This is a genomic window from Streptomyces sp. NPDC058279 (assembly GCF_042881255.1).
GTDB lineage: Bacteria > Actinomycetota > Actinomycetes > Streptomycetales > Streptomycetaceae > Streptomyces.
Window position 1 is genome coordinate 1 of record NZ_JBHVYA010000010.1, and the last position, 53,795, is coordinate 53,795.

Annotated in this window: 57 protein-coding genes (1 of these 57 running past the window's edge); 30 read left to right on the top strand and 27 right to left on the bottom strand. The window is 71.8% G+C overall.

The window, feature by feature from the left end:
* The first annotated feature begins 143 nt into the window (after positions 1-143).
* Complete coding sequence (locus ACFVXJ_RS19885; RefSeq protein ID WP_389663273.1) at positions 144-710, top strand: GNAT family N-acetyltransferase; 567 nt, start codon at positions 144-146, stop codon at positions 708-710.
* Here the strand turns inward: ACFVXJ_RS19885 and ACFVXJ_RS19890 are convergent.
* The 7 genes from ACFVXJ_RS19890 to ACFVXJ_RS19920 form a co-directional block, all read right to left on the bottom strand.
* Positions 707-2,257 (bottom strand): type VI secretion protein, encoded by a 1,551-nt coding sequence (locus tag ACFVXJ_RS19890; protein ID WP_389663275.1) that lies wholly within the window; start codon positions 2,255-2,257, stop codon positions 707-709. The two genes, ACFVXJ_RS19885 and ACFVXJ_RS19890, sit on opposite strands and share 4 nt — an antisense overlap.
* A 2-nt stretch (positions 2,258-2,259) precedes the next feature.
* Positions 2,260-3,675 carry an ATP-binding protein gene (locus ACFVXJ_RS19895; RefSeq protein WP_361314377.1) on the bottom strand — a complete coding sequence of 472 codons (1,416 nt, stop codon included), beginning with the start codon at positions 3,673-3,675 and terminating at the stop codon, positions 2,260-2,262.
* Between the two features lie 19 nt (positions 3,676-3,694).
* Positions 3,695-5,257: an SCO6880 family protein gene (locus ACFVXJ_RS19900; RefSeq protein WP_389663277.1), complete on the bottom strand. Its 1,563-nt coding sequence runs from the start codon at positions 5,255-5,257 to the stop codon at positions 3,695-3,697.
* Entirely contained in the window at positions 5,254-6,594 is a 1,341-nt protein-coding gene (locus tag ACFVXJ_RS19905) for a hypothetical protein (protein WP_389663279.1), read from the bottom strand. The genes ACFVXJ_RS19900 and ACFVXJ_RS19905 overlap by 4 nt, the downstream gene beginning before the upstream one ends.
* Positions 6,584-7,414: a hypothetical protein gene (locus ACFVXJ_RS19910; RefSeq protein WP_389663281.1), complete on the bottom strand. Its 831-nt coding sequence runs from the start codon at positions 7,412-7,414 to the stop codon at positions 6,584-6,586. The genes ACFVXJ_RS19905 and ACFVXJ_RS19910 overlap by 11 nt, the downstream gene beginning before the upstream one ends.
* Positions 7,415-7,516: 102 nt before the next feature.
* Positions 7,517-7,825, bottom strand: a complete 309-nt coding sequence (locus ACFVXJ_RS19915) for a hypothetical protein (protein ID WP_136213834.1) — start codon at positions 7,823-7,825, stop codon at positions 7,517-7,519.
* Between the two features lie 287 nt (positions 7,826-8,112).
* Positions 8,113-8,928 (bottom strand): pentapeptide repeat-containing protein, encoded by an 816-nt coding sequence (locus tag ACFVXJ_RS19920; RefSeq protein WP_389663283.1) that lies wholly within the window; start codon positions 8,926-8,928, stop codon positions 8,113-8,115.
* A 104-nt stretch (positions 8,929-9,032) separates the two neighbouring features.
* On the opposite strand from ACFVXJ_RS19920, the gene ACFVXJ_RS19925 reads away from it, so the two are divergent.
* The 3 genes from ACFVXJ_RS19925 (at position 9,033) to ACFVXJ_RS19935 (ending at position 11,982) form a co-directional block, all read left to right on the top strand.
* The gene (locus ACFVXJ_RS19925; RefSeq protein WP_389663285.1) at positions 9,033-9,821 is read left to right on the top strand and encodes a thioesterase family protein; all 789 of its coding nucleotides are present in this window, start codon (positions 9,033-9,035) and stop codon (positions 9,819-9,821) included.
* 242 nt (positions 9,822-10,063) lie between these two features.
* Positions 10,064-11,074: an NlpC/P60 family protein gene (locus ACFVXJ_RS19930; RefSeq protein WP_389663608.1), complete on the top strand. Its 1,011-nt coding sequence runs from the start codon at positions 10,064-10,066 to the stop codon at positions 11,072-11,074.
* Between the two features lie 197 nt (positions 11,075-11,271).
* Complete coding sequence (locus ACFVXJ_RS19935) at positions 11,272-11,982, top strand: phosphatase PAP2 family protein (RefSeq protein WP_389663287.1); 711 nt, start codon at positions 11,272-11,274, stop codon at positions 11,980-11,982.
* Between the two features lie 344 nt (positions 11,983-12,326).
* Here ACFVXJ_RS19935 and ACFVXJ_RS19940 read toward each other — a convergent pair whose 3' ends face one another.
* Positions 12,327-12,542 carry a hypothetical protein gene (locus tag ACFVXJ_RS19940; protein WP_389663288.1) on the bottom strand — a complete coding sequence of 72 codons (216 nt, stop codon included), beginning with the start codon at positions 12,540-12,542 and terminating at the stop codon, positions 12,327-12,329.
* Positions 12,543-12,922: 380 nt separating this feature from the next.
* Here ACFVXJ_RS19940 and ACFVXJ_RS19945 point away from each other — a divergent pair, with 380 nt between their 5' ends.
* Both ACFVXJ_RS19945 and ACFVXJ_RS19950 read left to right on the top strand, forming a co-directional pair.
* A complete protein-coding gene (locus ACFVXJ_RS19945; protein WP_389663290.1) occupies positions 12,923-13,756 on the top strand; it encodes a hypothetical protein in 834 nt (277 codons plus the stop codon).
* 141 nt (positions 13,757-13,897) lie between these two features.
* Positions 13,898-14,050, top strand: coding sequence for a hypothetical protein (locus ACFVXJ_RS19950; RefSeq protein WP_389663623.1), 153 nt, complete (start codon positions 13,898-13,900; stop codon positions 14,048-14,050).
* Positions 14,051-14,138: 88 nt separating this feature from the next.
* On the opposite strand, the gene ACFVXJ_RS19955 is transcribed toward ACFVXJ_RS19950, so the two are convergent.
* Positions 14,139-14,474 (bottom strand): metal-sensitive transcriptional regulator, encoded by a 336-nt coding sequence (locus ACFVXJ_RS19955; protein WP_329196972.1) that lies wholly within the window; start codon positions 14,472-14,474, stop codon positions 14,139-14,141.
* A gap of 197 nt (positions 14,475-14,671) precedes the next feature.
* Here ACFVXJ_RS19955 and ACFVXJ_RS19960 point away from each other — a divergent pair, with 197 nt between their 5' ends.
* Both ACFVXJ_RS19960 and ACFVXJ_RS19965 read left to right on the top strand, forming a co-directional pair.
* Positions 14,672-15,292 carry a DUF47 domain-containing protein gene (locus ACFVXJ_RS19960; RefSeq protein WP_136213688.1) on the top strand — a complete coding sequence of 207 codons (621 nt, stop codon included), beginning with the start codon at positions 14,672-14,674 and terminating at the stop codon, positions 15,290-15,292.
* Positions 15,293-15,297: 5 nt separating this feature from the next.
* Entirely contained in the window at positions 15,298-16,299 is a 1,002-nt protein-coding gene (locus tag ACFVXJ_RS19965; protein WP_389663292.1) for an anion permease, read from the top strand.
* A gap of 122 nt (positions 16,300-16,421) precedes the next feature.
* Here the strand turns inward: ACFVXJ_RS19965 and pstB are convergent, their stop codons facing one another.
* The 7 genes from pstB to mshD all read right to left on the bottom strand — a co-directional run bounded on the left by pstB (position 16,422) and on the right by mshD (position 25,597).
* A complete protein-coding gene (gene pstB / locus ACFVXJ_RS19970; protein WP_389663294.1) occupies positions 16,422-17,198 on the bottom strand; it encodes a phosphate ABC transporter ATP-binding protein PstB in 777 nt (258 codons plus the stop codon).
* Positions 17,199-17,252: 54 nt separating this feature from the next.
* Complete coding sequence (gene pstA, locus ACFVXJ_RS19975; RefSeq protein ID WP_389663296.1) at positions 17,253-18,335, bottom strand: phosphate ABC transporter permease PstA; 1,083 nt, start codon at positions 18,333-18,335, stop codon at positions 17,253-17,255.
* A complete protein-coding gene (pstC, locus tag ACFVXJ_RS19980; RefSeq protein WP_389663298.1) occupies positions 18,335-19,324 on the bottom strand; it encodes a phosphate ABC transporter permease subunit PstC in 990 nt (329 codons plus the stop codon). The genes pstA and pstC overlap by 1 nt, the downstream gene beginning before the upstream one ends.
* Before the next feature lie 234 nt (positions 19,325-19,558).
* Positions 19,559-20,698 (bottom strand): phosphate ABC transporter substrate-binding protein PstS, encoded by a 1,140-nt coding sequence (gene pstS / locus ACFVXJ_RS19985; RefSeq protein WP_389663300.1) that lies wholly within the window; start codon positions 20,696-20,698, stop codon positions 19,559-19,561.
* A gap of 508 nt (positions 20,699-21,206) precedes the next feature.
* On the bottom strand, positions 21,207-22,145 hold the full coding sequence (locus tag ACFVXJ_RS19990; protein WP_389663302.1) for a CHAD domain-containing protein: 939 nt from the start codon (positions 22,143-22,145) through the stop codon (positions 21,207-21,209).
* A gap of 4 nt (positions 22,146-22,149) precedes the next feature.
* Positions 22,150-24,402, bottom strand: coding sequence for an RNA degradosome polyphosphate kinase (locus ACFVXJ_RS19995; protein ID WP_389663304.1), 2,253 nt, complete (start codon positions 24,400-24,402; stop codon positions 22,150-22,152).
* 265 nt (positions 24,403-24,667) lie between these two features.
* Complete coding sequence (mshD, locus tag ACFVXJ_RS20000) at positions 24,668-25,597, bottom strand: mycothiol synthase (protein ID WP_361314416.1); 930 nt, start codon at positions 25,595-25,597, stop codon at positions 24,668-24,670.
* Positions 25,598-25,715: 118 nt separating this feature from the next.
* Here mshD and ACFVXJ_RS20005 point away from each other — a divergent pair, with 118 nt between their 5' ends.
* Positions 25,716-27,530 carry a bifunctional metallophosphatase/5'-nucleotidase gene (locus tag ACFVXJ_RS20005; protein ID WP_389663306.1) on the top strand — a complete coding sequence of 605 codons (1,815 nt, stop codon included), beginning with the start codon at positions 25,716-25,718 and terminating at the stop codon, positions 27,528-27,530.
* An 88-nt stretch (positions 27,531-27,618) separates the two neighbouring features.
* On the opposite strand, the gene ACFVXJ_RS20010 is transcribed toward ACFVXJ_RS20005, so the two are convergent.
* Positions 27,619-28,401 carry an alpha/beta fold hydrolase gene (locus ACFVXJ_RS20010; protein ID WP_389663308.1) on the bottom strand — a complete coding sequence of 261 codons (783 nt, stop codon included), beginning with the start codon at positions 28,399-28,401 and terminating at the stop codon, positions 27,619-27,621.
* Between the two features lie 120 nt (positions 28,402-28,521).
* Here ACFVXJ_RS20010 and ACFVXJ_RS20015 point away from each other — a divergent pair, with 120 nt between their 5' ends.
* Both ACFVXJ_RS20015 and ACFVXJ_RS20020 read left to right on the top strand, forming a co-directional pair.
* Positions 28,522-29,091 carry a TetR/AcrR family transcriptional regulator gene (locus ACFVXJ_RS20015; protein WP_389663310.1) on the top strand — a complete coding sequence of 190 codons (570 nt, stop codon included), beginning with the start codon at positions 28,522-28,524 and terminating at the stop codon, positions 29,089-29,091.
* A 76-nt stretch (positions 29,092-29,167) separates the two neighbouring features.
* The gene (locus tag ACFVXJ_RS20020; RefSeq protein ID WP_389663311.1) at positions 29,168-30,124 is read left to right on the top strand and encodes a phosphatidylinositol-specific phospholipase C; all 957 of its coding nucleotides are present in this window, start codon (positions 29,168-29,170) and stop codon (positions 30,122-30,124) included.
* On the opposite strand, the gene ACFVXJ_RS20025 is transcribed toward ACFVXJ_RS20020, so the two are convergent.
* The 5 genes from ACFVXJ_RS20025 to ACFVXJ_RS20045 form a co-directional block, all read right to left on the bottom strand.
* Positions 30,104-31,546, bottom strand: coding sequence for a sensor histidine kinase (locus ACFVXJ_RS20025; protein ID WP_389663313.1), 1,443 nt, complete (start codon positions 31,544-31,546; stop codon positions 30,104-30,106). The two genes, ACFVXJ_RS20020 and ACFVXJ_RS20025, sit on opposite strands and share 21 nt — an antisense overlap.
* Positions 31,543-32,292, bottom strand: coding sequence for a response regulator transcription factor (locus ACFVXJ_RS20030; protein ID WP_389663315.1), 750 nt, complete (start codon positions 32,290-32,292; stop codon positions 31,543-31,545). The genes ACFVXJ_RS20025 and ACFVXJ_RS20030 overlap by 4 nt, the downstream gene beginning before the upstream one ends.
* 140 nt (positions 32,293-32,432) lie before the next feature.
* Positions 32,433-33,461: a S1C family serine protease gene (locus ACFVXJ_RS20035; RefSeq protein ID WP_389663316.1), complete on the bottom strand. Its 1,029-nt coding sequence runs from the start codon at positions 33,459-33,461 to the stop codon at positions 32,433-32,435.
* 342 nt (positions 33,462-33,803) lie between these two features.
* Entirely contained in the window at positions 33,804-34,835 is a 1,032-nt protein-coding gene (locus ACFVXJ_RS20040; protein ID WP_389663318.1) for a LacI family DNA-binding transcriptional regulator, read from the bottom strand.
* Between the two features lie 24 nt (positions 34,836-34,859).
* Positions 34,860-35,639: a response regulator transcription factor gene (locus ACFVXJ_RS20045; protein WP_389663320.1), complete on the bottom strand. Its 780-nt coding sequence runs from the start codon at positions 35,637-35,639 to the stop codon at positions 34,860-34,862.
* Between the two features lie 379 nt (positions 35,640-36,018).
* Between ACFVXJ_RS20045 and ACFVXJ_RS20050 the strand changes: the two genes are divergently transcribed.
* The 13 genes from ACFVXJ_RS20050 (at position 36,019) to ACFVXJ_RS20110 (ending at position 45,727) form a co-directional block, all read left to right on the top strand.
* On the top strand, positions 36,019-36,273 hold the full coding sequence (locus ACFVXJ_RS20050) for a MoaD/ThiS family protein (protein WP_190187233.1): 255 nt from the start codon (positions 36,019-36,021) through the stop codon (positions 36,271-36,273).
* 10 nt (positions 36,274-36,283) lie between these two features.
* Positions 36,284-37,894 (top strand): hypothetical protein, encoded by a 1,611-nt coding sequence (locus ACFVXJ_RS20055; RefSeq protein ID WP_389663322.1) that lies wholly within the window; start codon positions 36,284-36,286, stop codon positions 37,892-37,894.
* Between the two features lie 77 nt (positions 37,895-37,971).
* Positions 37,972-38,685, top strand: coding sequence for a DUF2993 domain-containing protein (locus tag ACFVXJ_RS20060; protein ID WP_389663324.1), 714 nt, complete (start codon positions 37,972-37,974; stop codon positions 38,683-38,685).
* 162 nt (positions 38,686-38,847) lie between these two features.
* Entirely contained in the window at positions 38,848-38,931 is an 84-nt protein-coding gene (locus ACFVXJ_RS20065) for a putative leader peptide (protein WP_359921537.1), read from the top strand.
* Positions 38,932-39,123: 192 nt separating this feature from the next.
* Positions 39,124-39,969: a sulfurtransferase gene (locus tag ACFVXJ_RS20070; RefSeq protein ID WP_389663326.1), complete on the top strand. Its 846-nt coding sequence runs from the start codon at positions 39,124-39,126 to the stop codon at positions 39,967-39,969.
* Between the two features lie 60 nt (positions 39,970-40,029).
* Entirely contained in the window at positions 40,030-40,320 is a 291-nt protein-coding gene (locus tag ACFVXJ_RS20075; RefSeq protein ID WP_030030422.1) for a DUF1416 domain-containing protein, read from the top strand.
* A gap of 137 nt (positions 40,321-40,457) precedes the next feature.
* Positions 40,458-40,745: a DUF3099 domain-containing protein gene (locus ACFVXJ_RS20080; RefSeq protein ID WP_389663328.1), complete on the top strand. Its 288-nt coding sequence runs from the start codon at positions 40,458-40,460 to the stop codon at positions 40,743-40,745.
* A gap of 117 nt (positions 40,746-40,862) precedes the next feature.
* On the top strand, positions 40,863-41,606 hold the full coding sequence (locus ACFVXJ_RS20085) for a hypothetical protein (RefSeq protein WP_389663330.1): 744 nt from the start codon (positions 40,863-40,865) through the stop codon (positions 41,604-41,606).
* Positions 41,603-42,445 carry a hypothetical protein gene (locus tag ACFVXJ_RS20090; RefSeq protein WP_389663332.1) on the top strand — a complete coding sequence of 281 codons (843 nt, stop codon included), beginning with the start codon at positions 41,603-41,605 and terminating at the stop codon, positions 42,443-42,445. The genes ACFVXJ_RS20085 and ACFVXJ_RS20090 overlap by 4 nt, the downstream gene beginning before the upstream one ends.
* Positions 42,442-43,293, top strand: coding sequence for a hypothetical protein (locus tag ACFVXJ_RS20095; RefSeq protein WP_389663333.1), 852 nt, complete (start codon positions 42,442-42,444; stop codon positions 43,291-43,293). The genes ACFVXJ_RS20090 and ACFVXJ_RS20095 overlap by 4 nt, the downstream gene beginning before the upstream one ends.
* A gap of 267 nt (positions 43,294-43,560) precedes the next feature.
* Complete coding sequence (locus ACFVXJ_RS20100; protein ID WP_389663335.1) at positions 43,561-44,133, top strand: FABP family protein; 573 nt, start codon at positions 43,561-43,563, stop codon at positions 44,131-44,133.
* 193 nt (positions 44,134-44,326) lie between these two features.
* Positions 44,327-44,737, top strand: a complete 411-nt coding sequence (locus ACFVXJ_RS20105) for a Fur family transcriptional regulator (protein ID WP_389663609.1) — start codon at positions 44,327-44,329, stop codon at positions 44,735-44,737.
* 21 nt (positions 44,738-44,758) lie between these two features.
* Positions 44,759-45,727, top strand: a complete 969-nt coding sequence (locus ACFVXJ_RS20110; protein ID WP_389663337.1) for a YgfZ/GcvT domain-containing protein — start codon at positions 44,759-44,761, stop codon at positions 45,725-45,727.
* A gap of 19 nt (positions 45,728-45,746) precedes the next feature.
* On the opposite strand, the gene dtd is transcribed toward ACFVXJ_RS20110, so the two are convergent.
* Positions 45,747-46,172, bottom strand: coding sequence for a D-aminoacyl-tRNA deacylase (gene dtd / locus ACFVXJ_RS20115; RefSeq protein ID WP_136213713.1), 426 nt, complete (start codon positions 46,170-46,172; stop codon positions 45,747-45,749).
* A gap of 132 nt (positions 46,173-46,304) precedes the next feature.
* Between dtd and ACFVXJ_RS20120 the strand changes: the two genes are divergently transcribed.
* The 3 genes from ACFVXJ_RS20120 (at position 46,305) to ACFVXJ_RS20130 (ending at position 49,103) form a co-directional block, all read left to right on the top strand.
* Positions 46,305-46,877: an AmfC protein gene (locus ACFVXJ_RS20120; RefSeq protein WP_389663339.1), complete on the top strand. Its 573-nt coding sequence runs from the start codon at positions 46,305-46,307 to the stop codon at positions 46,875-46,877.
* A gap of 94 nt (positions 46,878-46,971) precedes the next feature.
* Positions 46,972-48,216 (top strand): GNAT family N-acetyltransferase, encoded by a 1,245-nt coding sequence (locus ACFVXJ_RS20125; RefSeq protein WP_389663340.1) that lies wholly within the window; start codon positions 46,972-46,974, stop codon positions 48,214-48,216.
* Positions 48,217-48,329: 113 nt separating this feature from the next.
* Positions 48,330-49,103: a putative protein N(5)-glutamine methyltransferase gene (locus tag ACFVXJ_RS20130; protein ID WP_389663342.1), complete on the top strand. Its 774-nt coding sequence runs from the start codon at positions 48,330-48,332 to the stop codon at positions 49,101-49,103.
* A gap of 22 nt (positions 49,104-49,125) precedes the next feature.
* On the opposite strand, the gene ACFVXJ_RS20135 is transcribed toward ACFVXJ_RS20130, so the two are convergent.
* Together ACFVXJ_RS20135 and ACFVXJ_RS20140 are read right to left on the bottom strand one after the other, a co-directional pair.
* Positions 49,126-49,539 carry a VOC family protein gene (locus tag ACFVXJ_RS20135; RefSeq protein ID WP_361314470.1) on the bottom strand — a complete coding sequence of 138 codons (414 nt, stop codon included), beginning with the start codon at positions 49,537-49,539 and terminating at the stop codon, positions 49,126-49,128.
* Positions 49,540-49,549: 10 nt separating this feature from the next.
* On the bottom strand, positions 49,550-49,990 hold the full coding sequence (locus ACFVXJ_RS20140; protein WP_389663344.1) for a helix-turn-helix transcriptional regulator: 441 nt from the start codon (positions 49,988-49,990) through the stop codon (positions 49,550-49,552).
* Positions 49,991-50,065: 75 nt separating this feature from the next.
* On the opposite strand from ACFVXJ_RS20140, the gene ACFVXJ_RS20145 reads away from it, so the two are divergent.
* From ACFVXJ_RS20145 to ACFVXJ_RS20155, 3 genes are all read left to right on the top strand, one after another.
* On the top strand, positions 50,066-50,464 hold the full coding sequence (locus ACFVXJ_RS20145; RefSeq protein WP_389663346.1) for a helix-turn-helix domain-containing protein: 399 nt from the start codon (positions 50,066-50,068) through the stop codon (positions 50,462-50,464).
* Positions 50,465-50,499: 35 nt separating this feature from the next.
* The gene (locus ACFVXJ_RS20150) at positions 50,500-51,066 is read left to right on the top strand and encodes a hypothetical protein (protein WP_389663348.1); all 567 of its coding nucleotides are present in this window, start codon (positions 50,500-50,502) and stop codon (positions 51,064-51,066) included.
* Between the two features lie 167 nt (positions 51,067-51,233).
* Positions 51,234-51,572, top strand: coding sequence for a DUF2516 family protein (locus tag ACFVXJ_RS20155; RefSeq protein WP_361314479.1), 339 nt, complete (start codon positions 51,234-51,236; stop codon positions 51,570-51,572).
* An 84-nt stretch (positions 51,573-51,656) separates the two neighbouring features.
* Here the strand turns inward: ACFVXJ_RS20155 and ACFVXJ_RS20160 are convergent, their stop codons facing one another.
* Both ACFVXJ_RS20160 and ACFVXJ_RS20165 read right to left on the bottom strand, forming a co-directional pair.
* On the bottom strand, positions 51,657-52,958 hold the full coding sequence (locus ACFVXJ_RS20160) for a PP2C family protein-serine/threonine phosphatase (protein WP_389663350.1): 1,302 nt from the start codon (positions 52,956-52,958) through the stop codon (positions 51,657-51,659).
* 202 nt (positions 52,959-53,160) lie between these two features.
* Positions 53,161-53,795, bottom strand: the 3' portion of a protein-coding gene (locus ACFVXJ_RS20165) for an NlpC/P60 family protein (RefSeq protein ID WP_389663352.1). It continues 463 nt past the right edge of the window; only the last 635 of its 1,098 coding nucleotides appear in the window; the start codon falls outside the window, past its right edge; the stop codon is at positions 53,161-53,163.

Sequence of the window (53,795 nt, forward strand, 5' to 3'; positions counted from 1 at the left end):
AGAGTAGGACGCCGCCGAACAATCATTGTGGGAAAGCCCCGCACCAGCCCGTTATCGGGTTCGGTGCGGGGCTTTTCTGCGTTTACCGGCCGGATGGATTATGTGGTGCGGGCGCGCGGGGGCGTGTGGTTGGATCCGCTGTTATGACGCGACATGTGATACGGCCGGTGCGGCGCGACGAGTGGGAGAAGGCGAAGGAGCTGCGGCTCATCGCGCTGCGGGATCCGGCGGCACCCGTTGCTTTCCTGGAGTCGGTGGAAGAAGCCGAAGCCCAGCCGGACGAGTTCTGGCAGGGACGGACGGAGCGGGCCTGCGAAGGGCGGGGCGCCCGGCAGTTCGTCGCGGAAGCGGCGGACGGGCAGTGGGACGGGTCGGTGACGCTGCTGGTCGAGACGGCCGGCGTGCCGGACTACTTCGGTGAGCCGGTCGAGCAGGAGCAGGGGCACCTGGTGGGTGTGTTCGTGCGGGCCGAGCAGCGGGGGACGGGCCTGACGGAGGCGTTGTTCGAGGCCGCGCTGGAATGGGCGTGGTCGTTGGAGGGGCCGGAGGTGGAGCGCGTACGTCTCTTCGTGCACGAGGAGAACGCGCGGGCCGAGGCGTTCTACCGGCGGTTCGGCTTCCGGGAGAGCGGGGTGACCGTGCCGATGCCGGGGGACCGGGGCGGGGCCAAGGAGCGGGAGTACGTGTTCGCGAGGCCCGGGCAGGGTTAGGGGGCCTGCCGGAGTGGGCCCGGGCCGGTCGGGCGGCCGGCGGGGGTGAACTCGGCGGCCTCCGGCCAACGGGCGCGGGCCTGTTCCCGGCTCCGGCAGAGGGCGAGGAGCGGGAGCGTGTCGTCCTGGAGCAGCTCGGGGAGCTGTGGGATGGGGGCGACGGCGGCGATGTCGTCCAGGACGAGCGTGAGTGGTGGGTCGAGCCGACCGTGGGATGACCTGGCGGCCATGCGACGGCCGTGCTCGACCACGTTTGCGGCGAGTGCGGTCAGCAGGGGCATCGCACCCGGGTGGGTACGGGGGTCTTCCAGGGGTTCTCCCACCACGTAGAGGGTTCCCCCCTCGCTGACGAACGATGCCAGGGTCAGCGAATCCGTTCGGTGCGGATTGCACGCCTCGCGGATGTGCACCGAGGTGAGGCAGGAGAGGGCACGGGCCGTCAGGTGCTGTGCTTGCTCGCGTCGTTCGGCGTGGGCGGTGAGGGCGCTTTCGAGTTCGCCGGCGGAGCCCGGGGCGGCCTTGGGGTGGGTGCGCAGGATCCGGACCGGGTCTTGGGCGTTGGTGCCTTGGGCCCAGCGGTGGAGCTGTTTGAAGGGGCGGTCGTCGAGGGCCGCGGCGTGGAGCCAGCTGCGGAGGAGGGTTTCCGCGGTGTCGGCTGTGGCGGCGTCCATGCGGGCCTGGGGGCGGACGGGGGCCAGCAGGGCGATGGCGCGGGCGACGGCGGTCTCGCGGTCGGCGCAGCCTTCGGTGGGGTTCCAGTGCATGCGGGCCGGGGTGTCGCAGAGGTGGGTGGGATCGTAGAGGAGGACCGGGCCGAGTTTGGCCCGGGCGTCCTTGGTCGTGGACCAGAGGGTGGGGGAGGACGTGACGACGAGGGCCGCGCCTTCCGCGTGGGTGAGGAAGGTGGTGGCCGCGGAGTGGCGGGCGGGGGGTGGGGCGTACGCGAGGCGGGGCGTTGGGGCGGGGGCCGTGGCGGCGGGGGTGAGTGTGGGGGTGGGGGCGTAGCCGAAGCCGTAGCGGTAGGCGTCGTCGGTCGGGGCGGGTGGCGGTGCGGGTGCCGGTGCGGGGGTGGTGCTGGGGGCGCTGCCCCCGGACCCCTGCGCCTCAAACGCCGGCGGGGCTGGGTGTGCTGGCGGGGCTGTGTGTGGCTGCGCGGCCGGCGGTGGCTGGGGCCCGAGGTTGGGGTGGCGGCGGGCGCGGGTGCGGGTGATGAGGCCCAGGGTGAAGACCGTGAGGACCAGCAGGATCAGCAGCTGGCTGATGAAGAGGCCCCAGAAGAGGCCCCAGCCGGAGAGGGCCGCGGGGTCGGTGTCGGGCCAGGCCGCGGCGATGTCGTGGGGTTCCGTTATCAGGGCGCGGACGGCCCCCGGGGTGCGGGTGAACGTGACCGTGGCCGGCCAGGCGCCCTTCGCGAAGAGGGCTGCCAGGCCGGTGGCCGACCAGATCAGGACGGCGAGGCCGAGGAGGAAGGCCAGGAGGCCGACCAGCACTCCGTCGGGGATGCCTCCGGTGCGCGCGGGTGGGGCCGTACGTCGTGGGTCGGGCATGGCTACGCCACCGTGGTCGCCGAGCCGGGGCCGCCGTTGCGGTGGCGTTCCATGAGGAGGGCGCGCTGTTCCGCTTCGAGTTCGGCTGCCAGCAGGTCGTCGGGGAGTTGCGGGGCGGAGGATTCCGTCATGGCGCGGTCGGTGTAGACGAGGGGTCGTTCGGCTTCGGTGATCAGGTGTTTGACGACCTGGACGTTGCCGTTGACGTCCCAGACGGCGATGCCGGGAGTGAGGGTCGGGATGATTTCGACGGCCCAGCGGGGCAGGCCGAGGACGCGGCCGGTGGCGCGGGCCTCGTCGGCCTTCTGGGCGTAGATGGTGCGGGTGGAGGCCATTTTGAGGATGGCCGCGGCTTCGCGGGCCGCCGCTCCGTCGACGACGTCCGAGAGGTGGTGGACGACGGCGACGAAGGACAGGCCGAGGCGGCGGCCGAACTTGAGGAGGCGCTGGAACAGCTGGGCGACGAAGGGGCTGTTGATGATGTGCCATGCCTCTTCGACGAGGAAGATGCGCTTCTTGCGGTCCGGGCGGATCCAGGTGTGTTCCAGCCAGACGCCGACGATCGCCATGAGGATCGGCATGGCGATGGAGTTGCGGTCGATGTGGGACAGGTCGAAGACGATGAGCGGGGCGTCGAGGTCGATGCCGACGGTGGTGGGGCCGTCGAACATGCCGCGGAGGTCGCCGTCGACGAGGCGGTCGAGGACGAGGGCGACGTCGAGGCCCCAGGCCCGGACATCGTCTATGTCGACGTTCATCGCTTCGGCGGATTCGGGTTTGGGGTGGCGCAGCTGTTCCACGATGTCGGTGAGGACGGGCTGGCGGTCGCGGGCGGTGTCGACGACGTAGGCGTGCGCGACCTTGAGCGCGAAGCCGGCGCGCTCGTCGAGGCCGTGTCCCATGGCGACTTCGATGATGGTGCGGAGCAGCGCGAGCTGTCCGGTGGTGGTGATCGCCGGGTCGAGGGGGTTGAGGCGGATCCCGTCGTCGTTGGCGGCGATCGGGTCCAGGCGGATGGGGGTTATCCCCAGCTGCTGGGCGATCAGGTTCCATTCGCCGACGCCGTCTTCGCCTTGGGCGTCGAGGACGACGACCTGGCGGTCGCGGAAGCGGAGCTGGCGTAGGACGTAGGTCTTTTCGAGCGCCGACTTGCCGTTGCCGGATTCGCCGAGGACCAGCCAGTGGGGGGCGGGGAGCTGTTGCCCGTAGAGCTGGAAGGGGTCGTAGATGTAGCCCTTGCCGCTGTAGACCTCGCGGCCGATGATGACGCCGGAGTCGCCGAGGCCGGGGGCGGCGGTGGGCAGGTAGACGGCTTGGGCCTGGCCGGTGGAGGTGCGGACGGGCAGGCGGGTGGTTTCGACCTTGCCGAAGAGGAAGCTGGTGAAGGCGTCCGTCAGCGCGGACATCGGGTCTCGCATGGGCGGCACTTCCTTCCGGCTAGCGTCGGATGCCGGTGGCGAACGGCAAGGTGTTGACGAAGGCGCGGTGGTGCTCGCGGTCGCACCATTCGAGTTTCAGGTAGGACTTGCCGGCCGAGGCGCGGATGGTCCGCTTGTCGCGGGCGAGGGCCTCGGGTGAACGCGAGGACACCGTGATGTACCCGACGAGGTTGACTCCCGCCGCACCGCTGGCCAGATCTTCACCCCTTTGGTCGAGTCGGCCGTGGGCGGCGATGTCGCGGGGGTCGACGGTGCGGTTCATCTTGGCGGCGCGGCTGGCGTCGGCCTCGTCGTTGGTCTTCTCGGTGAGCATGCGCTCGATGGCCACTTCGGTGGGCTCCAGGTCCATGGTGACGGCGACGGTGCGGATGACGTCGGGGGTGTGGACGAGGAGGGGGGCGAGGAAGTTGACGCCGACGGGGGTCATGGGCCATTCCTTCACCCAGGCGGTGGCGTGGCACCAGGGGGCGCGGGTGGAGGACTCGCGGGTCTTGGCCTGGAGGTAGGTGGGTTCGACGGCGTCGAGTTCTGCGGGCCAGGCGTTGCGCTTGGTCATGGCCTGGATGTGGTCGATGGGGTGGTCCGGGTCGTACATGGAGTGCACGAGGGAGGAGAGCCGGCCCTGGCCGAGGGGTTGGCGGACGCGGATGTCGGCTTCGGCGAGGCGGGCGCAGATGTCGGTGAGCTCGCGGGCCATGACGATGGCGAGTCCGGCGTCGCGGTCGAGTTTGCGGCCCTTGTGGGGGGTGGAGGCGCGGGCGATGGTGTGGGCCTCGGCGGCGAGTTCGCGCGTGTAGTGCATGCAGGCGACGAGGTAGGCGCGGTGCTGCTCGGAGGAGGTGGAGACCATCGACTGGAGTTGGTCGTAGGAGTCGCGCAGCCAGACGGGGGCTTTGGTGTCGCCGCGCTGGGCGACGTCCTTGGCGTGGGCGTCGGGGTCGGCGGGGAGGGTGCGGGCGAGCATCTGGAGGCGGGTGACGAAGCCGTCGCCGTTGGCGACGTGCTTGAGGAGGGTGCCGAAGCGGTCGACGAGGGCTTCTTGGTCCTCGCTGTCGCGCAGGCCGACGCCGGGGCCCTCGATCTCGATGGCGGCGGTGACGGTGCGGCGGTCGGCGTGGAGGAGGACGGCGATCTCGTCGGGGCCGAAGGGGGCGGCGAGCCAGTTGATGCGGCCGATGCCGGGGGGTGGGCCGACTTCGACCTCGCGGCCGTCGGCGGCGCGGACGCCGGCTTCCATGGCGCCGGAGCGGTAGGTGGCGCCGCGGCGCAGGGTGCGCTTGTAGCTGCGGTTGATCTCGAACCACTTGTAGAAGGTGCGGCCCTTGTAGGGGACGTACACGGCGGCGAGCGCGAGCAGGGGGAAGCCGGCGAGGCTCACGATGCGCAGGGCGAGGTCGGGGACGAGCAGTCCGCTCATCATGCCGAAGAACGCGCCGACGATGATCAGGGCGATCTCGCCGGTTTCGCGGTTCTTGCCGACGATCGCGTTCGGCCTGGCGCGGCCGATGAGATACGTGCGGCGGGGCGCGACCGGGTGCAGCTGGTGGGACTGGGTCGTCAACGCCCGTCACCTCCTGTGTTCCTCGTACTCGATCCAGTGCGGGGCGCGGGCGCGGCGGAGGGGACGGTTCCGCCGGCGGATCCGCCGCCGGTGGGGCGGCTGCTGTGGGCGGCCACGCCTCCGGAGATGGGGTTGGCGGGGCGGGGGGCGCCGCCGCCTTCGCCGCCGCCGGCGCGGTGGGCGCCGCGGCTGCTGTGTGTCTTGATGCCCTGGGAGACGAGGGAGGCCGGGGAGCTGATGACGGCGGCTGCCTGGGCGCCGTCGGTGGCCTTGCTGCGGTTGGAGCGGGCGGAGGCGATCTCGTCGCCGAAGCCGGGGACGAAGCGGTAGATCATGGCGGACGCGAAGATCGCCAGGAGGATGATGGCGAGGCCGGAGACGACGGCGGAGAAGGCGTCGGGTCCCTTGTCGCCGGCGAGGGCGCCGGCGAGGCCGAGGACGATGACGATGACCGGCTTCACCAGGATGACGGCGATCATGATGCCGGCCCAGCGGCGGACGTGGCCCCACATGTTGCGGTCGACGAGGCCGGCGTAGACGACGGTGCCGAGGAGGGCGCCGACGTAGAGGAGCGCGGCGCGGATGACGAGCTCCAGCCACAGGACGCCGGCGGCGAGGACGGTGACGAGGGCGACGACGATCAGCATGATGGGGCCGCCGCCGATGTTGTCGCCCTTCTTGAGGGCTTCGGCGAAGGAGCCGAAGAAGACGTCGCCCTGGCCGCCGGTGGCGGTGGCGATGACTTGGGTGACGGCGTCGGTGGCGGAGACGACGGTGTAGAGGATGAGGGGGGTGAAGGCGGAGGCGAGGACGGTGAGCCAGAGGAAGCCGATGGCTTCGGACATGGCGGTGGTGAGGGGGACGCCGCGGATGGCGCGCTTGGCGACGGCGAGGAGCCACAGGACGAGGGTGAGGATGGTGCTGGCGGCGAAGACGACCGCGTACTGCTGGAGGAAGGCGGGGTTGGTGAAGTCGACGGTGGCCGTGCCCTTGATGGCTTCGCCGAGCTTGCCGATGATCCAGGCGGCGGCGTCGGCGCAGCCCTTGGCGAGGGAGGCGAGGGGGTTGATGGCGTCAGGGGTGTTGGTGGTCAGGCCGGTGTTGGGGCTGCCGGTGGGGTTGCCTCCGACGCTGCGCTCGCAGGATTCCTTGAGTGGGCCGATGACCCCTTCGCACTTGCCGCTCTGAGGGGCGGACGCGCTCGGGCCGGGGGTGGCCGTGGGCGGTGGGGTGGGTGCGGCGAAGGCCCGGGCGGACAGCACGACCAGTGCGGTCTGTACGGCGGCCAGTGTTCCGGCGATGCGGAAGGGCCGGCCGTTACGGCGGCTACCGGGCATAGGTGAACCCTCCGAACTCCTTGACGGCCTTGCTGATGTCGTCGGACGTGGAGGCGGGGACGTCGCCGGGGACGGGGGCGGGGCCGTCCTGCTGGGTGTCGGCGCTGACCTTCCAGTCCTCGCCGGCCCAGGTCAGTTCGAACGTCCAGGTCTTCCAGGTGGTGCGCACGGGGTCGGTCGATTTCGGTCCCGACATGCCGAGCAGGCCCGTGTACCAGACGGAGACCTTCGCGTTGGTGGGGCTGTAGCTGTCGACGCGGGTGCCGACGGGGACGGCGCGGGTGACGAAGACGCTGCCTTGGGGGGCGTTGCCGTCGGCGTCGAGGCCGAGGCTCGCGAGGAAGGCGGTGGAGTAGGCGGAGTCCTGGGTGCCTTTGCGCGCGGCCGACGCCGTGGGGGTGTAGAGGGCGTCCATGATCGCGTGGCGCTGGTCCCGCTTGAGCATGCCGTCGGAGCCGAGGGCGACCGTGTAGTTGGCGGCGGCGGACTGGGCGCCCTGTTCGTCGTGGGCGAAGCCCTTGGGGAGGGTGCCGGGCTGGGGGGTGAGGGGGCGGGTGCCGGTGGGGGCGGTGGGGGTGGTGGCCGGGGCCTTGTCCGAGGAGGCGGGTGGGGCGGTGTCCCCCGACTGGTTCGCGAACGCGATGGCGGCGATGAGGAGGACCACGACGCCGACCACCGTGATCAGGCCGCGGGAGGCGCGGGGGGTGCGGCGGGGGGTGCCGTAGGGGTCGGTGGGGGTGTCGGGGAGGCGGGTGCGGGTCTGGCCCGTGCCGCCGACCTCGCCGTAGCCGCCGCCACCGTACTGGTCGTCGTTGCTCATTCCGTGTCCGCCCCCTCCGCGTCGTACGACGGTAGCGCTCGTGGCCGCGTGGCCGCGGTGTGTTGATTCGCCATCAGGTACGACGGCCGGCGGGCGGCACGGCTAGACGGCCATTCCGTAGACGATCGTGAAGAGGGTGCCCAGGGAGCCGATGATGAAGACGCCCGTGAGTCCGGCCACGATCAGGCCCTTGCCCTGTTCCGCGCTGAACGTGTCGCGCAGGGCCGTCGCGCCGATGCGCTGTTTGGCGGCGCCCCAGATGGCGATGCCGAGGCAGAGGAGGATCGCGACGGCCATGACCACCTCGACCATGACCTTCGCTTCGTTGCCGAGACTGCCGAACGGCCCCCAGTTCGGGGCGATTCCGCCGATGATGGTGGTGATGTCGCCCTTTTCGGCTGCCAGGATCATGTAACTCACCGCCCCAGTATGGGTAGTTCCGGTAGTCCCTGCCCGACGGCAGGGGTTACGCACTATCTTCCCTGATGAAACCGCCCTCGTCGTCGACTTGACGGCTCTCTTTACCCGTTCTCCCGGGCCGGCCCCCGCCTCGTCGCCCTGACCTGGGCGGAGGCGGTGTGTATACGGAAGAACGTATGGTCACTCTGTGTATCACGGTGGGTGACGCCGGGCAATGATTGTCGGTGCGGCGGGGTGTGCGCGGCGGGGCCGGTGGTGTGGGCCGGTGGTGGGGTGGCTCAGGTCCAGTGGGAGGGGCGGGTCAGGGAAGGGGGGATGCGGGTGGTGGCGGAGCCCCGGGCGGCGTTGAGCTGGGGCTGGGTGAGGAAGAGGGCGTCGCGCAGGTCCGCGTCGCGCAGGTCGGCGTCGCGGAAGTCCGCGCCGATGAGGTCGGCCGTGCGCAGGTCGGCGCCGGAGAGGTCGGCGGCGATCAGGTAGGCGCCGCGCAGGTTGGCTCCGCGCAGGTCCGCGCCGGCGAGGCGGGCGCCCATCAGGTCGGCGCCGCGGTGGTTCTTCTTCTTCCGGCCGGGGGCGGTGGCGCGGACGAGTTCGCTCGTCTTGAGGAGGAGGGTGTTGATGTCCTGGCGCAGGGCGCCGACGTCGAAGGGGGCCAGGTTGTCGGCGTCCGCCCCGGTGGCCTCGGTGGTCGTGGCGAGCGCGGCGCGCAGGTCGTCGTGGAGGGGGGCCGCCGCCGGGAGGGTGAGGGCCTCGGTGAGGTAGTGGAGCAGCTCGTGGAGCTGTCGCATCACGGGGAAGACCTCGAACATCCGGCGGGCGGTGCCGGGGTGGGTGCGCCAGTCGCGGCCGCCGAAGGTGACCTGGGAGACCTGCTGGCCCGCGCCGAAGCAGTCGAAGACCGTGCAGCCTTGGAAGCCCTTGTCGCGCAGGCCGGTGTGGATGCCGCAGCGGAAGTCCTGGCGGAGGTTGGCGCAGGGGGTGCCGGCGGCCTTGTTCACGGCGAAGTCGGCGGACTTGGCGAAGGGGAGGGCGACGCAGCAGAGCGCGAAGCAGTTGGCGCAGTCGGCGTGCAGGGCGGGGGTGGGGTTGGTCGACACCCGCCCATTGTCGTCTGCCGCCTGTCGCGGGCGCCGGCGGCCTTGGCTCCGGCTCGGGTGGGGGAGGGTGGTGCCGGGGGTTACCTGTGGGTAGCGTGCGGGGCATGGGTGTTGCCGAGGGGTTCTTCGAGCGGGTCGACACAGGGCGCTTCCGGGCCACGGCGTTCACGCGCGGGCCGTGGGACGAGCGCTCCCAGCACGCCGGGCCGCCGGCCGCGTTGGTCGGGCGGGCCGTCGAGGAGCGGGCCGGCGCGCGCGAGGACATGCGGATCGCGCGGATCACGTACGAGATCCTGCGCCCGGTACCGATCGGTGAGCTGGAGATCACCACCAGCGTGGTGCGCGCGGGCCGCGGTACCGAGGTGGTGGAGGCCGCGCTCGCCCCGGTCGGGGCCGCGCCGGTGATGCTCGCGCGGGCGCTGCGGATCCGGGTCGCGCGGGACGCGGTACCGGCGGTGGTGCCCGGGCCGGAGCTGCCGCCGCCGGGCGAGGTGGCGCAGACCCCGTTCGAGCTGCCCTGGGAGATCGGGTACCACACGGCCATGGAGACCCGGTTCGCCGCCGGGGCGTTCGCCGAGCCGGGTCCGGGAACCTGCTGGATGCGCATGAGGGTGCCGCTGATCGCGGGGGAGGAGTCCCGCCCGCTGGACCGGGTGCTGGTGGCCGCCGACTCGGGCAACGGCATCAGCGCGGTGTTGGACTTCGGCCGTTACGTGTTCGTCAACGGCGACCTGACCGTCCATCTGCACCGTCATCCGGTGGGCGAGTGGGTGTGCGTGGAGGCCCGTACGAGCGTGGACGCGGCCGGGGTCGGCCTCGCCGACGCGCGGCTGCACGACGAGAAGGGGCCCATCGGGCGCGGCGCGCAGAGCCTGTTCGTCGCGCCGAGGTAAGGACGACGGGGGTCGCTTTCGGCCGGCGCGTGGCCGGAAGGCTTGGGGGGCTTTGCCGCTCGCCGGCGACCCGGGAGACTGGGCGGTGGGGTTCCACGACGTCGGGGACGTGTCGAACCGGTACACGGGGGTCCGGTGTTCCGGCTTCCGGGTGGGTTGATCGGGTTGTCGGCGCGGGAGACGGGAATCACCCGTCGGAATGGGGCGGTGTGGGGGAGGGTTGACGGGTGCGCAGATTCTGGATGGTCGGCGGGATCGGAATCGGAGTGGCCCTGAGCTTCCTCGTGCTGCTCGTCGTGGGGACGTACTCCGCGGCGGCGGGACTGATGGGCGCGGGCGCCGGCGGCAGGGCAATGGGGCTGGCGAAGGGCGCGGTGCCGGGCAAGTACCAGTCGCTGGTGCAGAAGTGGGGCACCTTGTGCCCGGCGATCAGCCCGGCCTTGTTGGCCGCCCAGCTGTACTCGGAGAGCGGCTGGAACCCCAATGCCGTCAGTCCGGCGGACGCGCGGGGGATCGCGCAGTTCATCCCGGGGACGTGGGCCGGGCACGGGGTGGACGGTGACGGGGACGGCGACCGGGACATCTGGGACCCCAACGACGCCATCCCGTCGGCGGCTTCGTACGACTGCGAGCTGGCGAAGGACGTCGCGGGGGTGGGCGGCGACGCGACGGGGAACATGCTCGCGGCGTACAACGCCGGGTCCTACGCGGTCATCAAGTACGGCGGGGTGCCGCCGTACAAGGAAACGCAAGGGTACGTAAAGACGATTACCACTCTGGCCAAGAGCTTCGAGCGTCCGCTCGGCCGGGTCACGCCGTCGCAACAGGCGTCGGGGGCACTGTACTTCGCGCAGAAGCAGTTGGGGACGCCGTATCTGTGGGGTGGCAACGGGACGGCCGACCAGGGCGGCCGGTTCGACTGCTCGGGGTTGACCAAGGCGGCGTACGAGTCGGTGGGCGTCGAGCTGCCGCGCGTCGCGAACGACCAGTACAACGCCGGGCCGCACCCCGCGCGGGCGGAACTGCTCCCCGGTGATCTGGTCTTCTTCTCCGATGATCTGACGAACTCTCGCGACATTCGGCACGTCGGGATCTACGTGGGCGGCGGTTACATGATCAACGCGCCTTACACGGGGGCGGTGATCCGCTTCGACAAGATCGACACGCCCGACTACTTCGGTGCGACCAGGGTCACGAAGGACGGCGCGGAGGCTCTTCCGGAGCGCATGGCGGGTGCCTCGCAGGGTTCGTGACGGAGCGTTAAGCATGGGCCCTGAGCTGCGACGATCAGTCTCTCTTGGATAACGTTGGAGTGATCATCCCGTGGAGAGTGGAACGTACGTGCCACGACGGGCGTTCCATGGGCACAGGAGCTGATCGGCGGGGGATGACGAGGCGTGCGCCGGGTGCGTCCGCACGGACCTAGGCAAGGGCAAGGGACCGCATCACCATGGCTGGACTCACGACCGGTGGGCCGAATGTGGATGTAAGCCTGCTGTACGAGATCAACGGCCTGGCCCGGCGCGCGCCGGACTGGATCGACCGCGCGGTGGGCGTCATCGGCGACTACGGGATTCCCCTGGCGCTGGTCCTGCTGGTGCTGTGGTGTTGGCGCGGGCTGCGGCGGCAGGACGAGGCGAGCACGGTGGAGTCGTTCGCCGCGCTGGTGTGGGCGCCGCTGGCGGCGGGAATCGCGTTGCTGGTGAACGTGCCGTTGCGGGGGTTCGTGGGGCGGCCGAGGCCGTTCCTCCAGCACGAGGGGCTGGAAGTGGTGGGCGGCGGGGCCGGGGGCGGGGTCGGTGGCGGGGCCGGTGGGTTCGACGCGTCCGGGTTCTCGTTCGTGAGCGACCACGCGACGCTGGCGATGGCGCTGGGTGTGGGGCTCTTCGTCGCGAACCGGCGGCTCGGGGTGATCGGGATCGGGCTGGCACTGCTGGAAGGGCTGTGCCGGGTGTACATGGGGGTGCACTACCCGACGGACGTGGTGGGTGGGCTGGCGCTGGGTACGGCGGTGGTGCTGGTGCCGGCGCCCTTGGCGATGGCGGTGTTGGGGCCGGTGGTGCGGGTGGCGCGGAGGCGTGGGCGGGGGGCCGTGGTGGCGCGGCCGGTGGTGGGGGCGGAGGTGGAGGCGGGGGCCGGGGAGAAGGACCTCGCGGCCTGAGCCCTGGCCGGGCGGGGTGCGGTGGCCGGGTGCGGCGCCGTGGCGCAAGCGGCCCCGGCTGCGCCGGGCTTTCCGGGGCTCCGCCCCGGGCCCCGCGCCTCAAACGCCGGCAGGGCTGGATTTGGCCGGGGGTGCGGTGGCCGGGTGCGGCGCCGTGGCGCAAGCGGCCCCGGCTGCGCCGGGCTTCTCGGGGCTCCGCCCCGGGCCCCGCGCCTCAAACGCCGGCGGGGCTGGAAAGAGCGACGAACGCCGGTGGGGCCGGAAAGACCGCCTCAAACGCCGGCGGGGCTGGAAAGAGCGCGACGAACGCCGGCGGGGCTGGATTGGGCGGGCCCCGTGGGGGGTCAGTCGTCGTTGTGGTCGTCGCGGTGGTAGCGGGAGCGGAGCCAGAGGCCCGTGGTGATGGCCGCGGCCGTGGTGACGGCGATGGCCAGGGCTACGTCCGCCGGGCCGTCGGCGGAGCCGACCGGGCGGGCCCAGGCCGCGGGCGGGGTCAGGGCGATGAGCGACACGGCCCAGACGAGCGCCGCGAAACGGGGTCCCCGTCGAGGTCCTGGCATGAGTCAAGGGCACCCGGTGGCGGGCGGCCCGGCCAGTCGGGGCCGTCCGAACGGGCGACCCGCCCCGGCTATCCCGACGTGTGCCGCGTGGCGTCCCTGCGGGCCAGGTCTCTGGAGCGGCGGGCCGGGCCGGTCCAGCCGCAGCTGCACACCGCCAGGCAGAACGACCCGCGTTCGGCGGTGGTCGTGGTGTGTGCGGGCTCGCCCGGGTCACGGGGCGGCGGCACAGCGGTAAGCGGAGGAGACACGCTCGCTTCGGTGTGCGGATCCACGACACCACGGTACCGGCAGCGGCCCGTGACGGGACACCCCGGACCTCGTTAAACGGAACGGGTGGGGCCTCGGGCAAACAGCGGGCACGCGTTGGGGGTTGGCAGGCGATGGTGGTGCACCAGCACAGGCGGCGACGAGGGCGTGCGGGCGAGGCGGTGCTCGCCGCCGGCGTCGCGCTGGCCATGGCCGTGATCAGCGGCTGCGGCGGCCCGGCGAGCGGCGACGACCGGCCCCCGCAGGACCCGGCCGCGGTGGTCCGCGGCGCCGCCGACGCGCTCACCGGCGCGGGCAGCGCGCAGGCCCGTACGGCGATGGAGATGGCGACCGGCGGGACCCGGGTCACCATCCGCGGCGAGGGCGGCGTCGACTTCAAGAGCCGGATGGGCCAGTTGCTGGTGATGCTGCCGGCCGATGTGACCGGCAAGGCGGAGCACCGGCCCATCACCGAGCTCCTCGTCCCCGGCGCGCTCTACATGAAGAACCGGGGGGCGGGCGTCCCCGCCGACAAGTGGGTCCGGGTGGACACGACGACCCTCGCGGACGGGAACCTGGTCACCGGCGGCGCCACCGACCCGTTGGTCGCGGCCGAACTGCTGCGGGGCGCGCAGCAGGTCACGTATGTCGGCGAGACCGACCTGGCGGGCACCAAGGTGCGGCACTACCAGGGCACCACCGACATCGGGCGGGCCGCGCGCAGTGCCTCGCCAGGGGTCCGGGGAGCGTTGGAGGCGGCGGCGAAAGGGTTCAGCGAGGACACGGTCCCGTTCGACGCCTACTTGGACATGGAAGGGCGGCTGCGCAAGGTCCGGCACCGATTCAGCTATGTCAACAATGGCGTGATCGATGTGTCGTCGACCACGCTGCTCTACGGGTTCGGGACTCCGGTCACCGTGACATTGCCGCCAAGCGGGGACATTTACGCCGGGAAGATCGCCGAATAGTCGGGCTTCGCGGCGGTGGTCGTGCGATCGGGCCATGGCCCGGTATCCGGAAATGGCCCATCCGTGTCATGCGCACCACGAGGGGCGCTCCCTAGGCTGGGAAGCCGGTCGGCAAGAGAGCGGCAGAGAGAGGTGACACGCGTGACTCCCGTGTGCGGTACGACGGTGCAGGACCACGTGGCGCTTGCCGAGATCGAGCTGTGCGGTGAGCTGATCATCGCGGCGTCGGCGGCGGCCGAGGACCGGCTGAGCCAGGACCGCATCGACGAAGTGCTGATGGGCATCGCGCCCTGAGCCCTCGGGACCGGACCCCGGACCCCGGACCTCGGGAGTCGTGGGGTGGCCGACGGCGGCGGTCGGCCGCCGGGCCCGTGGGTGGTGATCAGGTGCGCAGCAGGCGGGCGATCGCCTTCGTCGCTTCCTCGACCTTGGCGTCGATCTCGGTCCCGCCCTTGACGGCCGCGTCCGCGACGCAGTGCCGCAAGTGCTCCTCCAGCAGCTGGAGCGCGAAGGACTGGAGCGCCTTCGTGCTCGCCGAGACCTGGGTGAGTATGTCGATGCAGTAGACGTCCTCGTCGACCAGGCGCTGGAGACCGCGGATCTGCCCCTCGATCCGGCGCAGCCGCTTGAGGTGCTCGTCCTTCTGGTGGTGGTAGCCGTGGACGGGCGCCGCGGCGACCCCGCCGGCTCCGGGGCCTTCCGCCTCGATGGTCGTCATGCGTCCTCCCGTGGTCCGGACGAGGGGGGGGTATATACCCCTCATGGGTATATGATACCGGGCCGCGCCCGAGGGGGCGGGGGTCCTTGCTCCCCACTGTGCCTGATGGAGGACACTGGTGAACCGCCGGTTAGCCGTGGCCGGGGGATGCGCCTAGCATCAGCCTGACCGAATCCAATGCACCCCGAGGACCTCACGTGCGATTTCGTCTGACCCCCAGGGAGACGAGCTTCTACGACATGTTCGCCGCATCCGCGGACAACATCGTCACGGGCTCGAAGCTCCTGATGGAACTGCTCGGAGCGGACACCGCCGCCCGGGCCGAGATCGCGGAGCGGATGCGGGCTGCGGAGCACGCGGGGGACGACGCCACGCACGCGATCTTCCACCAGCTGAACTCCTCCTTCATCACGCCGTTCGACCGCGAGGACATCTACAGTCTGGCGTCCTGCCTCGACGACATCATGGACTTCATGGAAGAGGCGGTCGACCTGGTCGTCCTCTACAACGTGGAGGAACTGCCCAAGGGCGTCGAGCAGCAGATCGAGGTGCTGGCGCGGGCGGCGGAGCTGACCGCCGAGGCCATGCCGCACCTGCGGACCATGACCAACCTGACCGAGTACTGGATCGAGGTCAACCGTCTCGAGAACCAGGCCGACCAGATCCACCGCAAGCTGCTCGCCCAGCTCTTCAACGGCAAGTACGACGCCATCGAGGTGCTGAAGCTCAAGCAGATCGTCGACGTGCTGGAAGAGGCCGCCGACGCGTTCGAGCACGTCGCGAACACGGTGGAGACCATCGCGGTCAAGGAGTCCTGAACCTCGTGGACACCTTCGCGCTGATCGTGACCATCGGTGTCGCGCTCGGCTTCACGTACACCAACGGCTTCCACGACTCGGCGAACGCGATCGCGACCTCGGTCTCGACGCGGGCGCTGACCCCGCGTGCCGCGCTCGCGATGGCCGCCGTGATGAACCTGGCCGGTGCCTTCCTGGGCAGCGGTGTGGCCAAGACGGTCAGCAAGGGGCTCATCGAGACGCCGCAGGGCAACCGGGGCATGTGGATCCTGTTCTCCGCGCTGGTCGGGGCGATCATCTGGAACCTCGTCACCTGGTACTTCGGCCTGCCGTCGTCCTCCTCGCACGCCCTCTTCGGCGGGATGGTCGGGGCGGCGCTGGCGGGTGGGATCGGCGTCATCTGGAGCGGGGTGCTGGACAAGGTCGTCATCCCGATGTTCCTGTCACCGGTGGTCGGCCTCATCGTGGGTTACCTGGTGATGGTCGCGATCATGTGGATGTTCCGGCGCTCCAACCCGCACAAGGCCAAGCGCGGTTTCCGTATCGCGCAGACCGTCTCGGCGGCCGCGATGGCCCTCGGTCACGGTCTCCAGGACGCGCAGAAGACCATGGGCATCGTGGTCATGGCGCTCGTCATCGCCGATGTGCAGTCGGCCGCCGCCCCGATCCCGGTGTGGGTCAAGTTCGCCTGCGCGGTGATGCTGTCGCTCGGTACGTACGCGGGTGGCTGGCGCATCATGCGCACGCTCGGCCGCAAGATCATCGAGTTGGATCCGCCGCAGGGCTTCGCCGCCGAGACGACCGGCGCGTCGATCATGTATACGGCTTCGTACCTGTACCAGGCGCCGATCTCCACCACGCACGTGATCACCTCGGCGATCATGGGTGTGGGCGCGACCAAGCGGGTCAACGCGGTCCGCTGGGGCGTCGCGAAGAACATCATCCTCGGCTGGTTCATCACGATGCCGGCGGCGGCCATGGTCGCCGCGCTGTGCTTCTGGGTCGTGGACCTGGCCTTCGTCGGCTGACGCCCTCGTCGGTACGAAAGCGGGCCGGCTCCCCCCACCCAGGGGGAGCCGGCCCTTTCGCCTTGCGGTGGCACCGCCATGCAGCACCGCAGGACGTTCGGTACATCCGCGGGGGTCCGGCTCTAGCCGAAGCGGCCCGAGATGTAGTCCTCGGTGGCCTGGACGGACGGGTTGGAGAAGATCCGGTCCGTGTCGTCGATCTCGACGAGCTTGCCGGGTTGGCCGACCGCGGCGAGGTTGAAGAAGGCGGTGCGGTCCGAGACGCGGGCCGCCTGCTGCATGTTGTGCGTCACGATGACGATCGTGAAGCGCTCCTTGAGCTGGCCGATCAGGTCCTCGATGGCGAGGGTGGAGATCGGGTCGAGCGCGGAGCACGGCTCGTCCATCAGCAGGACCTGGGGCTCGACCGCGATGGCGCGGGCGATGCACAGGCGCTGCTGCTGACCGCCGGAGAGGCCGGAGCCGGGCTTGTTCAGGCGGTCCTTGACCTCGTTCCAGAGGTTGGCGCCCTGGAGGGACCGTTCCACGATGCCCGCCAGCTCGGACTTCTTGTAGCTGCCGTTCAGCCGCAGGCCCGCCGCCACGTTGTCGAAGATCGACATGGTGGGGAAGGGGTTGGGGCGCTGGAACACCATGCCGACGGTGCGCCGCACGGCGACCGGGTCGACGCCCGGGCCGTACAGGTTCTCGTCGTCCAGCAGCACCTTGCCCTCGACGCGGCCGCCCGGGGTGACCTCGTGCATGCGGTTGAGGGTGCGCAGGAAGGTGGACTTGCCGCAGCCGGACGGGCCGATGAAGGCGGTCACGGAGCGCGGCTCCACGGTCATCGAGATGTCGTCGATGGCCTTGTGGTTGCCGTAGAAGGCGGAGAGGCCGCTGACGTCGATTCGCTTGGCCATGAGGGTCACTTCTCTTTCATGCGGTCACACGCGGCGGAGCCGCATAGTCGATACCTAGCGGCCGGTCTTCGGGGCTTTCCAGCGCGCGATGCCGCGAGCCACCAGGTTCAAGATCATGACGAAGGCGATCAGGACGAGGGCAGCGGCCCATGCCCGGTCGTAGGAGGCTTCACTGCCGACCTTGTACTGCTCCCAGATGTAGAGCGGGAGCGAGGACTGGGCACCTTCGAAGGGGTTTCCGTTGATGAGCTGCGTGCCGAAGACCAGCAGCATGATCGGCGCGGTCTCGCCGGCGATGCGGGCGACGGCGAGCGTCACGCCGGTGGCGATGCCGCCGATGGCGGTGGGGAGCACGACCTTGAGGATCATGCGCCACTTCGGCACGCCGAGGGCGAGGGCGGCCTCGCGCAGCTCGTTCGGGACGAGCTTGAGCATCTCCTCGGTGGAGCGGACCACGACGGGCATCATCAGGATCGACAGGGCCATCGAACCGGCGAAGCCGGAGGGGCCGAAGCCGAGCATCAGGTTCCAGGTCGTGAGGATGAACAGGCCCGCGACGATGGAGGGGATGCCGGTCATGACGTCGACGAAGAACGTCACGGCCTTCGCGAGCGGGCCCCGGCCGTACTCGACCAGGTAGACGGCGGTCAACAGGCCGACGGGCGCGGCGATGGCGGTGGCCAGGGCGACCTGTTCGAGGGTGCCGAGCAGCGCGTGGTAGACGCCGCCGCCCTTCTCGAAACTGGTGATGCCGTTCATCGAGTGGCTGAGGAAGTCGCCGTCGAGGGCGTTCATGCCGCGGCTGACGGTGGTCCAGATCAGCGAGAGCAGCGGGATGACCGCGAGGAGGAAGCAGACCCAGACGGCGGAGGTCGCGACCCGGTCCTTGGCCTGGCGGCGGTTCTCGACGACCGAGCTGGCGAGGTAGGTGACGGTGACGAAGAGCAGGGCGGCGAGCAGCCCCCACTGGATCTTGCTCTGGAGGCCGAGGACGGCGCCGATCGCGCAGCCGAGGGCGACCGAGAGGGCGGCGATGCCGGCCGGGGCCCAGCGGGGCAGGCCGCCGCGGGTCAGCCCGGAGGGGGCGGCGGACTTGGGGGCCCGGGCGGGCCGCTGGTCCTGGATCGTGTGGCTCATCAGGCGTTCGCCCCCGAGTACTCCTTGCGGCGGGCGATGATCATGCGAGCTCCACCGTTGACCAGCAGGGTGAGGAGGAAGAGGACCAGACCGGAGGCGATCAGCGCGTCCCGGCCGAACTCGTTGGCCTCGTCGAACTTCGCGGCGATGTTCTGCGCGAAGGTCCCGCCGCCCGGGTTCAGGATGTGGCCGGAGATCAGGAAGCTCGGGGAGAGGACGGTGGCGACGGCCATGGTCTCGCCGAGCGCGCGGCCGAGGCCGAGCATGGAGGCGGAGATGACGCCGGAGCGGCCGAAGGGCAGCACCGACATGCGGATGACCTCCCAGCGGGTCGCGCCGAGGGCCAGGGCGGCCTCTTCGTTCATGCGCGGGACCTGGAGGAAGACCTCGCGGCTGACGCTCGTCACGATCGGCAGGATCATGATCGCGAGCAGGATGCCGACGGTGAAGAGCGAGCGGGCGACGCCGACCTGGGTCTTGTCGAAGACGTAGGTCCAGCCCAGGTACTCGTCGAGCCAGAGGTTGAGGCCGCCGAGGTACGGGACCAGGAAGAGGGCGCCCCAGATGCCGTAGATGATCGACGGCACGGCGGCCAGCAGGTCGACCACGTAGGCGAGGGGCGCGGCCAGCTTGCGCGGCGCGTAGTGCGAGATGAACAGGGCGATGCCGACGGCGATCGGAACCGCGATGGCCATCGCGATGATCGAGCTGACGACGGTGCCGAAGAGCAGGACGGCTATGCCGAAGACGGGCGGGTTGGCCGACGCGTTCCAGTCGAAGGTGGTGAGGAAGTTGCCCTCGTTCTTCGACAGTGCGATCGAGGCGCGGTAGGTGAGGAAGACGGCGATCGACGCCATGATCACCAGGAGCAGGATGCCGGAGCCCTTGGAGAGCCCGGCGAAGATCTTGTCACCGGCGCGGCCGGTGGATCCTGCGCTCGTGGTGACCGGCGGAGCCGTGTCGAGCGGGGTGGGTGTGGTGGAAGCCATGGTCTTTCCGGTCTGGGCGGGGGCGGGCCCCCTGGCGGCGGTGCACCGGATCCTCCCCGGACCTCGTCCGGGGGTCCCCTCCGCGGGTGGAGGGGAGGGGCCCCTGGGGGCGGTGTCCGGTCCGGACGGGGACCGGACACCGCACCCAGGGGCTCACGCGTTCAGCGACTCACGTGTGCGTGGCCCGCGCGTACGGCGACCCGAGCGGACGGGTCGCGCGTTCCGCGCCTGGGCCTAGGACAGCGACTTGACGACTTCGCGGACCTTGGTGTTGATCTCGGCCGGGATCGGCGCGTAGCCGTTGTCGGAGAGGACCTTCTGGCCCGAGTCCGAGGCGGTGTAGGTCAGGAAGGACTTCACCGTGGGCAGGGTCTCCGCCTTGTTCCCCTTGTCGCAGACGACCTCGTAGGTGACCAGGACGATCGGGTACGCGCCGTCGGCCTTGGTCGTGTAATCGAGCTTAAGCGCCAGGTCGGAGCCGGTCCCGGCGATCTTGGCGGCGGCGATGGCCTTGGAGGCGTTGTCGGCGGTCGCCTTCACCGGGGCGGAGGCGCCGGTGTTGATGTCGACCGTCTTGATGTTCTGCGAGGCGGCGTAGGAGAGCTCGAAGTAGCCGATCGCCCCGTCCACGGCCTTGACCTGGGAGGCGACACCGGCGGAGCCGGACGCGGCCTGGCCGCCGGGGGCCGGCCACTTCTTCGCGGCCTCGTAGGTCCACGCGTCGGGTGCGGTGGCCTTGAGGTACTTGCCGAGGTTCTCGGTGGTGCCGGAGTCCTCGGAGCGGTGGAACGCCTGGATGGCGGTGGAGGGGAGCGTGACGCCCGGGTTCAGCTTCTTGATCGCCTCGTCGTCCCACTTCTTGATCTTGTCGTTGAAGATCGAGGCGAGGGTCGGGGCGTCGAGGTTCAGCTTGTCCACGCCGGCGACGTTGAAGCCGATGGCGATGGGGCCGCCGACCATGGGCAGGTTGATGCCCTGGCCGCCGGTGCAGACCTTCTTCGAGTCCTCGACCTGCTCGGGCTTCAGGGCGGAGTCGGAACCGGCGAAGCCGACGGTGCCCTGGTTGAAGGCGACGATGCCCTCGCCGGAGGAGGACGACTTGTAGTTGACCTCGACGCCGGAGCAGGCGGACATGTACGCCTTCACCCACAGGTCGACGGCGTTCTTCTGGGCGGAGGAGCCCGAGGCGAGCAGCTTGCCCTTGGCGTCGTCGCACTTGATGTCGCCGGCGGCCGGCGCGGAGGCCTTGCCGCTCGCCGAGGAGTCGGCCTTGGTGTTGTCGTCCGAGCCGCACGCCGTGAGGACCAGGGCGCCGGATACGACGAGCGCCCCGAGGGCGGAGGCACGAAGCATGCTCTTGCGCTGAAGCTTCACTTTCGGGTGTTCCTTCCAGAAGCCGCCGGCCGCTTTCTGTGTCGGGGCGGCGTGCGAAGAGGACTGCGGGGTGGTGGTGGTGCTGGCCGGGGGTCGGGCCCGGGTTCGGCTCGCACCGTGCGGTACTGAAATTAGGCAGAACAGGTGACGCGGTCGACGGGGGTTGGTGAACGGGGGGTGAACCATGGCGGACGGCCCGGTGCGGTTGGGGGGGTTTGCACCTGGGCGTAACGGGACGTTACCCGCACGTTATGCCGTCGTGACCTGGTCCTGGCCGTCGGGGTGGGGGTGTGGGGTGGCCGAAATTCGCCCGTCCGGGGCGGCTGCCGGTGGGCCGGGCCGGGCCGGGGTGCCGAGTGCGCGGCGGGGCCGGGACGGTGCCGGGTGCGGCGCCGTTGCGCGAGCGGCCCCGGCTGCGCCGGGCTGTGCGGGGCTCCACCCCACGCCCCGCGCCTCAATCGCCGGCGGGGCTGGATTTTGCCGGCGAGGGGTGCGTCAAAGGGCGGCGTCAGAAAGGGGCCAGGCATTCGAAGGCGTGGCGGGCCGCCTCGACCGCGTGGCGTTGGTCCGCGTGGAGAACGCCCAGGGCGTAGGCCGTCGTCGGGGCGATGCGCGGCGTGCGGGCCGCCGTCGCGGAGGCGGCCGCGGCTTCCGACGCGTCGCGGTGGCGGTCCAGAGCCTCGCCGGCGGCCACCAGGCGGGCGACCTCCCCGCCCAGCGCCTCCCGCGCGTACCGGTGCACCCGGAGCAGTCGCCGCACCTCGTGCCACGCGCCGTCGTCCTGCGCGGAGTACGGCGAGTGCCGCGGCGGCAGCGCCGCCACCGCCGCGTCCAGCCGGGCCCGCGCCACATCCGCCAACGGTACGAGTACGTCCTCGACCCGCCCCCGCGCCGCGACCGGGTCCAGCGGCACCTCCGAGGCGAGGACCGCCACCGCGTCCGCGACCGCGTGGAAGCGGGAGGAGCCCAGCGCGGACAGGGTCGCCGAGTGGGCCCGTGTCCGTGCCAGGGTGAGCTGCCGCTCCAGCAGCGCGCCGGCCCGCGCGGAGCCCACCGTCAGCGACCCGGCACCACCGCGTGGCGCGGGGACCTCCGAGGCGCCCGAGAGCCGGTGCAGGGCTTCCATCAGCCGGGCCAGCCGGGCGGCGTGCGCGTGCTCGTCGGCCAGGGTCGAGGACAGCCACACCAGCTCGGTGCGCAGCCCGTCCGCCCAGGAGGACTCCGCGACGGCGCGGAAGGTGGTCAGGGAGGAGGCGATGCGGCGCGCGGCCCCCCGCAGGCCGCGCGCCGCGTCGCCCTCCTCGGCGGGACCGGTCCCGCCCGTCGCGCCCTCCTCGTAAAGGCGCAGTGCGCGGAGGAAGGCGGTGGCCTGGGAGCGCAGGTACCCGCCGAGCACATCGCCCGCCGTCCCCGTCCCCGTCCCCGTTCCCGACCCGGTCCCCGTCATAAGGTCATGGTTTGGCTGAGCCACGCCGGCGCCTCCGGGCGTCTATGAGCGTCTCCTGTACGTGCCGCAGCGGCTGGCCTTCGGAGTCGGTGCTGTGTCGGGTCCATTCGCCGTCCGGCCCCAGGTGCCAGGAGGCGGTGTCGTCGGACATCCCGGTTTCCAGCAGCCGGTCCAGTGCCGCGCGGTGGGCCGGGTCGGTGACCCTGACCAGTGCCTCGATGCGGCGGTCGAGGTTGCGGTGCATCATGTCGGCGCTGCCGATCCACACCTCGGGTTCGCCGCCGTTGCCGAAGGCGAAGACCCGGGAGTGTTCCAGGAAGCGGCCGAGGATCGAGCGGACCCGGATGTTCTCCGACAGCCCGGGGACCCCGGGTCGCACGGCGCAGATGCCGCGGACCCAGATGTCCACGGGCACGCCTGCCTGGGCGGCCCGGTAGAGGGCGTCGATGAGGGCCTCGTCGACGATTGAGTTCATCTTGAGCCGGACGTACGCGGGCCGGCCGGCCCGGTGGTGGTCGGCCTCCTTGTCGATGCGGGCGATGAGCCCGTCCCGCAGCGACTTGGGCGCGGTCAGCAGCCGGCGGTAGGTCTCGCGCCGTGAGTACCCGGACAGCCGGTTGAAGAGGTCGGAGAGGTCCGCGCCGACCTGCGGGTCGGCGGTGAGCAGGCCGAGGTCCTCGTAGAGCCGGGCGGTCTTGGGGTGGTAGTTGCCGGTGCCGACGTGCGAGTAGCGGCGCAGCTGGTCGCCCTCCTGGCGGACGACGAGCGACAGCTTGCAGTGGGTCTTGAGGCCGACGAGGCCGTAGACGACGTGGCAGCCGGACTCCTCCAGCTTGCGCGCCCACTTGATGTTGGCCTGCTCGTCGAAGCGGGCCTTGATCTCGACGAGGACGAGGACCTGCTTGCCGGATTCGGCGGCGTCTATGAGGGCGTCGACGATCGGGGAGTCGCCGGAGGTCCGGTACAGCGTCTGCTTGATCGCGAGGACGTCCGGGTCGGCGGCGGCCTGTTCCAGGAAGGCCTGGACGGAGGTGGAGAAGGAGTCGTAGGGGTGGTGCAGCAGCACGTCCCGCTCGCGCAGCGCCGCGAAGATGTCGGGTGCGGACGCGGACTCCACCTCGGCGAGGTCGCGGTGGGTGCCGGCGATGAACTTCGGGTACTTCAGCTCGGGCCGGTCCAGGGAGGAGATCCCGAAGAGGGCGGTGAGGTCCAGCGGCCCGGGCAGCGGGTACACCTCGGCCGCGGTGACCTTTAGCTCCTGTACCAGCAGGTCGAGGACGCCGGGGTCGATGGACTCCTCGACCTCCAGGCGCACGGGCGGGCCGAAGCGGCGCCGCATGAGTTCCTTCTCCAGGGCCTGGAGGAGGTTCTCGGCGTCGTCCTCCTCGACTTCGAGGTCCTCGTTGCGGGTGACGCGGAACATGTGGTGCGCGAGCACCTCCATGCCGGGGAAGAGCTCCTCCAGGTGCGCGGCGATGACGTCCTCCAGCGGGACGTAGCGCTGCGGCGATGCCTCCAGGAACCGGGAGAGCAATGGCGGGACCTTGACGCGGGCGAAGTGGCGGTGGCCGCTGACGGGGTTGCGCACGACGACGGCCAGGTTCAGGGAGAGGCCGGAGATGTACGGGAAGGGGTGCGCGGGGTCCACGGCCAGCGGGGTGAGCACCGGGAAGATCTGGTTGCGGAACAGGGTGAAGAGCCGGGCCTGCTCCTTCTCGGTGAGGTCGGGCCACCGGATGAGGTGGATGCCCTCCTCGGCGAGCTGTGGGGCGATGTCCTGCTGGTAGCAGGCGGCGTGCCGGGCCATGAGTTCGCGCGAGCGGGTCCATATCTGGTCCAGCACTTCGCGGGGCTGGAGGCCGGAGGCCGAACGGGTGGCGACGCCGGTCGCGATGCGGCGCTTGAGGCCGGCGACGCGGACCATGAAGAACTCGTCCAGGTTGCTCGCGAAGATCGCGAGGAAGTTCGCGCGTTCCAGCAGCGGGGTGGCCGGGTCCTCGGCGAGCTCCAGGACCCGCTCGTTGAAGGCGAGCCAGCTGCGTTCCCGGTCGAGGAACCGCCCGGCGGGCAGCTCGTCGCCGTCCTTGCCGTCGTAGGCGTCCGGGTCGGAGTCGAGATCGGGCGCGAGATCCGGCGCGAGGTCGACGTGGGGGCGGTGCGCGGCTATGGAGCCGATGCGCGCCTTCGCCGCGGGGGACGTGTGAGACGGGTGCTGGGCGGGGACCTCGGTGGGGCCTGCGCTGGGCTGGTGGCTCATGACTCCATTCTTCCGCGCGAGCGGAAGGACAGGCGCGTCGGACGGGTCGGCCGTCAGTCGGAGTCGGGGGTGCATGGGGGGAGACTGGCAAGCGCTGCTTAATGCGCGGTGAATGGCGCATGGCTTCCCGGGTCCGCCTGGCGCACGAGTACGTCGCCGGCCGCGCGCGGCGCCGTACGCGGCCGGCGGCGTCCGCCCCGGCGTGCGGTACGGGCCCCGGGCGTGCGGGGCCCGTACCGCGTGCGCCGGCGCGGCGCGGCTCGGCTCAGCTCTCCGTGCGGTACATCAGGTCCACCTCGTGGGTGGTGAAGCCGAGGCCCTCGTAGACGGCGAGGGCGGCCGGGTTGTCGGCGTCGACGTACAGCATGGCGGTGGGCAGGCCGGCCTCGGCGAGGTGGCGCAGGCCGATCGCGGTGAGCGCCTTGCCGAGGCCGCCGCCCTGGGCGCCGGGGCGGACGCCTACGACGTAGACCTCGCCGAGCCGCTCGTCGGCGTGGACCTTCGTCCAGTGGAAGCCGATCAGCTCGCCGTCGCGTTCGGCGAGGAAGAAGCCCTTGGGGTCGAACCAGGGCTGTGACGTCCGGTCGTCGAGGTCCCGCTGGGTCAGGGAGCCCTGTTCGGGGTGGTGGGCGAAGGCGGCGGCGTTGGCGGCGAGCCAGGCCGCGTCGTCGGCGCCGGGGACGAAGGTGCGGACGGTGACGCCGGGCGGCAGGACCGCCTCGGGCAGCGGCGGCGCGTCGGGGCCGAGGGGGCGGCGCAGCTGGCGCAGTTCGCGGAACAGGGTGAGGCCGAGTACCTGGGCCAGGTGGCGGGCGGCGGACTTGCCGCCGTGCGCCCATACGCGGATCCGCTTGCCGGATGCGGCGAGCAGGGCGGAGCCGAGGGCGCGGCCGTGGCCGCGGCCGCGCAGTGAGGGGTCCACGACGAGTTCGGCGGCGGGGGCCTCCACCGGGTCGGTGTCCTCCAGTTGCCCGTATCCGGCGAGCCGTCCCTTGTCGGTGAGGAGGAAGTGCCGGATGCCCTCGCGGCGTCCGCCGCGGAGTTGGAGCCGGCCCTGTTCGGACACGGCGGTGGTGCCGTCGCTCCGCGCCGCGTCCGCGATCAGGGCGAGTACCGCGTCGGCCTGTTCCTCCGTCAGTTCGTCGAGGATCTCAATCTGCCGTCCCGGCTCAAGGGCCGCTGCTGCGTCAGTCATGACTCCACGGTACGACCGCAACCTGCCCGTAACCGATTAGGGCCTGACACGCTACGCGCGTTGACCTTAGGCTTCGGCGGACCTCCCAAGTCGTATCGCTGTCCACAAAGGGGACCACATGTCAGCGACGCCACAACGGCACCGCAGCTTCCGCCGGTTGGCCTTCTCCGCCCTCGCGCTCACGGCCGGGGCCGGCGCGATGGTCGCCGCCGCACTGCCGGCCGGTGCCGCCGCCGGTGGCGGTGCGGCGAAGAGCCGTACCGTCGACGTGCAGATGCTGTCGTTCAACGACCTCCACGGCACGCTGGAGCCTCCGCAGGGCTCGTCCGGCACCGTGAGCGAACGCCAGGCCGACGGCACGACCAAGGCCATACCCGCGGGTGGCATCGAGTACATGGCGACCGCGCTGCGCGAGGCCCGCAAGGGGCACGAGTACTCCGTCACCGCCGCGGCCGGTGACATGATCGGCGCCAGCCCGATGCTGTCCGGCATGTTCCACGACGAGCCGACGATCGAGGCGCTGAACAAGCTGAAGCTGGACGTCACCAGCGTCGGCAACCACGAGTTCGACGAGGGCAAGACCGAGCTTCGCCGGATGCGGTACGGCGGTTGTCACCCCGTCGAGGGCTGTTTCGAGTACGGCAAGACCTTCGGTGGATCGGAGTTCCAGTACCTCGCGGCCAATGTGACGGACGAGAAGACCAAGCGTCCGCTGCTCTCGCCCACCTTCATCTGGAAGAAGGGGGACGTGAAGATCGGCTTCATCGGTGTGACCCTGGAGGGCACCCCGGACGTGGTGACCGCCGACGGGGTCAAGGGCCTCAAGTTCGGTGACGAGGTCGAGACGATCAACAAGTACGCCAACGAGCTGAACAAGCAGGGCGTGAAGTCGATCGTCGCGCTGATCCACGAGGGCGGTCTGCCCGCGAGCGGCGCGTACAACTACGACTGCGACGTGCCCGGCGCGGGCGCGGGCATCTCGGGTGCCATCGTCGACATCGCGAAGAACGTGGACCCGAAGGTCGACGCGCTGGTGACGGGCCACACCCACCAGGCGTACTCCTGCGACATCCCCGACCCGGCGGGCAACCCGCGCACGGTGACCTCGGCGGCCTCCTACGGCCGGCTGTTCACGGACACCACCCTCACCTACGACCGGCAGACCAAGGACATCGTCCGTAAGCCGGCCGCCGCACCGAAGCCGGTCCAGAAGGTCGTCAGCCGGGACGTGCCGAAGGCCGGGGACATGACCGAGCTGATCCAGCGCTGGAACGCGCTCGCGGCCCCGATCGCGAACCGCCCCGAGGGCTACATCTCGGCGGACGTGCCGGGCCGCGGTTCGGAGGCGCCGGAGAAGCCGCTCGGTGACCTGATCGCCGACGCGCAGTTGGAGGCGCTCGCGCCGGCCGACAAGGGCGGGGCCCAGCTCGCGATCATGAACCCGGGCGGCATCCGCGCGGACCTGGCCTACAAGGCCGCCGGGAGCGAGGGCGACGGGGTGGTGACGTACGGCGAGTCGTACACCGTCCAGCCGTTCACCAACATGATGAACGTGGTCGACCTGACCGGCGCCCAGCTGATCACCGCGCTCCAGCAGCAGGTCTCCGGACCGGTCAACGGGCCGAACCCGAAGATCCTCCAGGTCTCGAAGGGCTTCACCTACACCCTGGACCTGACGAAGGCGGGCGCGGACCGCGTCGTCGTGGACTCGGTCAAGCTGAACGGCGCCGCGATCGACCCCGCGAAGACCTACCGGGTCGCGATGAACGAGTTCCTCGCGGGCGGCGGCGACGGCTTCACCGTCCTCAAGGAGCACACGAACAAGCTGGTCGGCGCCTCCGACCTGGACTGCTTCAACGCGTACCTGAACAAGTCCTCGGCGGCGGCCCCGATCGCCCCGCCGGCGGCGGACCGGATCACCGTCGTCAAGTAGTCGGTGACGGGGGCGGGTAGCCCGAGAAGGGGCGGTGGGCCGGGCGGCCCGCCGCCCCTTTCTCGTCATGGGCCGGCGGAGGGGGCGGTCACAGGGTGGCCAGGAACGTCCCGACGGCCTTGTGGAACCCCTGCGGGTCGGTGAAGGGCACGAAGTGGTCGCCGTCCAGCGGCGTGTACGAGGTTCCCGGCCGCCGGGCGACCATCGCGTCGGCCTGCCCCTGCGGGAGCGACCGGCTGCGGGTGCCGTGGACGAGCAGGGCGGGGCAGGCGCTGCCGAGCCAGGCGTCCCAGTGGTCGCCGCGGCAGGACTCGACGGAGTCGAGCATGTCCCGGGGGTGGAAGGGGAGCCGCCAGCCGGCGCCGTCGGGGAGCGGGCGCAGGGCCTGCTCGACGAACCGGGCACCGACCGGTCCGGCCGCGTCGAGGAGTTCCTCGCGGGTGGGGGCGGTGTAGCGCATGGTGTGGAGGAAGGCCATCCATTCGTTCCCGCCGGGGTTGACCTCCACGCCGCAGTCGACGTCGATCAGCGCGCTGATCCGGCTCGGGTGGGCGGCGGCGAGGTGGAGGGCGTTGAGGCCGCCGAGGGAGTAGCCGAGCAGGGGTACGGGGGCGTCGAGTCCGAGGTGGTCCAGCAGGGTGACGGCGTCGGCGACGTAGCCCTCGCGCCGGTAGTGCGGGGCCCGGTCGGAGTCGCCGTGGCCGCGCTGGTCGGGGGCGATGACCCGCCAGTCGGCGCCGAGGGACTCGGCGAGGCCGGTGAAGGCGAGGGCCTCGGACATACCGCCGTGGAGGGCGAGCAGGGGGCGGCCGGGGCCGCCGAAGTCCAGGTACGACAGGGCGCGGCCGTCGACGGTCAGCTCGTGGCGCATGGTTACCGCTCTCCTCGGGTGTCCTGTGGTGACGGGTACGACCCTGCCAGGATTTGGGCGACCGCGCAATACGTACGTCTTGGGCGGTTGCCCAAGCGGGGGCGCGGCTACCATCCCGGCATGGGAAATCGCGAGGACCTGCTGGCCGGAGCGCGCCGCTGCCTGGAGGAGAAGGGGTACCTGCGCACCACCGTGCGGGACATCGCCGCCGCCTCGCGGGTGAGCATGGCGGCGATCGGCTACCACTTCGGCTCCCGCGAGGCCCTGCTCGACCAGGCGCTGTTCGCGGCCATGGACGAGTGGTCGGCGGCGGCCGGTCGGCTGGACGGTCAGGGGGACACCGCCGCGCAGCGCTACGCCGACATGTGGGACCGCAAGATCGCGGACTTCGGCGAGACGCGCTGGCTGTGGATCGCCTCCATCGAGGCGTTCGTGCACGCGCAGTCCTCGCCCGAGCTGCTCGCGACCCTGGCCGCCGCCCAGCGCGGTTCGCGCCGGATGGTCGCCGCCCACTTGCGGGGCGTCGCGGAGGAGGTGGTGGCGGAGGAGGACGTACGGGGCCTCGGGTCGGTGCACCTGGCGCTGCTCACCGGGGTGATGGTGCAGGCCCTGACCGACCCCGGGCAGGCGCCGAACGGGCGCGAGCTGGCCCACGGCCTGCGCGCCATGGCCGAGTTGCTCGAAAGATGACCCGTACCGACGGGTAGTAAAGGCCGCTCCCGCACGCCATACTCCGGTCCGACCACTGGACCGGAAAGGGGCGGGCATGGCACTGGATCGGCGGGCATTTCTCACGGGGGCGCTGGCGGCCGGGGCGGGCGCGGCGCTGACACTGGGCGCGGCGACCCCGGCCGCGGCCGGTACGGCGCCGGCCACGGCGCGTGCCCGCTCCGGCCGTACTTTCTCCGCCCGTACCTTTTCCGCCCGTACGGCCGGCGCCGCGCTCGGCACCCAGGACTGGATGGCCGGCCTCGCCGACTCCACGCCCCTCCAGCGGATGACCCTCCCCGGCACCCACGACTCGGGTGCCACCAAGGGGGGCCTCTACGTCGCCTGCCAGAACACCTCGATCGCGCAGCAACTCGACTCCGGCATCCGCTTCCTCGACGTCCGCTGCCGGGTCACCGGCGGATCGTTCGCGATCCACCACGCGGCCTTCTTCCAGGACCTGATGTTCGGCGACGTCCTCGTGGCCTGTGGGAACTTCCTCGCCGCGCACCCTTCCGAAACGGTGCTGATGCGGGTCAAGCAGGAGTACTCGACCGAGAGCGACGCGACCTTCCGGGCCGTCTTCGACGACTACCTCGACAACCGGGGCTGGCGCCCGCTGTTCCGGATCGCCGACGCCCTGCCCGGCTCGCTCGGCCAGGCGCGCGGGAAGGTGGTGCTGCTCGCCGACAACGGCGGGCTGCCCGGCCCGCGCTACGGCGACGGGAACGTCTTCGACATCCAGGACGACTACAACGCGGAGCCGTTCGCCAAACGCGGCAAGATCGAGGACCAGTTCCGGCGGGCCGTCCAACAGCCCGGCAAGCTGTTCGTGAACTACACCAGCACCTCCGCGTACATGCCGCCGCGCTGGAACTCCGACCGGCTCAACCCGCAGGTCCACGCCTTCGTCGACGGGGCCGAGACGGCGGGCCGCACCGGCCTCGGCATCGTCCCGATGGACTTCCCGAACACCCGCGCCGGCCTGGTCGCCTCACTGATCCGGCACAACTGACGGCGCCGGCCGAGCGGGCGGCGGGGTCGGCGCCCCCGGGATGCGGAGCACCGCCTCCGTGCCCGGCCCGCCGTCCGCCGGCGCCCGCAGCTCGGCGCTCCCGCCCGCCCGCTGCGCCGTACGCGCCACGATGGACAGGCCGAGCCCGCTGCCGGGCAGGGCGCGGGCCGACGGGGAACGCCAGAACCGCTCGAAGACGTACGGCAGGTCGTCGGCCGGGACACCGGGCCCGTGGTCCCGTACCGTCAGCTCGCCCGCCCGCAACGCCACCTCCACCACGCCGCCCGGCGGGCTGAACTTCACCGCGTTGTCCAGCAGGTTGACCACCGCCCGCTCCAGCGCGGCCGCCTCGCCCCGTACGTACCAGGGCCGCAGCTCGGAGCCGAAGGTCAGCTCGGGGCCGCGCAGCCGGGCCCGGGACAGCGCCGTCTCCGCGATGTCGTGCAGGGCCACCACCTCCAGCCGTACGTGGGCCGCGGCGTCCGGCCGGGACAGTTCCTGGAGGTCGCCGATCAGCGCGGCCAGCTCCGTCATCTGCGCCTTGACCGAGGCCAGCAGCTCCTTGCGGTCCTGCGCCGGGATGGCGCGGCCGGTCTCCTCGCTGCGCGCGAGCAGTTCGATGTTGGTGCGCAGCGAGGTCAACGGGGTGCGCAGCTCGTGCCCGGCGTCCGCGATGAGCTGCGCCTGGCGGTCGCGGGAGGAGGCGAGGGCCGCCGTCATCGAGTTGAACGACCTCGACAGGCGGGCGATCTCGTCGTCGCCGTCGTCGGGAATCCGTACGGTCAGGTCCTCGGTGCGCGCGATGTGCTCGACCGCGCCGGTCAGTTCGTCGACCGGCCGCAGACCGGTCCGGGCCACCCACAGCCCGGCCACGCCCGCGCCGACGACACCGACGCCGGAGACGAACAGCAGCACCCAGGCCAAAGTGGACAGCGGCCGGTCGATGTCGGCGAGCGGCTTGGCGACCGAGATGGCGACGGTGCCGCCCACCGGCCCGCTGACGTTCACCGGCTGCGTGTAGACCCGTACCGGGGTGCCCTCGGTGGTACGGCCGTCGTACAGCACGGCCCCGCGCCGGCCCTGGGCGACCTGGAGGTCGTACCCGGTCACCGGGAGGGTGTTCTTGCCGTCCACCCAGCACCGGCCGCCCGAGGGCAGGACGATCTGCACCTGGGCGCTCAGGTTGTTGACGATGGCGCCCGGCACCTTCTCGCGGCAGCCGACCTCGGACAGCGTCTGGTTGGCCTGCGCGCTGGCGTTGGTGGAGCGCAGGGAGCTGTCGAGCTGGTCGCCGAGCTGGGTACGGACCATGAACCAGCTGACGACGGCGACGGCCGCCACGGCGACCGCCACCGCGACGGTCACCAACAGGGCCAACCGGGAGCGCAGCGGCAGGCCGCGGAACCGGGCGACCGGGCTCATTCGGGTCCGCTCTCGCCCGCGCGCAGTACGTATCCCACGCCGCGCACGGTGTGCACCAGACGGGGCTCGCCGCCGGCCTCGGTCTTGCGCCGCAGGTACATCACGTACACGTCGAGGGAGTTGGAGCTGGGCTCGAAGTCGAAGCCCCAGACCGTCTTCAGGATCTGCTCGCGGGTCAGGACCTGGCGGGGGTGGGAGAGGAACATCTCCAGCAGCGTGAACTCGGTACGGGTCAGCTCCACGGGCCGGCCGGCGCGGACGACCTCGCGGGTGGTGAGGTCCATGCGCAGGTCGCCGAAGGTCAGGGTGTGCTCGGGCGGTGCGCCGCCGGGCGCGGGGGCGGCGTAGGCGCTGCGGCGCAGCAGGGCGCGGACCCGGGCGAAGAGCTCGTCGAGCTCGAAGGGTTTGACGAGGTAGTCGTCGGCGCCCGCGTCGAGGCCGGTGACGCGGTCGCCGACGGTGTCGCGGGCGGTCAGCATCAGGATGGGGGTGGTGCTGCCGGAGGCGCGCAGCCGGCGGGCCGCGGTGAGACCGTCCATGCGGGGCATCTGGATGTCCAGGACGATCAGGTCGGGGGCGTACGCGGCCGCCTTGTCGAGGGCGTCGAGCCCGTCGACGGCGGTCTGCGCCGCGTACCCCTCGAAGGCCAGGCTGCGGCGCAGGGCCTCGCGGACGGCCGGCTCGTCGTCGACGACGAGGACGCGCTGGGGGTCGCCTTCGGCGCTCCCGGCAGTCGTTGCGGCCATGGTCGGTCCCCCAGGGTGGTCGGTCGGTCGGTGGTGCGGCGGCTTTCCCAGGCTAGGGGGTGTCCGACGGATCAGGGTCGGCGGGCCGGGCGGGCCGGACCCGGGCCTGATCCGTCGGAGACCCCCTCGGGCCAGGGGCGTCAGAAGGAGTTCAGGCCGCTGTCGTCGCCGCCGTCACCGGTGCCGTCGCTGTTGCCGTTGCCGGTTCCGTTGTCGGTGCCGGTGCCGCCCTGGCGGAGCGCGGACAGCTCGCCCTTGATCGTGTTGACCGGGATGGCGAAGCCGAGGCCGACGCTGCCGGCGCCGGAACTGTCCGCCGAGGGGGAGTAGATCGCCGAGGGCATTCCGACGATCTCGCCGTTCATGTTGACGAGGGCCCCGCCGGAGTTGCCCGGGTTGAGGGAGGCGTCGGTCTGGATGGCCTTGTACGAGGTGGTGTTCTTGCCGGTGCCACCGTTGAACTGCTGACCGTCGTAGGAGAAGGGCCAGCCTCCGCCGCCCTGGCGGCGCTGCGGGGTCTGCTGCTCCTCGGACTTCGGGACGCTCACGTCGCGGTTCAGCGCCGAGACGATACCGCTGGTGACGGTGCCGGTGAGACGGTCGGGGGAGCCGATGGCGACGACCTGGTCGCCGACGCGGAGGTTGTCGGAGTTGCCGAGCTTCGCGGCCTTGAGGCCGGAGGCGCCCTGGAGCTTGATGAGGGCCAGGTCCTTGGCGGAATCGGTGCCGAGGGTCTTGGCGGTGTACTTCTTGCCGTCGCTCGTCGTCACCTGGATCCGGGTGGCGCCGCTGACGACGTGGTTGTTGGTGACGATCTCGCCGTCGGCGCTGAGGACGATGCCGGAGCCGGTGCCCTGGCCGGAGCCGGTGCTGGTGTCGATCCGGACGACGGAGGGGCTGACCTGTTCGGCGACGCCGGCGATCGTGCCGGAGCTGGACTGCGAGACGTTGGTGCCGGAGATGCCGCCGGCGCCGGCGCCGTGCTGTACGAGCAGCTCCTCGACGGCGGCGGCGGTCCCGCCGCCGATGAGGGCCGCGGCGATCGCCACGGCGGCGACCAGTGCGACGGGCCGCCGCGCCCTGGGCGGCGCGGGGGCTGCCGCCGGGGGGTACGCGGGGGGCGGGGGGTACTCGTGGTACTCGCCTTCGCGGCGGAAGCTGTCGGTCATGTCTGCACTGTGTCCCGCGATCATGAGAGCAATCTGAGTCCCGGCTGAGAAGCCCGACAGAACCGTGTATGCCCGATATAAGGCCGGTCGCTCCGCGGAGCCCGCCGCCGTTGCCGGGGCCCGGGGCGGCCCGCGCGCCTCAATCGCCGGCGGGGCTGGATTGGGCCGGGCCCGGTGGGCGGGTGCGGCGCCCCGGGGCTCCGCCCTGCGCCCTGCGCCTCAAACGCCGGCGCGGGCTGGCCCGTGTCGGCTCTTGGGCCCCGGGGAACGGTGGAAGGGCGGGTAGGGGACAGCCCCGCAGGGCCACCCACCGGCCGGCAGCCGGAAGGCGGCAGGGGCGCGTCAGGAAGGCGGGCGGCAGCCGCAGGAGCGGCGGATGACCAGGGCCGACGGGAACTGCTTCAGCCGCTCCCGGCGCGAGCCGGCCACGCGGAGGGCGTCGTCCAGGACGAGGTCCACCGCCGCGCGGGCCATCGCCGGGCGGTCCGAGGCGATCGTCGTCAGCGGCGGATCCGTCAGGGCGGCTTCCTTGACGTCGTCGAAGCCGGCCACCGCCAGCTCCCCCGGCACGTCGATCCGCAGCTCCCGCGCCGCCCGCAGCACACCGATCGCCTGGTCGTCCGTCGCGCAGAAGATCGCCGGCGGCCGGTCGGGGCCCGACAGGACCTCCAGGGCGACCGTATACGCGTCGTAGCGGTTGTACGGGGCCTCGAACAGCCGGCCCTCCACCGACCGCCCGGCCTCCAGCATCGCCCGGCGCCACCCCTCGACGTGGTCCGCGACCGGGTCGCCGACCGACGGGGTGTTCTCGACGCCGCCGATACAGGCGACGTACGGGTGCCCGTGCTCCAGCAGGTGCCGCGTCGCGAGCTGCGCGCCGCCGATGTCGTCCGTGATGACCGCGACGTCGTCGATCGCCTCGGGCCGCTCGTGCAGCAGCACGATCCGGGCGTCCCACGCCTCGATCTCCGAGGCCGCGCGCTCGCTCATGCCCTGGCTGACCAGGATCAGCCCGGACACCCGCATGCCGAGGAAGGCCCGCAGGTAGTGGACCTCGCGCTCGTCGCGGTAGTCCGAGTTGCCGACCAGCACCATCTTCCCGCGCTCGGCGGCGGCCTGTTCGACCGCGTGCGCCATCTCCGCGAAGAACGGCTGTCGCGCGTCGGGCACGATCATGCCTATGAGGTCGGTGCGCCGCGAGGCCATCGCCTGGGCCACCCGGTCGGGCCGGTAGCCCAGGTCCTTGATCGCGGCGAGTACACGCTCGCGCGTGGCCGGGGCAACCGGCCTGGGTCCGTTATTGATGACGTAGCTCACGACGGCGGTAGAGGTACCCGCAAGTCGCGCCACGTCATCCCGCGTCACCTTGGCCACGCGCGGCAGTCTACGCGGGGTGACCTACCTCTGGGCAGGGCGTCCTGCCGACCGGACCGTCACCGGGGCTTCCTCCATCCGGGGCAGGGCCGCGGCGGCCTGGGCCGCCGCTTCCGCCGCCGCCCGTTCCACCTTCTCCGGCGTGACGAAGCGGTAGCCGACGTTGCGCACCGTACCGATCAGCGACTCGTGTTCGGGGCCGAGCTTGGCGCGCAGCCGCCGTACGTGGACGTCCACCGTCCGGGTGCCGCCGAAGTAGTCGTAGCCCCACACCTCCTGGAGGAGCTGCGCGCGGGTGAAGACCCGGCCCGGGTGCTGGGCGAGGTACTTCAGCAGTTCGAACTCCTTGAAGGTGAGGTCCAGGACCCGGCCCTTCAGCTTCGCGGAGTACGTGGCCTCGTCGACCGACAGGTCACCGTTGCGGATCTCCATCGGGGAGTCGTCCGAGCCGAGCTGCTGACGGCCGGTGGCCAGCCGCAGCCGCGCCTCGACCTCGGCCGGCCCGGCGGTGTCGAGGAGGACGTCGTCGATGCCCCAGTCGGCGGTGACGGCCGCGAGGCCGCCCTCGGTGACGACGAGGATCAGCGGACAGCCGGGCCCGGTGGAGCGCAGCAGTTGGCACAGCGACCGCACCTGCGGCAGGTCGCGGCGGCCGTCGACGAGGATCACGTCGGCGCCGGGCGTGTCCACGAGGGCCGGGCCCTCCGCGGGGGCGACCCGGACGTTGTGGAGCAACAGTCCGAGTGCCGGCAGCACCTCGGTGGACGGCTGCAGGGCGTTGGTGAGGAGCAGGAGCGAGCTCATGCCCGACCACCTGCCCGGGTCGGGTGGTCGTGCACGCCCCTGTGCGCGTGCACGGTTCGCTGGTCCATCACTCGGTTCCTCCTCGGTCCCGTCGAGGACTTTCGCGGCACTGCTTCGTACGACTTCGTGTGGCGCCCGCCCGGTCCCCGCGCCCTGAGGCCCGGACGGCACCTGTTCTCGGTCCGTTCAACGTGCTGAAAGCACAAAAGGACCCGGGGGCTACGTTGCCCGGATCCTCTGCACCGCCAGGATAGCCCACGGCCCCTTTCGCGGCCGAGGTCTCATCAGATCCCTCTTCTGTGGTTCCCGCCACGCCGGGCATCCGGTGGGAGGCGTCATCATGGAGGCCGACGGTAGAGAGCCGACGATGGGAGCAGCAGTGGCAACCGGAACCATCCGCTACTGGGCGGCGGCCAAGGCCGCCGCCGAGACGGCGGAGGAGCCGTACTCGGCGCGCACGCTGGCCGAGGCGCTCGACGCCGTGCGGGAACGCCACCCGGGTGAACTGACCCGGGTCCTGCTGCGCTGCTCCTTCCTCGTGAACGACGAGCCTGTGGGCAAGCGCCCGCACGATGCCGTCCTGCTGACGGAAGGGGGCACCGTCGAGGTGCTCCCGCCGTTCGCGGGCGGGTGAGCGGGAGCCGATGACCAACTCCGACGAACAACAGCAGCCGCAGGGCGCCCCGCAGGACCCGTACGGGACCCAGACCTGGCAGTCCGAGACCTGGGAGACCGGCTACCAGCCGGTGCCGGTGCCGGTGCAGCAGGTTCCGCAGCCGCCCGCTCCGCCGCTGGGCGGGGTGCCCGATCAGGGGCAGCAGCCGGTGGCGCCCGAGGGGTGGTTCCGGGACGTCTCCCCGGCCCAGGCGCCCGCCTCCGACTGGGTCGCGGAGACCGCGTACCTGCCGCCCTACCGGGAGCAGGCCCCGCAGCAGCCGCAGGCGCAGCCCCAGCCGCAGCAGCCGGCGGCGCCCGAGGGCTGGTTCCGCGAGGAGGCCCCGCGGCCGGCGCCCGCGCCGGAGTGGCAGGCGGAGACCGCGTACCTGCCGCCGGTACGGGAGGACATGGCCCCGCAGGGCTGGTTCCGCGAGGAGGCCCCGGCGTCCCCGGCCCCCGCGTACCCCGACCCCGCTCCCGGCGGGAACTGGGCCGACTCGACGGCCTACCTCCCGCCCCAGGCGGCCGCGCCTTCACCCGCGGACGCCGCCGCGACCGCGTACCTGCCGCCGATCACGGACGGCATGGCCCCGCCGACCGGCGCGCATGCCGCGCCGCGCTCGCACGCCGCCCCGCGGTCGCACGCGGACGACGCCGCCGCGGCCACGGCGTATCTGCCGCCGATCACGGACGGCATGGCCCCGCCGACCGGCGCGCATGCCGCGCCGCGCTCGCACGCCGCCCCGCGGTCGCACGCCGCCCCGCGCGGACTGCCGCAGCCCGTCGGGGAGCAGGAGGAGCCCGAGTACTCGCCGCCGACCGTGGCCGGGAACACCCTGCGCGCAGTCGACCCCGCCCAGGCCCGCGCCGAGGGCCGGTCGCCGATCATCGACCCCGGTCCGCAGTCGGCGCTGCTGACCGCCGCCCTGGGGCTGCTGCTGGCCGGCGCCGCCGCGCTCGGGGACCTCGCACTGCTCGTGCCGCTGATCGCCCTCCAAGGGCTCACCGCGGCCGGCTGGTTCCGCCTCAACGGCATGTGGCCCGCCCGCCAGGGCATCGCCCTCGCCTTCGCCGGAGCCGTCGTCGCCGACGCGGCGGTGCTCGCGGTGGACGAGGTGTACGGCCCCGGCGCGATCATCGGCACCCTCGGCGCCTGGGTGCTGCTCACGCTGGTGCTCCAACTGCGCAGCCACGCCGACCCCGACGAGCGGATGTACGGCCTGATGGCGTCGGTGGCCTCGGCCGCCCTCGCCATCGTCTGCGCCGGGTTCCTGGCCGCCGACTCGTCCGCCGTCGGCGTCGGCGCGACCGCCGTGGCGGTGGCCGTCTTCGCCCGCGCGCTGCCGCTCCCGACCCCGGCTTCCGTCGCCGTCTCGTTGGCCGCCGCGGCCGGCGCGGGCATCGCGGTGGGTTCGCTGAACGGTCTCGGGGCAGGCGGGGCACTGGTCGGGCTGGCGGCCGGCGTGTGCGCGCTGGTCGGGCTGCGGGTGGCCGCGTACGACTACCCGTCGAAGTTCGTCCACATGACGGCCGGTGTCGCGCTGCCGCTCGCGGCCGCCGCGCCGGCGGTCTACCTGATGGGCCGGGTGGTCGGCTGACCGGCGTGCTGACGGCGGCCACATGTCCGGACATGGTCAACTAGAGCGCACGTACCGATCAGTAGGGGGAGGGGCACGTGCGTTTTCTACGCGTCGTCGTCATCATCGCAGTGATCCTGGGAGGGCTCTTCGTGGGCGTCGACCGCTGGGCGGTCGGCTATGCCGAGAACCGGCTCGCCGAGCGCATACAGGCCCGGCAGGGGCTCGCGGGCACCGCCGAGGTGGACATCCACGGATTCCCCTTCCTGACCCAGGCGCTCAGCCACGACCTCGACCAGGTGGACCTGACGCTCAAGGGGGTCGAGGCCACCGCCGACGGCCGCAAGACCCGGCTGACCCGGCTCGACGCGTCCTTCCACGGGGTGGAGTTGAACGGGGACTACAGCGGCGGCACGGCCCGGCGCGCCGAGGGCACCGCGTTCGTCTCGTACGCGGACCTCACCGAGGCGTCGCAGACCGGCGTCACCGTCGCCTACGGCGGGCAGCCGGGGAAGGTGAAGGTCACCGCCAGGGTGGAGATCCTGGGCAAGACCCTGACGCGCAGCGTCGTGTCCACCGTCACCCTCGCGGACGCCCCCTCCGGCAAGGGGAAGATCGTCCGGGTGCGCGCCGACGAGGTGCCGGGCGAGGGCATCCCCGGCCTGGAGCGGCTCGTGCGGAAGCAGACCGACTTCGACCGCTCCGTCGACGGGGGCCTGCCGGCCGGGCTTCAGCTCTCCGCGCTGACCTCGGACGAGGCGGGCGTACACCTCTCGCTGACGGGCACGGACGTGGTGCTGGCCGGATCGTGAGACGGGCAGGTCCGATCCGCAGATGGGCGGACCGCCGGAAGGAGCCCCGGAGGCCGTGGGACGGCCTCCGGGGCTCTTCTCGTCCCGCCATTCGGACGATCCTGTCTCGCCATATGACACACCGGTGACAGGGCGGCCGATTCGTCCCTACGATCCCTACCTATGAAGCATCAGCAGGCGGACCTCACGAAGCGGCGGGCAGTAGACCTGTGTCGCGTCGCCGCCATGCTCTGTCGCTCCATCTAGCGGTGTGAGCCCTTCCGCTCCACCGGCCGTCGACGGCCTTCCCCGCGCGACCGCCCCCGCGACCCGCCCCGCCGCCCCCTGACGCCTCCCCGCGCAGGGCACCGCCGGCCGCCGTCCGGAGCGCCGCGCACGAGTACCACCCCGCAGCAGCACCAGCACCGTCCCGCCGCACACTGCCCCGGAGGAGAAACCATGAGCCGCAGCGACGTCCTCGTTGACGCCGACTGGGTCGAGGCCCACCTGAACGACGCCAACGTCGTCATCGTCGAGGTGGACGAGGACACGTCCGCCTACGACAAGAACCACATCACCAACGCCGTCCGGATCGACTGGAAGAGCGACCTCCAGGACCCGGTCCGCCGTGACTTCGTGGACCAGGAGGGCTTCGAGAAGCTGCTCTCCGCCAAGGGCATCTCCAACGACGACACGGTCGTCCTCTACGGCGGCAACAACAACTGGTTCGCGTCCTACGCCTACTGGTACTTCAAGCTCTACGGCCACCAGGACGTCCGCCTGCTCGACGGCGGCCGCAAGAAGTGGGAGCTCGACTCCCGCGACCTGGTCGACGGCAAGGACGTCCCGAACCGCCCGGCCACCCAGTACAAGGCCAAGCCCCAGGACGCCTCGATCCGCGCGTTCCGCGACGACGTCGTGGCCGCGATCGGCAACCAGAACCTGGTCGACGTCCGCTCGCCCGACGAGTTCTCCGGCAAGCTGCTCGCCCCGGCGCACCTCCCGCAGGAGCAGTCGCAGCGCCCCGGCCACGTGCCGAGCGCCCGCAACATCCCCTGGTCGAAGAACGCCAACGACGACGGCACCTTCAAGTCCGACGAAGAGCTGACCGCCCTCTACGAGGCCGAGCAGGTCGACCTGGCCAAGGACACCATCGCCTACTGCCGCATCGGTGAGCGTTCCGCGCTCACCTGGTTCGTGCTGCACGAGCTCCTGGGCCAGGAGAACGTCAAGAACTACGACGGCTCGTGGACCGAGTACGGCTCGCTGGTCGGCGTGCCGATCGAGCTCGGCGCGAACAAGTAACCAGCGGCACGCGTCGCCCCGTACGCGGTACCAGCTCTCTCTAGGACAGGACAGAGAAACATGTGTGGAGCACAGATCGGCGGGCCCGACCTCGCCACGCTCAAGCCCGGTGAGACCGCCATCCAGGGCCAGGTGACCAAGGACGGCGAGCCCGTCAGCGGTTACGTCCGGCTGCTGGACTCGACCGGCGAGTTCACCGCCGAGGTCCCGACCTCGGCCACCGGCCAGTTCCGCTTCTACGCCGCCACCGGCTCCTGGACGCTGCGGGCGCTCGTCCCGGGTGCCCAGGCGGACCGTGCCGTCGTGGTCGCCGAGGCCGGCGGAGTGACGGACGTGGCGATCGCGGTCTGACCGCCGCTCCACGTATGACCGGCCGGAGGGCCGCACCCCAGGGGGTTGGACGCCACTGGAACGGGGTGCGGCCCTTCGCGCCGTCCGGGCTCGGCGCGGCCCTTCGCGCCTTTGCCGGACCGCCCTACTCTGGAGGTATGTACGCCAAGCGGCGCCGCGTCTATTTCCTGATGATGGGCGGATGTCTGTTCCTCTTCGTCTCCGCCTGGGCGTTCGTGCGCCTGTGGTCGGTGGAGGCCGCCGTCGCGCTGTGCGTGGTCGCCATGGTCATCCCGCCGGTCGCCGCGATGACCGCGAACCGGCGCGGACCGGAGGACCGCTGGTGGGACGACCCCTCGGGCGACCCCAAGTCCGATGAGTGGTGGGACGAACTGGACGGGAAGCGGCGCCCGCAGGACCGCCGCGAGGACCGGCGCGAAGAGTAGAACCTCCCGGTATCAAAATGTAATAAGGGTGCGTACAACCAGGTCCTGACGCAGGCTGTCTCCCGTCTGTGCGCCGGTATCGGACCCGCCGCCTCACGTCCCGTGGGGGGACCACTCTTGGAACAAGAACAGCCCCTGCCCGCGTCCCGGATACGGGCGGGGTGGCGCGCCGCGCTGCTCGTCGCGGGCGCCCTCGTCCTGGGAGTCGTCGCCGGCACGGTGACCGGCTACGCCGTCCAGTACGGACGCCCGCCCACGCCGCTGCCGCCGCTGGCCCGGCAGGACCTGAAGATGCCGGCCCCGATCGCGGCGAACGACGCGACCACCCAGCGGACGATCAACGCGAACCGGTGGGACAAGGCGGACGAGGACCTGGCGCAGAAGCTCCTGGACGCCCCGGCGGGTGCGCGGGACGCGGAGTCGGGGTACGAGTCGCCGGACGAGTTCGCGACGGACAGTTTCGAAAGGCCCGCCGGCGGCTTTCCCTCGCTGATCGACGGCAGAGTGCGTCGGGCCGCCCATGTGAGCTGGCACGAGGGCAACGACGTCATCGACATCCGGCTGATCCAGTTCCGGGAGCGTTCCGGTGCGCAGAGGTATGCCAGTGACTTTTCGGGCTTCATGCCCGACGACGACTACGCGGGCAACAGCGGCTATGCCCTGCCCGGAGTCCCCGCCGACTTCGGCCACGGCTGGCTCTCCAAGGTCAAGGAGAAGCCCGGCTACCTTCCCCTGCGTTTTGGCGAAGCAGTCGTCCGACGGGGTGACATCGTCATGGACGTCAAGATCGTGAACGAGCGGGCCGATCTCTCCGAGGGCGAGATCAACGCTCTCGCCAAGCGACAGTTGGAGCGGCTGTGAGCGAGCAGACCACCGAGGCCGCGACCGAAGCGGAGCCGGCTGAGGGACCGTCCGCCGCCGGGCCCGCGCGCACGACGAACCGCAAGACCGTCGTCTTGATCGCCGCCGGTCTGGGACTCGCGGTCCTCGCGGGCGGCGGCTTCCTGGCGTCGGCCCGGCTGGACGAGGCCGACCGCACCTCCCCGACGCGGTATTGGCGTCCGGCCGGAGTCCGTTCGGACCTCGAACCGAAGCCGGTTCCGACGGTGCCGCCCACCGCGCTCGCGGCCAAGCTGCTGCCGATGGACGCCGGCGACCAGCCCGGACCGGACCTGGACGGCGAGGGCAACGACTTCTACGTGCCGGGCGAACGCGCGCTCCAGACGTTCAAGAACTCCCGCTCCGGCCTTTCCGAAGAGGAACGCGCCGGACGGGACAAGGCACTGGCCGGTCTGAAGCTCAAGGGGGTGGCCGGGCGCAGCTTCACCACCTTCCCGGAGCGGTCGGTCAGCGAGATCGAGCTGATGCAGGCCGACTCCCAGGCCGTCGCCTCCCTTGCCGAGGTCGACAAGAAGGTGCTCGCCGTCCTGGAGAAGCTCGGCGAGCGGACCGGAAACAAGCGTCAGGCGCCCGTCGTGGACGGCTTCCCGCAGGCCAAGTGCGTCCTGTCGAACGTCGTCGGCGACCGGCCGGACGACATAGAGAAGAAGGAGAAGCTCGACTCCCTCGACTGTGTGGCCGCCGAAGGGGACGTTTTGGTGACCTTCCGGACGTACGGGGCGGCGATCGCGGTGAACCAGGCCGTCGACCTGTTCGAGAAGCAACTGACCCGTCTCAAGACCCCCGGGGAGTCCGCGTGACCGGGCAACTGACCACCGGCACCGGCACCGGCAACGTCCCGCCGGTCGAGCCGCCCGTCGAGTCGGTCGCGGTCGTGCCGAGGGACCGCCGCAAGCTGTTCGCCGTCCTGCGCTGGGCCGCCGCCGTGGTCGTCTTCGCGGCGGCGGGCGCGGGCACCGCGTACGGGATCACGCAGCAGCAGCGGACCGACCTCCCGGGTCTGTCCACCCGAGCCGACGGCCGCTGGACGTACCCGGCGCAGGCCAGGCCCACGCCGCCGCCGGGCGCCCCCCTCCCGGCAGGCGCGGACAACAAGGGCGCGACGCACTACGCGGACCTGAGCGCCCTGATGCTCGCGGCCCCCGTTGGTGCCCGGCCCGACACCGCGTTCAAGGCGGACAAGGACGCGGTGGTCCCGTCCGACGCGTTCCTGGAGGAGTACCCGGCCGACGCCCGGCCGAAGCTGAAGGAGTCCCTTGAGTGGGACGGCCTCCGCAAGATCACCGGCCGGTCGTGGATCATGCCCGACGGCACCCGGACCCGTATCTACCTGCTGCGTTTCCACTCCTCGGGATTCGTGGACAGCTTCCAGGGCTGTAAGCCGGACGTCCGGCTGGCCGGCGCGGCCTCGCTGTCCGCCGACCCGGAATGGATGGAGGTCGGCGTCGATGCCGACACCAGCGCGGTCATCAGCGGCACCGATGTCGCGCTGTACGAGGAGCCCAAGCCCTTCGGCGAGGCACAGACCCGGCTCGGCTGCCTCCAGGCGGGCGACGTGCAGGCCGTGATCATCCAGTCCCGCAAGGGCGGCGCGGCCATGGTCCCCTTCCATCAGACGCTGGTCCTACAGCGCCAGCTGCTCGGCTGAGCACGGTACGGGCTACCTCACACAGTGCGCCGGTCCCCGGGCCAGTAGGCTTGGGGACCGGCCCCGTACCGCCCACAAAACTCCGAGGAGCACCCCGTGCTTGAGGCAGTCTTCACCTCCCTGCTGATCCTGGTCTGCGTCGGCGTCCTCGCCTTCACCGGCCTCGCCGTGAAGAAGCTGTACCAGGGCCAGCGCTGATCGTCCCGATCGGCCACCGCCCGCCCCGGCCCCCGGAACCCCTCACACAGATCGTCTGAGCAGCCACCCATGATCCAGATCCCGTCCGACCTGAACCCGGGCCTCGTCCCCCTCGCCTTCCTCCTCGGTACCTGGGAGGGCGCGGGCGTCTTCGACTACCCCGGTGAAGAGAAGTGCAACTTCGGCCAGGAAGTCGTCTTCAGCCACGACGGCCGGGACTTCCTGGAGTACCGCTCGCGTACCTGGGTGCTCGACGCCGAGGGCAACAAGGTGCGGCCGCTGGAGACCGAGAGCGGTTACTGGCGCATCGACGCGGACCGCAAGGTGGAGATCGTCATGGTCCGCGACCAGGGCGTCGTCGAGATCTGGTACGGCGACCTCGCCGACAAGAAGCCGCAGATCGACCTGGTCACCGACGCCGTCGCGCGCACCGCCGGGTCCCGCCCGCACAGCGGCGGCAAGCGGCTCTACGGGTACGTCAAGGGCGACCTGATGTGGGTCGGCGAGAAGACCACCCCCGAGATCGAGCTCCGCCCGTACATGTCGGCCCAGCTCAAGAAGGTCGTCACGCCCGAGGAGGTCGCCGAGATGGCACGCAACCTCCCGGACATGCCGGACGACGGCATCGCGTTCTTCCGTTGAGCGGACCTCCGCGGATGAGCGGACCTCCGCGGACTGCGCGAGAAGGGGACCGCGGGCCGAGCCCGCGGTCCCCTCGCGCGCTTACACTGACCGGGTGGTGAGCACCGACAGCACCGACAGCGCCCGACGTACGGAAAGCACCGGAAGCACCGGAGGCACCGAAGGTGTCGAAGGCGCCGACTGGAAGAGCGACCTGCGCCGGCGCGGCTACCGGCTGACACCGCAGCGCCAGCTCGTGCTGGAGGCGGTCGACGCCCTGGAGCACGCCAGCCCGGACGAGATCCTCGCCCAGGTCCGCAAGACCGCCTCCGGGGTCAACATCTCCACCGTGTACCGCACGCTGGAGCTGCTCGAAGAGCTCGGTCTGGTCTCCCACGCCCACCTCGGGCACGGCGCCCCCACGTACCACCTCGCGGACCGGCACCACCACATCCACCTGGTCTGCCGCGACTGCACCGAGGTGATCGAGGCCGATGTGGACATCGCCGCCGAGTTCACCGAGAAGCTGCGCACCACCTTCGGTTTCGAGACCGACATGAAGCACTTCGCGATCTTCGGGCTGTGCGCCGATTGCGCTGCCAAGCGCCGCTCCGGCTCCGCCTGAGGGGGCCGTACGCTTGGTGCCATGACCAGCAGCCCCTTGCTCCATCTCCCCGGCGCCGTACCGGCCGAAGGCCGCGACGAGGGCGTCGCCGCCCACTACGGAGAGCTGTACGGCGAACAGCGCGCCCTCGCGGACGGCCGGGGGTTCGTCGATCTCTCCCACCGCGGGGTCGTCACCGTCACCGGGCCGGACCGGTTGAGCTGGCTGCACCTGCTGCTCACCCAGCACGTCACCGACCTGCCGCCCGGACAGGCCACCGAGGCGCTGATCCTCTCCGCCAACGGGCACATCGAGCACGCCCTGTATCTCGTCGACGACGGCGAGACGGTGTGGGCGCACGTCGAGCCCGGCACGCAGGAGGCGCTGGTCGGCTACCTGGAGTCGATGAAGTTCTTCTACCGGGTCGAGGTCGCCGACCGGACGGAGGACTTCGCGGTCGTGTACCTGCCGGCCGGTTCCATCGCCGAGGTGCCCAAGGAGCTCGCCGTGCGCGAGACCGCGCACGGCCGGGACGTGTTCCTGCCCCGCGGTGAGCTGGAGGGGTTCGCCGCATCGCACGGTCCGGCCGCCGGGTTGCTCGCGTACGAGGCGCTGCGCGTGGAGGCGCACCGGCCCCGGCTCGGCCAGGAGACCGACCACCGCACGATCCCGCACGAGCTGGGCTGGATCGGCAGCGCCGTGCACCTCCAGAAGGGTTGCTACCGGGGCCAGGAGACGGTGGCCCGCGTCCACAACCTGGGGAAGCCTCCGCGCCGCCTGGTCTTCCTGCACCTGGACGGTTCCGAGGTGCTGCTCCCGGCGCACGGGACGCCCGTACGGCTCGCGTCGGACGGGGAGGAGGGCCGTCAGCTCGGCTTCGTGACCACCGCGGTCCGCCACCACGAGCTGGGGCCGATCGCGCTGGCCCTGGTCAAGCGGAACGTTCCGGTGGACGCGCCGCTGCTGGTCGGTACGACGGCCGCCGCGCAGGAGGTCGTCGTCGCGCCGTAGGCGCCCGGTCCTGCCGGGTCTAGATGTCGATGACGATGGTGAACGGGCCGTGGTTGGTGAGCGAGACGCGCATGTCCGCCCCGAACCGGCCCGTCTCCACCGTCGCGCCCAGCGCCCGCAGTTGGGCCACCACCTCGTCGACCAGCGGCTCGGCCACCGGGCCGGGCGCGGCCGCGTTCCAGGTGGGGCGCCGGCCCTTGCGCGCGTCCCCGTAGAGCGTGAACTGGGAGATCACCAGCAGCGGCGCGTTCACGTCGCTGCACGACTTCTCCGCCTCCAGGATCCGCACCGACCAGAGCTTGCGCGCCAGCAGCGCCGCCTTCTCCGGCGTGTCGTCGTGCGTCACTCCCACCAGGACGCACAAGCCCTCGCCGACGATCTCCCCGACGGTCTCGCCGGCCACCACGACGCTCGCGCCGTCCACCCTCTGCACCACTGCTCGCATACCACCTGTGTACCAGGCGTGCACCCGTCCGGGGCCGATCGGGTGGCGTGGGACTGCGTCGGCACGGCGGTCAGTGGCACGATGCTGGAAGGCGGTGCCCCCAGCACCGGTCGAGGGGACGGACACGAACGCATGAACACCTCTGGTACCTCCGTACCTGTACCCGCGGCACCCGCGCCGTCGGCGGGCCGGCCGCCCGCCCAGCGCAACGGCGACGACCCGGGACCGACCATCCCGGCCGCCGCGCTCGGGCTGCCGGAGCTGCGCGCCCTGCGCCGCGACGCGCAGCGCGACGAAGCCGACCTGAGCTATGTGCGCAGACTCCTGCACGGCCGTATCGACATCCTGCGCGCCGAGCTGGCCCGGCGTACGGATCCCGAGTCGCCGGTGGTGGACCGGCTCTCGGAGATCCTCGCGGACGCCCCGTCCAGCCGCAGCGCCTCCGCCCGGCACGTCACGCTCGGCACCCCGCAGAGCGAGGAGTCGCGGCTGCTGGCGGCCGAGATGCTGTCGGACGTGGAGCTGTCGGACCTCGGTGCGCGCACGGACGCCGAGCTGCACGAGGCGATGGCCCGGTTGATCCGCTACGAGCAGCAGGTCTCGCGGCGCAGACAGCAGTTGCAGCGCATGGCGGACGACTCCATCGCCGAGATCACCCGGCGCTACCGGGAAGGCGAGGCGCAGGTCGACGACCTGCTGGCGTAGCGCGGCGGGCCGCGTGCACGGGCCGCGTCCGTGCGCGGCGGGCCGTGCGGAAAATCAGGCGACCTCGGCCGGCCGGCCGATTAGCGTGGCGGCCATGAGCGCTGACATCCGGCCGATAGCCGAAGCCGAACTCCGGGAATGGCTCCAGACCGTGCAGACCGGCTTCCTGTTGGCCGCCCCGGTGACCGACTCGGATGTCGCGCAGCGCGCCAAGAACGGCGACCTGGCCCGCACCCAGGGCGGTTTCGACACCGGCACCGGCCGCTGCGTGGCCACCTTCCGCTCGTTCGCCCAGCGGCTGACGGTGCCCGGCGGGGCGGCCGTGCCGGCCAGTGCCGTCACGAACGTCACCGTGCTGCCCACGCACCGCCGGCAGGGCCTGTTGACCCGGATGATGGCCGCCGAGCTGACGGCCGCCCGGGACCGGGGCGACACCGTCGCGACCCTGATCGCGGCGGAGTTCCCGATCTACGGGCGCTTCGGGTTCGGCCCCGCCGCCTGCGTCTCGGAGTGGGAGATCGACGTACCGCGCAGCGGACTGGACCCGCACCGGGCCGCACCCGCCGACGGCGGCCGGGTCGAGTTCGTGGACGCCGCCGAAGTGCGGCGCGTGGGGCCCCCGTTGCACGAGCGGCTGCGCGCGACGACGCACGGCGCGGTCGACCGGGGCGAGCGCTGGTGGAACCTGCGCACCGGCCTGGAGTCGATCTCGGTCGACCCGTACATGCCGAAGTTCTTCGCCGTGTACCGCACGGCGGAGGGTGAGGTGGAGGGTCTGGTGGCCTACGGCGCCGACGACCGATGGACGGACGCGAAGACCCCGCAGAACACCGTGCGGGTGCGGGACCTGATCGCGGTGACCCCGGCCGCGGAGCGGGCGCTGTGGCACTTCCTGTGCTCCATCGACTGGGTGCAGAAGGTGCGCACCGGCTACCGCGCCCCGGACGACCTGCTCCCGCGGCTCCTGCCGGACCCGCGCGCCGCCCGCCTCGTGACCGCCGCCGACTCCCTGTGGGTGCGGGTGCTGGACGTGGAACGGGCGCTGGGCGCGCGGACGTACGCCGTACCGGGCGTCCTGGTACTGGAGGTGACGGACCCGGCGGGCCCGGCCGAGGGGCGCTACCGGTTGGACGCGGGCACGGGGGAGTGCGTCCGCACGCGGGAGCCGGCCGATCTGCGGCTGGACGTCTCCGCGCTGGGCTCGCTGTACCTCGGCGACGAGTCGGCGGTCCGGCTGGCGGCGCTCGGCCTGGTCACGGAGGAGCGGCCGGGGGCGGTGGCCCTGGCGGACACGGTGTTCCGCACGGCCCGCCGGCCCTGGTGCCCGGACATCTTCTGACCGACCGCACGGCGCACGACACGCCGGCGGCGCCCGTATCGTCGCTCCGGCGGGGTGGACACCGAGGACGGGATTACGTGGGAGACGTGGGAGACGTAGGAAGCGTGGGACACGTGGCGACACTGGTGGAACGCCTGCGCGCGGCCGGCTGCGTCTTCGCGGAGGAGGAGGCGGAGCTGCTGACGCGGGCCGCCCGGGACGAGGGGCACCTCGCGCAGCTGCTGGCGCGCCGGGTGGCCGGCGAACCACTGGAGACGGTCGTCGGCTGGGCGGAGTTCTGCGGGCTGCGCATGGAGGTGGGCGCGGGGGTCTTCGTGCCGCGCCGGCGCAGCGAGTTCCTGGCGGGGCAGGCGGCGGCGCGGACCGGTCCGGGGGCCGTCGTCGTGGACCTGTGTTGCGGGGTGGGCGCGCTGGGGGCGGCCGTGGCCTCGCGGGTGCCGGGGGTGGAGCTGCACGCGGCGGACATCGACGAGGGTGCGCTGGTGTACGCGCGGCGCAACGTGGCGCCGTACGGGGGCCGGGTCCACCGGGGCGACCTGTACGCGGCCCTGCCCGACTCGTTGCGGGGGCGGGTGGACGTACTCGTGGTCAACGCCCCGTACGTGCCGACCGACGAAATCGCCTTCCTGCCGGCGGAGGCCCGCGACCACGAGCCCACGGCCACGCTGGACGGCGGCCCGGACGGGGTGGCCGTCCACCGCCGGGTGGCGGCGCAGGCCGCCCGCTGGCTGGCCCCGGGCGGTCGGCTGCTGATCGAGACGAGCGCCCGCCAGTCCCCGCTGACGGCGTCGGCCCTGACCTCGGGCGGCCTCGCGGTGCGCGCGGTCACCTCGGACGAGTTCCACGCGACGGTGCTGATCGGCACCGCGCCGGCGACCGCCGGTTAGCAGGCGGTAGGCAGGTGTCCGGCTACGCCGCTGCCGGGGCCTGGTTGATGCGTACGAGGTTCCCCGAGGGGTCACGGAACGCGCAGTCGCGCGGTCCCCACGGCTGCTCGATGGGCTCCTGGAGCACCTCGGCACCCGAGGCACGCACCTTCTCGAACGTCGCGTCGAGGTCGTCGCTGCGGAAGACGACCATCGGCAGCACGCCCTTGGTCAGCAGCTCCTGGAGCGCGTCGCCGTCGGTCTGGGAGCGGCCCGCGTGCGGCTCGGAGATGACGATTTCCAGGCCGGGCTGCGCGGGGCTGCCGAGGGTGACCCAGCGGTGGTCGCCGGAGGCGACGTCGTTGCGGACTTCGAGGCCGAGGGCGTCGCGGTAGAAGCCGAGCGCCTCGTCCACGTCGTTGACGGTGATGTGGCAGTACTGGAGGGAGATGTTCATGCCGTCCACGCTAGGCGGCGGTCGCGGGGCCCGCTTCTTCGATCCTGCTCGGCGTTTCCCGGGTCGGCCGCGTGTACACCTTGGCCACGCAGGCGGGCATGGCCGTCACCGCGTGGTGCTCCCGGCCGCGGTACGCGCTGGGGGTCTCGCCCAGGATCTCGGTGAATCGCGAGCTGAACGAGCCGAGCGAGGTACAGCCCACCGTCATGCACGCGTCGGTGACGCTCATACCGGCCCGCAGCAACGCCATCGCCCGCTCGATCCGGCGGGTCATGAGGTAGCTGTAGGGGGTCTCGCCGTAGACCGCCCGGAACCGCCGCGAGAAGTGCGCCGGTGACATCAGCGCGTGGCGCGCCATCGTGGGCACATCGAGCGGGCGGGCGTACTCCCGGTCGATCAGGTCCCGCGCCCGACGCAGATGCGCGAGGTTGGCGAGTTCTTGCGGGTCCATGCCTTCGACGGTACCACCGGGAGCTATTGCAAGCGTCTGCTTGCAATAGTTAGCAGAGTCGGGCAGCATGGGGCCATGGCATCGCTCAACGTCGGAAACCTCGGCGAGTACCTCCGGGAGCAGCGGCGGCAGGCTCAGCTTTCGCTGCGCCAGCTCGCCGACGCGGCGGGGGTGTCGAATCCGTACCTGAGCCAGATCGAGCGCGGACTGCGCAAGCCGAGCGCGGACATCCTCCAGCAACTGGCCAAGGCGCTGCGGATCTCCGCGGAGACGCTGTACGTGCAGGCCGGAATCCTGGACGAACGCGATCGCGACGAGGTGGAGACGCGGGCCGTCATCCTCGCCGACCCGTCCATAAACGAGCGGCAGAAGCAGGTACTGCTCCAGGTCTACGAGTCGTTCCGCAAGGAGAACGCCTCGGAGGTCGAGCCGGAGCCGGCCGGTGCCGACGACGAAAAGCCCCACACAACCTGACGCACGAACCGACTGTGATCCGGGAGGACCAGCACATGGCCATCGCCGATGACCTGAAGAAGACCCTCACCGACCCGACCCCCCTCTACTTCGCCGCCGGCACCGCCGACCTCGCCGTGCAGCAGGCGAAGAAGGTGCCCGGACTGATCGAGCAGCTGCGCGCCGAGGCCCCCGCGCGCATCGACGCCGTCCGGAACACCGACGCGAAGATCGTGCAGGAGAAGGCCAAGGAGGCGCAGGAGGTCGTCGCGGCCAAGGTCGCCGAGGTGCTCGGCGCGATCGACCCCAAGAAGCTGGGCGAGACGGCACAGGACCTGGCCCTGCGCGGCGTGGGCGTGGCCGCCGAGTACGCCGTACGGGCGAAGGAGACCTACGACAAGGTCGCCGAGCACGGTGAGCAGGCCGTACGGGCCTGGCGCGGCGAGGTCTCCGAGGAGATCGTCGACATCGCCGCGGCCGTGGAGCCGGACGTCCCGACCCAGAGCGGCCCCGCCGCCGAGACCGGCGCGTCCTCCTCGGACGAGGAGCGGGCCGGCGCGAGGAAGCCCGGCGCCCGCAAGGCCCCGGCGAAGAAGACCGCCGCCACCGCCGACGAGAGCTGATCACCACGCCGAGTGGGGCCGAGTGAGGTCGAGTGAGGTGAGGACGGACCGGGCACCTGGAAGGTGCCCGGTCCGTTGTCCTCTGTGAGGGCGGCTCTGCCAGTAGCGTGGAGGCAGGCGGTATCGGGCGGTATCAGGCGGCGGACGCGGGAAAAGGCGGTCGGGCGATGTTGATGAACGGTTTCGACAACGGGGTGCTCCCCCTGCTCGGCTTCGCCATGCTGGCGCTCGCCGTCGTGGCCTTCGTGCTCGCGTTGATCGCGCGCGAGGACGCGTACCGGGCCGCGGACAAGCAGACGAAGACCTTCTGGCTGGTCATCCTCGGTGTCACGGTCCTCGTGGACTTCTTCCTGGGGATGCTGTTCCTGGAGATCGCCGGCCTGGTGGCGACCATCGTCTTCTTCGTCGACGTCCGGCCGGCCCTCAAGCAGGTCTCGGGCGGCGGCCGACGCAGTGGCGGCAGCAGCAGCGACGGCCCGTACGGGCCGTACAACGGCGGACGTTAGCGGGTACGACGGCCCGCGGGGCCCCGGCCGGCGTCTGCGGGGTCCCGGGCGGCGCGGGGCGGCGCGGCTCGGCGCGGGCCGGGGTCAGCCCGTCTCGCGCGAGAGCAACACCACGGCCACGTCGTCGGTCAGTTCGCCGCCGTTGAGCCGGCGGGCCTCGGTGACGGAGGCTTCCAGCAGGTTTTCGCCGCGCAGGCCGGCGTCGAGGTGGCGGTTGATCATCTCGATCATGCCGTCCTGGCCGAGCCGCTCCCGGCCCTCGCCGACGCGGCCCTCGATCAGGCCGTCGGTGTAGAGCATCAGGCTCCACGCGCCGCCCAGCTCGACCTGCCGGCGCGGCCAGCGGGCCTTCGGCAGCAGCCCGAGCGCCGGACCGCTGCTCTCGTACGGCAGGAGCCGCGCCGAGCCGCCCGCGCGCACGATCAGCGGGGCCGGGTGGCCTGCCAGGCAGAGACCGGCGTGGCGGCCGTCGGGGGAGATGTCCACCGTGCACAGGGTCGCGAAGATCTCGTCGCAGGGCCGCTCCACCTCCAGCACCTGCTGGAGGGTGGCCAGCAGGTCGTCGCCGCACAGGCCGGCGAGGGTGAGCGCGCGCCAGGCGATGCGCAGTTCGACGCCGAGGGCGGCCTCGTCGGGGCCGTGGCCGCAGACATCGCCGATCATGGCGTGCACGGTGCCGTCGGGGGTGCGGACGGTGTCGTAGAAGTCCCCGCCGAGCAGGGCGCGGCTGCGGCCCGGGCGGTAGCGGGCGGCGAAGCGGAGGTCCGAGCCGTCGAGGAGCGGGTTGGGCAGCAGTCCGCGTTCCAGGCGGGCGTTCTCCTGGGCGCGCAGTTTCGATTCTGCGAGCTTGTACTGGGCGATGTCGGCCCGCTTGCGTTCCACGGCGTAGCGGATGGCGCGGCTGAGGAGACGGCCGTCGAGCTCGTCGCGGAAGAGGAAGTCCTGGGCCCCCACGCGGACGGCTTCGGCGGCGCGCTCGGCGTCGGCCTCGGCGGTGAGGACGAGGACGGCGTGGCGCGGGGCCATCCGCAGGACCTCGCGCAGGGTGGCGAGCGGGTCGTCCTTGGCTCCGCCGGGGTGGGGCAGGGAGAGGTCGAGCAGCACGCACTGCACGTCGGGGGTGAGCAGCCGGGCCGCCTCGGTGAGGTTGCGGGCGGTGCGGAGCCGGATGCGGTGGCCGTCGGCGTGCAGGATCTCGGGGACGGTGAGGTCGCCGGCGGGGTCGTCCTCGATGACCAGGAGGGTCAGGGAGGGCGCGGGGGTCGCCGGGGCCGGGTCGGCGGGCAGGACTGCCTGGCCGACCCGGGTGACAAGGGTGTCCCGCGGCCGCGGTACGGGTGCGGGCATCGTCTCCGGTTCCTTCGCTCCCCCCGAGGGTGCGCTCATGCGGTCGACCCTAGCGGGCCGGTGCGGGCGGGGGAACGGCGGCGCGGGGCGGAGCCCGCGTCATATGCCGTTATCGCGGGGAAAGCCCGGACGCGGGATGACCAACGTCACGACGCGGGCGGCGCGGCGTCCCGCCCACCGAGACGGCGGGCGGGGGCTTCCCGCCGCCCCGGGGCGGACCTCGTCCGGGCGTACCGTCCGGTCACGCGTCCGGGCGGACCACTGCCTTGATCGGCATCGAGCCCGCGCCCGCGAGCGTGACGTTGCGGCCCGGCCGCGGGGCGTGGATGATCGCGCCGTCGCCGACGTACAGGGCGACGTGGCTGGCGTCGTCGAAGTAGATGATCAGGTCGCCCGGACGCATGTCCTTGATCGCGACCTTCGGCAGCAGTCGCAACTGCTCCTGCGAGGTCCGCGGGATGCCCCGGCCCGCCGCCAGCCACGCCTGCGAGGTCAGCCCGGAGCAGTCGTACGAGTCCGGACCCACGGCGCCCCACACGTACGGCTTGCCGACCTGGGCGGTGGCGAACCGGATGGCCTTCTTCCCGGCCTCCGACGCCGTGCCGTTGATCTCCTTCAGGACGCCCGACGACAGCCAGGCCGTCTGCGCCTGGCGCTGGGCGTCCTGCTCCAGCTGGAGCAGCTTGGCCTTCTCCTCGGCCGCCAGCTTGCTCTCCAGCTCCTGGGCCGCCTTGATCTTCTCCTCGATCTCCTTCTTGGCGGTCTCCTGCTTGACCCGGTTCGCCTCCAGCTTCTGCCACAGCGCGCTCGCGTCCTTCGCGTACCGCTGGAGGTCGCTTTGGGTGCGGTTCAGGTCGGCGAGCAGGTCCGCGGTGG

What these genes read in the sequence shown, in the direction of transcription:
- ACFVXJ_RS19940 (WP_389663288.1), bottom strand. Translation starts at nt 12,542, where the DNA reads ATGCCAGGACCTCGACGGGGACCCCGTTTCGCGGCGCTCGTCTGGGCC.
- ACFVXJ_RS20045 (WP_389663320.1), bottom strand. Translation starts at nt 35,639, where the DNA reads ATGAGCTCGCTCCTGCTCCTCACCAACGCCCTGCAGCCGTCCACCGAG.
- ACFVXJ_RS20025 (WP_389663313.1), bottom strand. Translation starts at nt 31,546, where the DNA reads ATGAGCCCGGTCGCCCGGTTCCGCGGCCTGCCGCTGCGCTCCCGGTTG.
- pstB (WP_389663294.1), bottom strand. Translation starts at nt 17,198, where the DNA reads ATGGCCAAGCGAATCGACGTCAGCGGCCTCTCCGCCTTCTACGGCAAC.
- ACFVXJ_RS20110 (WP_389663337.1), top strand. Translation starts at nt 44,759, where the DNA reads ATGACCAGCAGCCCCTTGCTCCATCTCCCCGGCGCCGTACCGGCCGAA.
- ACFVXJ_RS20120 (WP_389663339.1), top strand. Translation starts at nt 46,305, where the DNA reads ATGAACACCTCTGGTACCTCCGTACCTGTACCCGCGGCACCCGCGCCG.
- ACFVXJ_RS20075 (WP_030030422.1), top strand. Translation starts at nt 40,030, where the DNA reads ATGTGTGGAGCACAGATCGGCGGGCCCGACCTCGCCACGCTCAAGCCC.
- ACFVXJ_RS20010 (WP_389663308.1), bottom strand. Translation starts at nt 28,401, where the DNA reads ATGCGCCACGAGCTGACCGTCGACGGCCGCGCCCTGTCGTACCTGGAC.
- ACFVXJ_RS20070 (WP_389663326.1), top strand. Translation starts at nt 39,124, where the DNA reads ATGAGCCGCAGCGACGTCCTCGTTGACGCCGACTGGGTCGAGGCCCAC.
- ACFVXJ_RS20135 (WP_361314470.1), bottom strand. Translation starts at nt 49,539, where the DNA reads ATGAACATCTCCCTCCAGTACTGCCACATCACCGTCAACGACGTGGAC.
- ACFVXJ_RS20035 (WP_389663316.1), bottom strand. Translation starts at nt 33,461, where the DNA reads ATGACCGACAGCTTCCGCCGCGAAGGCGAGTACCACGAGTACCCCCCG.
- ACFVXJ_RS19945 (WP_389663290.1), top strand. Translation starts at nt 12,923, where the DNA reads ATGGTGGTGCACCAGCACAGGCGGCGACGAGGGCGTGCGGGCGAGGCG.
- dtd (WP_136213713.1), bottom strand. Translation starts at nt 46,172, where the DNA reads ATGCGAGCAGTGGTGCAGAGGGTGGACGGCGCGAGCGTCGTGGTGGCC.
- ACFVXJ_RS20080 (WP_389663328.1), top strand. Translation starts at nt 40,458, where the DNA reads ATGTACGCCAAGCGGCGCCGCGTCTATTTCCTGATGATGGGCGGATGT.
- ACFVXJ_RS20155 (WP_361314479.1), top strand. Translation starts at nt 51,234, where the DNA reads ATGTTGATGAACGGTTTCGACAACGGGGTGCTCCCCCTGCTCGGCTTC.
- pstA (WP_389663296.1), bottom strand. Translation starts at nt 18,335, where the DNA reads ATGAGCCACACGATCCAGGACCAGCGGCCCGCCCGGGCCCCCAAGTCC.
- ACFVXJ_RS19990 (WP_389663302.1), bottom strand. Translation starts at nt 22,145, where the DNA reads ATGACGGGGACCGGGTCGGGAACGGGGACGGGGACGGGGACGGCGGGC.
- ACFVXJ_RS20005 (WP_389663306.1), top strand. Translation starts at nt 25,716, where the DNA reads ATGTCAGCGACGCCACAACGGCACCGCAGCTTCCGCCGGTTGGCCTTC.
- ACFVXJ_RS19910 (WP_389663281.1), bottom strand. Translation starts at nt 7,414, where the DNA reads ATGAGCAACGACGACCAGTACGGTGGCGGCGGCTACGGCGAGGTCGGC.
- ACFVXJ_RS20160 (WP_389663350.1), bottom strand. Translation starts at nt 52,958, where the DNA reads ATGAGCGCACCCTCGGGGGGAGCGAAGGAACCGGAGACGATGCCCGCA.
- ACFVXJ_RS20020 (WP_389663311.1), top strand. Translation starts at nt 29,168, where the DNA reads ATGGCACTGGATCGGCGGGCATTTCTCACGGGGGCGCTGGCGGCCGGG.
- ACFVXJ_RS19955 (WP_329196972.1), bottom strand. Translation starts at nt 14,474, where the DNA reads ATGACGACCATCGAGGCGGAAGGCCCCGGAGCCGGCGGGGTCGCCGCG.
- ACFVXJ_RS19995 (WP_389663304.1), bottom strand. Translation starts at nt 24,402, where the DNA reads ATGAGCCACCAGCCCAGCGCAGGCCCCACCGAGGTCCCCGCCCAGCAC.
- ACFVXJ_RS20100 (WP_389663335.1), top strand. Translation starts at nt 43,561, where the DNA reads ATGATCCAGATCCCGTCCGACCTGAACCCGGGCCTCGTCCCCCTCGCC.
- ACFVXJ_RS19890 (WP_389663275.1), bottom strand. Translation starts at nt 2,257, where the DNA reads ATGCCCGACCCACGACGTACGGCCCCACCCGCGCGCACCGGAGGCATC.
- ACFVXJ_RS20055 (WP_389663322.1), top strand. Translation starts at nt 36,284, where the DNA reads ATGACCAACTCCGACGAACAACAGCAGCCGCAGGGCGCCCCGCAGGAC.
- pstC (WP_389663298.1), bottom strand. Translation starts at nt 19,324, where the DNA reads ATGGCTTCCACCACACCCACCCCGCTCGACACGGCTCCGCCGGTCACC.
- ACFVXJ_RS20150 (WP_389663348.1), top strand. Translation starts at nt 50,500, where the DNA reads ATGGCCATCGCCGATGACCTGAAGAAGACCCTCACCGACCCGACCCCC.
- ACFVXJ_RS19915 (WP_136213834.1), bottom strand. Translation starts at nt 7,825, where the DNA reads ATGATCCTGGCAGCCGAAAAGGGCGACATCACCACCATCATCGGCGGA.
- ACFVXJ_RS19905 (WP_389663279.1), bottom strand. Translation starts at nt 6,594, where the DNA reads ATGCCCGGTAGCCGCCGTAACGGCCGGCCCTTCCGCATCGCCGGAACA.
- mshD (WP_361314416.1), bottom strand. Translation starts at nt 25,597, where the DNA reads ATGACTGACGCAGCAGCGGCCCTTGAGCCGGGACGGCAGATTGAGATC.
- ACFVXJ_RS20140 (WP_389663344.1), bottom strand. Translation starts at nt 49,990, where the DNA reads ATGGACCCGCAAGAACTCGCCAACCTCGCGCATCTGCGTCGGGCGCGG.
- ACFVXJ_RS20145 (WP_389663346.1), top strand. Translation starts at nt 50,066, where the DNA reads ATGGCATCGCTCAACGTCGGAAACCTCGGCGAGTACCTCCGGGAGCAG.
- ACFVXJ_RS20030 (WP_389663315.1), bottom strand. Translation starts at nt 32,292, where the DNA reads ATGGCCGCAACGACTGCCGGGAGCGCCGAAGGCGACCCCCAGCGCGTC.
- ACFVXJ_RS20015 (WP_389663310.1), top strand. Translation starts at nt 28,522, where the DNA reads ATGGGAAATCGCGAGGACCTGCTGGCCGGAGCGCGCCGCTGCCTGGAG.
- ACFVXJ_RS19925 (WP_389663285.1), top strand. Translation starts at nt 9,033, where the DNA reads ATGGGTGTTGCCGAGGGGTTCTTCGAGCGGGTCGACACAGGGCGCTTC.
- ACFVXJ_RS19895 (WP_361314377.1), bottom strand. Translation starts at nt 3,675, where the DNA reads ATGCGAGACCCGATGTCCGCGCTGACGGACGCCTTCACCAGCTTCCTC.
- ACFVXJ_RS19935 (WP_389663287.1), top strand. Translation starts at nt 11,272, where the DNA reads ATGGCTGGACTCACGACCGGTGGGCCGAATGTGGATGTAAGCCTGCTG.
- ACFVXJ_RS19930 (WP_389663608.1), top strand. Translation starts at nt 10,064, where the DNA reads ATGGTCGGCGGGATCGGAATCGGAGTGGCCCTGAGCTTCCTCGTGCTG.
- ACFVXJ_RS19885 (WP_389663273.1), top strand. Translation starts at nt 144, where the DNA reads ATGACGCGACATGTGATACGGCCGGTGCGGCGCGACGAGTGGGAGAAG.
- ACFVXJ_RS20125 (WP_389663340.1), top strand. Translation starts at nt 46,972, where the DNA reads ATGAGCGCTGACATCCGGCCGATAGCCGAAGCCGAACTCCGGGAATGG.
- ACFVXJ_RS20065 (WP_359921537.1), top strand. Translation starts at nt 38,848, where the DNA reads ATGAAGCATCAGCAGGCGGACCTCACGAAGCGGCGGGCAGTAGACCTG.